This is a genomic window from Paraburkholderia sp. MM5477-R1, from assembly GCF_050436385.1.
Lineage (GTDB): Bacteria > Pseudomonadota > Gammaproteobacteria > Burkholderiales > Burkholderiaceae > Paraburkholderia > Paraburkholderia tuberum.
Genome location: NZ_JBNDMC010000006.1, coordinates 1,727,069 through 1,782,543, shown reverse-complemented (window position 1 = coordinate 1,782,543; position 55,475 = coordinate 1,727,069). Strand labels below are relative to the sequence as shown.

The 55,475-nt window shown below is 64.1% G+C and carries 55 protein-coding genes and 6 pseudogenes (2 of these 61 running past the window's edge); 30 read left to right on the top strand and 31 right to left on the bottom strand.

Annotated features, from left to right (window positions below):
• From OKW35_RS26620 to OKW35_RS26610, 3 genes and pseudogenes are all read right to left on the bottom strand, one after another.
• Window positions 1-88: the 5' portion of an amidase gene (locus OKW35_RS26620; protein WP_429353530.1), read on the bottom strand. The gene continues 1,346 nt to the left of window position 1, outside the view; the window shows 88 of its 1,434 coding nt (coding positions 1-88); its start codon is at window positions 86-88; its stop codon lies off the left edge, out of view.
• Window positions 89-990: 902 nt separating this feature from the next.
• On the bottom strand, window positions 991-2,076 hold the full coding sequence (locus tag OKW35_RS26615; RefSeq protein ID WP_429550962.1) for an IS630 family transposase: 1,086 nt from the start codon (window positions 2,074-2,076) through the stop codon (window positions 991-993).
• Between the two features lie 289 nt (window positions 2,077-2,365).
• A pseudogene (locus tag OKW35_RS26610) lies at window positions 2,366-2,566 on the bottom strand (IS6 family transposase); the annotation flags it as partial.
• Between the two features lie 256 nt (window positions 2,567-2,822).
• Here OKW35_RS26610 and OKW35_RS26605 point away from each other — a divergent pair.
• The gene (locus OKW35_RS26605) at window positions 2,823-3,020 is read left to right on the top strand and encodes a tautomerase family protein (RefSeq protein WP_184068834.1); all 198 of its coding nucleotides are present in this window, start codon (window positions 2,823-2,825) and stop codon (window positions 3,018-3,020) included.
• Between the two features lie 78 nt (window positions 3,021-3,098).
• On the opposite strand, the gene OKW35_RS26600 is transcribed toward OKW35_RS26605, so the two are convergent.
• The 3 genes from OKW35_RS26600 to OKW35_RS26590 all read right to left on the bottom strand — a co-directional run bounded on the left by OKW35_RS26600 (window position 3,099) and on the right by OKW35_RS26590 (window position 5,992).
• Complete coding sequence (locus OKW35_RS26600) at window positions 3,099-4,034, bottom strand: SMP-30/gluconolactonase/LRE family protein (RefSeq protein ID WP_429553601.1); 936 nt, start codon at window positions 4,032-4,034, stop codon at window positions 3,099-3,101.
• A gap of 16 nt (window positions 4,035-4,050) precedes the next feature.
• Window positions 4,051-4,905: an SDR family NAD(P)-dependent oxidoreductase gene (locus OKW35_RS26595; RefSeq protein WP_184068840.1), complete on the bottom strand. Its 855-nt coding sequence runs from the start codon at window positions 4,903-4,905 to the stop codon at window positions 4,051-4,053.
• 172 nt (window positions 4,906-5,077) lie between these two features.
• The gene (locus OKW35_RS26590; RefSeq protein ID WP_429553600.1) at window positions 5,078-5,992 is read right to left on the bottom strand and encodes a LysR family transcriptional regulator; all 915 of its coding nucleotides are present in this window, start codon (window positions 5,990-5,992) and stop codon (window positions 5,078-5,080) included.
• Between the two features lie 206 nt (window positions 5,993-6,198).
• On the opposite strand from OKW35_RS26590, the gene OKW35_RS26585 reads away from it, so the two are divergent.
• The 3 genes and pseudogenes from OKW35_RS26585 (at window position 6,199) to OKW35_RS26575 (ending at window position 9,014) form a co-directional block, all read left to right on the top strand.
• Window positions 6,199-7,260, top strand: coding sequence for an aldo/keto reductase (locus OKW35_RS26585; protein WP_184068846.1), 1,062 nt, complete (start codon window positions 6,199-6,201; stop codon window positions 7,258-7,260).
• A gap of 166 nt (window positions 7,261-7,426) precedes the next feature.
• Window positions 7,427-7,970: pseudogene (locus OKW35_RS26580) on the top strand (IS6 family transposase).
• Between the two features lie 93 nt (window positions 7,971-8,063).
• Window positions 8,064-9,014 carry an aldo/keto reductase gene (locus OKW35_RS26575; protein WP_429402986.1) on the top strand — a complete coding sequence of 317 codons (951 nt, stop codon included), beginning with the start codon at window positions 8,064-8,066 and terminating at the stop codon, window positions 9,012-9,014.
• Window positions 9,015-9,240: 226 nt separating this feature from the next.
• On the opposite strand, the pseudogene OKW35_RS26570 reads toward OKW35_RS26575, so the two are convergent.
• Window positions 9,241-9,556 (bottom strand): annotated as a pseudogene (locus tag OKW35_RS26570) (DDE-type integrase/transposase/recombinase); the annotation flags it as partial.
• Between the two features lie 24 nt (window positions 9,557-9,580).
• On the opposite strand from OKW35_RS26570, the gene tnpA reads away from it, so the two are divergent.
• The 11 genes and pseudogenes from tnpA to OKW35_RS26515 all read left to right on the top strand — a co-directional run bounded on the left by tnpA (window position 9,581) and on the right by OKW35_RS26515 (window position 18,827).
• Window positions 9,581-10,033 (top strand): IS66-like element accessory protein TnpA, encoded by a 453-nt coding sequence (gene tnpA, locus OKW35_RS26565; RefSeq protein ID WP_429553599.1) that lies wholly within the window; start codon window positions 9,581-9,583, stop codon window positions 10,031-10,033.
• Between the two features lie 32 nt (window positions 10,034-10,065).
• Complete coding sequence (gene tnpB, locus OKW35_RS26560) at window positions 10,066-10,362, top strand: IS66 family insertion sequence element accessory protein TnpB (RefSeq protein WP_429553598.1); 297 nt, start codon at window positions 10,066-10,068, stop codon at window positions 10,360-10,362.
• A gap of 30 nt (window positions 10,363-10,392) precedes the next feature.
• A pseudogene (gene tnpC / locus OKW35_RS26555) lies at window positions 10,393-11,880 on the top strand (IS66 family transposase).
• A gap of 340 nt (window positions 11,881-12,220) precedes the next feature.
• Window positions 12,221-13,244: pseudogene (locus OKW35_RS26550) on the top strand (IS30 family transposase).
• Between the two features lie 16 nt (window positions 13,245-13,260).
• Window positions 13,261-13,671: pseudogene (locus OKW35_RS26545) on the top strand (GNAT family N-acetyltransferase); the annotation flags it as partial.
• Between the two features lie 241 nt (window positions 13,672-13,912).
• Window positions 13,913-14,422 (top strand): GNAT family N-acetyltransferase, encoded by a 510-nt coding sequence (locus tag OKW35_RS26540; RefSeq protein WP_187619027.1) that lies wholly within the window; start codon window positions 13,913-13,915, stop codon window positions 14,420-14,422.
• Between the two features lie 118 nt (window positions 14,423-14,540).
• Window positions 14,541-14,891: a VOC family protein gene (locus tag OKW35_RS26535; protein WP_429553597.1), complete on the top strand. Its 351-nt coding sequence runs from the start codon at window positions 14,541-14,543 to the stop codon at window positions 14,889-14,891.
• A 400-nt stretch (window positions 14,892-15,291) separates the two neighbouring features.
• Window positions 15,292-15,609 (top strand): hypothetical protein, encoded by a 318-nt coding sequence (locus OKW35_RS26530; RefSeq protein WP_429553596.1) that lies wholly within the window; start codon window positions 15,292-15,294, stop codon window positions 15,607-15,609.
• A gap of 124 nt (window positions 15,610-15,733) precedes the next feature.
• The gene (locus OKW35_RS26525; RefSeq protein ID WP_184069014.1) at window positions 15,734-16,576 is read left to right on the top strand and encodes a PadR family transcriptional regulator; all 843 of its coding nucleotides are present in this window, start codon (window positions 15,734-15,736) and stop codon (window positions 16,574-16,576) included.
• Between the two features lie 64 nt (window positions 16,577-16,640).
• The gene (locus tag OKW35_RS26520) at window positions 16,641-17,477 is read left to right on the top strand and encodes a siderophore-interacting protein (protein ID WP_429353402.1); all 837 of its coding nucleotides are present in this window, start codon (window positions 16,641-16,643) and stop codon (window positions 17,475-17,477) included.
• Window positions 17,478-17,543: 66 nt separating this feature from the next.
• The gene (locus OKW35_RS26515) at window positions 17,544-18,827 is read left to right on the top strand and encodes an MFS transporter (RefSeq protein ID WP_429353401.1); all 1,284 of its coding nucleotides are present in this window, start codon (window positions 17,544-17,546) and stop codon (window positions 18,825-18,827) included.
• Window positions 18,828-18,875: 48 nt separating this feature from the next.
• Here OKW35_RS26515 and OKW35_RS26510 read toward each other — a convergent pair whose 3' ends face one another.
• From OKW35_RS26510 to OKW35_RS26465, 10 genes are all read right to left on the bottom strand, one after another.
• Window positions 18,876-19,970, bottom strand: a complete 1,095-nt coding sequence (locus OKW35_RS26510) for an AI-2E family transporter (protein WP_184066111.1) — start codon at window positions 19,968-19,970, stop codon at window positions 18,876-18,878.
• Between the two features lie 248 nt (window positions 19,971-20,218).
• Entirely contained in the window at window positions 20,219-20,401 is a 183-nt protein-coding gene (locus OKW35_RS26505) for a CsbD family protein (RefSeq protein WP_184066114.1), read from the bottom strand.
• A 179-nt stretch (window positions 20,402-20,580) separates the two neighbouring features.
• The gene (locus tag OKW35_RS26500) at window positions 20,581-21,858 is read right to left on the bottom strand and encodes a hypothetical protein (RefSeq protein WP_429553595.1); all 1,278 of its coding nucleotides are present in this window, start codon (window positions 21,856-21,858) and stop codon (window positions 20,581-20,583) included.
• A complete protein-coding gene (locus OKW35_RS26495; RefSeq protein ID WP_184066120.1) occupies window positions 21,858-23,501 on the bottom strand; it encodes a hypothetical protein in 1,644 nt (547 codons plus the stop codon). Before OKW35_RS26495 ends, OKW35_RS26500 begins: the two co-directional genes overlap by 1 nt.
• A 300-nt stretch (window positions 23,502-23,801) precedes the next feature.
• A complete protein-coding gene (locus OKW35_RS26490; protein WP_429553594.1) occupies window positions 23,802-24,965 on the bottom strand; it encodes an enoyl-CoA hydratase/isomerase family protein in 1,164 nt (387 codons plus the stop codon).
• Window positions 24,962-25,762, bottom strand: coding sequence for an enoyl-CoA hydratase (locus OKW35_RS26485; protein ID WP_429553593.1), 801 nt, complete (start codon window positions 25,760-25,762; stop codon window positions 24,962-24,964). The genes OKW35_RS26490 and OKW35_RS26485 overlap by 4 nt, the downstream gene beginning before the upstream one ends.
• Entirely contained in the window at window positions 25,759-26,676 is a 918-nt protein-coding gene (mmsB, locus tag OKW35_RS26480) for a 3-hydroxyisobutyrate dehydrogenase (RefSeq protein ID WP_429553592.1), read from the bottom strand. The genes OKW35_RS26485 and mmsB overlap by 4 nt, the downstream gene beginning before the upstream one ends.
• Window positions 26,677-26,707: 31 nt before the next feature.
• Window positions 26,708-28,249 (bottom strand): CoA-acylating methylmalonate-semialdehyde dehydrogenase, encoded by a 1,542-nt coding sequence (locus OKW35_RS26475; protein ID WP_429553591.1) that lies wholly within the window; start codon window positions 28,247-28,249, stop codon window positions 26,708-26,710.
• Between the two features lie 117 nt (window positions 28,250-28,366).
• On the bottom strand, window positions 28,367-30,058 hold the full coding sequence (locus OKW35_RS26470) for an AMP-binding protein (RefSeq protein WP_429553590.1): 1,692 nt from the start codon (window positions 30,056-30,058) through the stop codon (window positions 28,367-28,369).
• A 154-nt stretch (window positions 30,059-30,212) separates the two neighbouring features.
• Window positions 30,213-31,346, bottom strand: a complete 1,134-nt coding sequence (locus tag OKW35_RS26465; RefSeq protein ID WP_429553860.1) for an acyl-CoA dehydrogenase family protein — start codon at window positions 31,344-31,346, stop codon at window positions 30,213-30,215.
• Between the two features lie 221 nt (window positions 31,347-31,567).
• Between OKW35_RS26465 and OKW35_RS26460 the strand changes: the two genes are divergently transcribed.
• From OKW35_RS26460 to OKW35_RS26430, 7 genes are all read left to right on the top strand, one after another.
• Window positions 31,568-32,614 carry an AraC family transcriptional regulator ligand-binding domain-containing protein gene (locus OKW35_RS26460; RefSeq protein ID WP_429353393.1) on the top strand — a complete coding sequence of 349 codons (1,047 nt, stop codon included), beginning with the start codon at window positions 31,568-31,570 and terminating at the stop codon, window positions 32,612-32,614.
• 85 nt (window positions 32,615-32,699) lie between these two features.
• A complete protein-coding gene (locus tag OKW35_RS26455; protein ID WP_429553589.1) occupies window positions 32,700-34,328 on the top strand; it encodes an NfeD family protein in 1,629 nt (542 codons plus the stop codon).
• On the top strand, window positions 34,325-35,095 hold the full coding sequence (locus OKW35_RS26450; RefSeq protein ID WP_184031463.1) for a slipin family protein: 771 nt from the start codon (window positions 34,325-34,327) through the stop codon (window positions 35,093-35,095). The genes OKW35_RS26455 and OKW35_RS26450 overlap by 4 nt, the downstream gene beginning before the upstream one ends.
• Window positions 35,096-35,309: 214 nt before the next feature.
• The gene (locus OKW35_RS26445) at window positions 35,310-35,576 is read left to right on the top strand and encodes a DUF4148 domain-containing protein (RefSeq protein ID WP_429553588.1); all 267 of its coding nucleotides are present in this window, start codon (window positions 35,310-35,312) and stop codon (window positions 35,574-35,576) included.
• 139 nt (window positions 35,577-35,715) lie between these two features.
• Window positions 35,716-36,210 (top strand): YaiI/YqxD family protein, encoded by a 495-nt coding sequence (locus OKW35_RS26440; RefSeq protein WP_090806534.1) that lies wholly within the window; start codon window positions 35,716-35,718, stop codon window positions 36,208-36,210.
• Window positions 36,211-36,375: 165 nt separating this feature from the next.
• On the top strand, window positions 36,376-37,677 hold the full coding sequence (locus tag OKW35_RS26435) for an NCS2 family permease (protein ID WP_184062724.1): 1,302 nt from the start codon (window positions 36,376-36,378) through the stop codon (window positions 37,675-37,677).
• Window positions 37,678-37,842: 165 nt separating this feature from the next.
• The gene (locus OKW35_RS26430; RefSeq protein ID WP_429553859.1) at window positions 37,843-38,376 is read left to right on the top strand and encodes a cytochrome b; all 534 of its coding nucleotides are present in this window, start codon (window positions 37,843-37,845) and stop codon (window positions 38,374-38,376) included.
• A gap of 165 nt (window positions 38,377-38,541) precedes the next feature.
• On the opposite strand, the gene OKW35_RS26425 is transcribed toward OKW35_RS26430, so the two are convergent.
• Window positions 38,542-38,832 carry a DUF1488 domain-containing protein gene (locus OKW35_RS26425; protein WP_026226687.1) on the bottom strand — a complete coding sequence of 97 codons (291 nt, stop codon included), beginning with the start codon at window positions 38,830-38,832 and terminating at the stop codon, window positions 38,542-38,544.
• A gap of 305 nt (window positions 38,833-39,137) precedes the next feature.
• Here OKW35_RS26425 and OKW35_RS26420 point away from each other — a divergent pair, with 305 nt between their 5' ends.
• Window positions 39,138-39,446, top strand: a complete 309-nt coding sequence (locus OKW35_RS26420) for a 2Fe-2S iron-sulfur cluster-binding protein (protein WP_184062727.1) — start codon at window positions 39,138-39,140, stop codon at window positions 39,444-39,446.
• A 54-nt stretch (window positions 39,447-39,500) separates the two neighbouring features.
• Here OKW35_RS26420 and OKW35_RS26415 read toward each other — a convergent pair whose 3' ends face one another.
• The 3 genes from OKW35_RS26415 to OKW35_RS26405 are packed head-to-tail and all read right to left on the bottom strand — an operon-like array spanning window position 39,501 to window position 40,662.
• Window positions 39,501-39,695, bottom strand: coding sequence for a YqaE/Pmp3 family membrane protein (locus OKW35_RS26415; protein ID WP_090806541.1), 195 nt, complete (start codon window positions 39,693-39,695; stop codon window positions 39,501-39,503).
• A 21-nt stretch (window positions 39,696-39,716) separates the two neighbouring features.
• The gene (locus OKW35_RS26410; RefSeq protein ID WP_184066150.1) at window positions 39,717-39,959 is read right to left on the bottom strand and encodes a DUF1653 domain-containing protein; all 243 of its coding nucleotides are present in this window, start codon (window positions 39,957-39,959) and stop codon (window positions 39,717-39,719) included.
• 58 nt (window positions 39,960-40,017) lie between these two features.
• On the bottom strand, window positions 40,018-40,662 hold the full coding sequence (locus OKW35_RS26405) for a helix-turn-helix transcriptional regulator (protein ID WP_187610762.1): 645 nt from the start codon (window positions 40,660-40,662) through the stop codon (window positions 40,018-40,020).
• A gap of 237 nt (window positions 40,663-40,899) precedes the next feature.
• On the opposite strand from OKW35_RS26405, the gene OKW35_RS26400 reads away from it, so the two are divergent.
• The 6 genes from OKW35_RS26400 to OKW35_RS26375 all read left to right on the top strand — a co-directional run bounded on the left by OKW35_RS26400 (window position 40,900) and on the right by OKW35_RS26375 (window position 45,061).
• The gene (locus OKW35_RS26400) at window positions 40,900-41,118 is read left to right on the top strand and encodes a hypothetical protein (protein ID WP_184054544.1); all 219 of its coding nucleotides are present in this window, start codon (window positions 40,900-40,902) and stop codon (window positions 41,116-41,118) included.
• 592 nt (window positions 41,119-41,710) lie between these two features.
• A complete protein-coding gene (locus tag OKW35_RS26395) occupies window positions 41,711-41,992 on the top strand; it encodes a hypothetical protein (RefSeq protein ID WP_090810142.1) in 282 nt (93 codons plus the stop codon).
• 135 nt (window positions 41,993-42,127) lie between these two features.
• The gene (gene infA, locus OKW35_RS26390) at window positions 42,128-42,397 is read left to right on the top strand and encodes a translation initiation factor IF-1 (protein ID WP_090806547.1); all 270 of its coding nucleotides are present in this window, start codon (window positions 42,128-42,130) and stop codon (window positions 42,395-42,397) included.
• Between the two features lie 445 nt (window positions 42,398-42,842).
• Window positions 42,843-43,058 (top strand): hypothetical protein, encoded by a 216-nt coding sequence (locus OKW35_RS26385; protein WP_429553587.1) that lies wholly within the window; start codon window positions 42,843-42,845, stop codon window positions 43,056-43,058.
• Window positions 43,059-43,326: 268 nt separating this feature from the next.
• Window positions 43,327-43,902, top strand: a complete 576-nt coding sequence (locus tag OKW35_RS26380) for an ANTAR domain-containing response regulator (RefSeq protein WP_090806551.1) — start codon at window positions 43,327-43,329, stop codon at window positions 43,900-43,902.
• 7 nt (window positions 43,903-43,909) lie between these two features.
• Entirely contained in the window at window positions 43,910-45,061 is a 1,152-nt protein-coding gene (locus OKW35_RS26375; protein ID WP_429553586.1) for a CmpA/NrtA family ABC transporter substrate-binding protein, read from the top strand.
• 91 nt (window positions 45,062-45,152) lie between these two features.
• Here OKW35_RS26375 and rhaS read toward each other — a convergent pair whose 3' ends face one another.
• The 6 genes from rhaS to rhaM form a co-directional block, all read right to left on the bottom strand.
• Window positions 45,153-46,163, bottom strand: a complete 1,011-nt coding sequence (gene rhaS / locus OKW35_RS26370; protein WP_184066155.1) for a rhamnose ABC transporter substrate-binding protein — start codon at window positions 46,161-46,163, stop codon at window positions 45,153-45,155.
• 39 nt (window positions 46,164-46,202) lie between these two features.
• Entirely contained in the window at window positions 46,203-47,234 is a 1,032-nt protein-coding gene (locus tag OKW35_RS26365) for an ABC transporter permease (RefSeq protein WP_429553585.1), read from the bottom strand.
• Window positions 47,227-48,282 carry an ABC transporter permease gene (locus OKW35_RS26360; protein ID WP_184031485.1) on the bottom strand — a complete coding sequence of 352 codons (1,056 nt, stop codon included), beginning with the start codon at window positions 48,280-48,282 and terminating at the stop codon, window positions 47,227-47,229. The genes OKW35_RS26365 and OKW35_RS26360 overlap by 8 nt, the downstream gene beginning before the upstream one ends.
• Window positions 48,279-49,817: a sugar ABC transporter ATP-binding protein gene (locus OKW35_RS26355; RefSeq protein WP_429553584.1), complete on the bottom strand. Its 1,539-nt coding sequence runs from the start codon at window positions 49,815-49,817 to the stop codon at window positions 48,279-48,281. The genes OKW35_RS26360 and OKW35_RS26355 overlap by 4 nt, the downstream gene beginning before the upstream one ends.
• Window positions 49,818-49,864: 47 nt before the next feature.
• Window positions 49,865-50,758: an amidohydrolase family protein gene (locus OKW35_RS26350; protein ID WP_429353384.1), complete on the bottom strand. Its 894-nt coding sequence runs from the start codon at window positions 50,756-50,758 to the stop codon at window positions 49,865-49,867.
• Window positions 50,759-50,832: 74 nt separating this feature from the next.
• Window positions 50,833-51,150, bottom strand: coding sequence for an L-rhamnose mutarotase (gene rhaM / locus OKW35_RS26345; protein ID WP_429353383.1), 318 nt, complete (start codon window positions 51,148-51,150; stop codon window positions 50,833-50,835).
• 121 nt (window positions 51,151-51,271) lie between these two features.
• Between rhaM and OKW35_RS26340 the strand changes: the two genes are divergently transcribed.
• Window positions 51,272-52,267 carry a LysR family transcriptional regulator gene (locus OKW35_RS26340; RefSeq protein WP_429553583.1) on the top strand — a complete coding sequence of 332 codons (996 nt, stop codon included), beginning with the start codon at window positions 51,272-51,274 and terminating at the stop codon, window positions 52,265-52,267.
• A 19-nt stretch (window positions 52,268-52,286) separates the two neighbouring features.
• Here OKW35_RS26340 and OKW35_RS26335 read toward each other — a convergent pair whose 3' ends face one another.
• The 4 genes from OKW35_RS26335 to OKW35_RS26320 form a co-directional block, all read right to left on the bottom strand.
• The gene (locus OKW35_RS26335) at window positions 52,287-53,069 is read right to left on the bottom strand and encodes an SDR family NAD(P)-dependent oxidoreductase (protein ID WP_429553582.1); all 783 of its coding nucleotides are present in this window, start codon (window positions 53,067-53,069) and stop codon (window positions 52,287-52,289) included.
• 57 nt (window positions 53,070-53,126) lie between these two features.
• On the bottom strand, window positions 53,127-54,305 hold the full coding sequence (gene rhmD, locus OKW35_RS26330) for an L-rhamnonate dehydratase (RefSeq protein WP_429553581.1): 1,179 nt from the start codon (window positions 54,303-54,305) through the stop codon (window positions 53,127-53,129).
• 110 nt (window positions 54,306-54,415) lie between these two features.
• Window positions 54,416-55,168: an SDR family NAD(P)-dependent oxidoreductase gene (locus OKW35_RS26325; protein ID WP_090810144.1), complete on the bottom strand. Its 753-nt coding sequence runs from the start codon at window positions 55,166-55,168 to the stop codon at window positions 54,416-54,418.
• Window positions 55,169-55,329: 161 nt separating this feature from the next.
• Window positions 55,330-55,475, bottom strand: the 3' portion of a protein-coding gene (locus OKW35_RS26320) for a hypothetical protein (RefSeq protein ID WP_184066177.1). The gene runs 88 nt beyond the window's last position; the window shows 146 of its 234 coding nt (coding positions 89-234); its start codon lies off the right edge, out of view; the stop codon is at window positions 55,330-55,332.

Below are 55,475 nucleotides of genomic sequence, written 5' to 3'. Positions count from 1 at the left end.
ACTCACCCGGCGTCAGGCTGCCGTTCCTGATCCGATCAGCGGCATCAAGAACCGTCGGCGCAGAGACGCATTTTGACTCGTATTTCATCCTAAATCCTGAATGGGACAGCGCATTGGCTGGTTGGATGCATTACAGGTTGGACAAAAACTGGTGTCAAGCGCGTTTTATTGGTTTTGTTGGTTTTGTTGGATATGTTGGGTCCGACCATCCACTCAAGGGCTCTCGCTGGCAAATCAGGCGCTCGAGAATTTGCGTCGATCAGGCAGGAACAGTCTCACGAGTTCGCAACCGGAATCCTCCCGGCCCAACTATGCCCGCCCAAGGCCGCGTCGTCAGCCACAGAATTGGCGGGCAGCGCATTGGTTCTGACTGAACCTGAAAAAGTAGGTCGGATGTGACGCAACAGTCGAAAAAAGCCTACAGCGACCGGGCCGGGGCGGCGCAATTACGTGACTCTGGGCTGTCCATTTAACCGGAGTTAGGGATTTGCCTCCACGGGCGACTCGGCGAAGGTCGCTCCAAGCTGGGCGGATGCCGGTGTCCTGGCCTTCGCCCCTGGCTCACGTGGAGCACCAGAAAACCGTCGGTACCAGGCCAATGTCCAGCGGTTGAGACATCAATGTGATTAGCTGTGTGGGTATCCGTTAGAGGCATTCGATACCCCGTTCGCAGCCCGCACCTGTGTTGCAGAACTGGTGCACTGGTACAACCACGAACACCGCCACAGTGCGATCCGCTTCGTGACACCGGCCCAGCGCCATGCCAATCTTGCTCAGGACATCCTCGAGCGCCGCACAGCGCTCTACGAGGTTCGCGCGAACGTCATCCGCTACGATGGAAAGGTGCCACGCGGGACTGGCAGCGCGCGTTCATGTCGTGCACCTCAATCCCGATCGGGCTGAGCCGACCGTCGACATTCGACAATCTCATAACCAGGAGTTAAAAGCAGCCTGAATTCCAAACGTCGAGGCGACAACTAGTGGTCTGCGTCAAACGGATTGCATCTTATTCAGCTTGGTGCGGGCACGCGTTACTTTCGCCAGAATGTCGGAAGCTTTAGCGGTCCAGATGAAGGGTTTTGGATCACCATTGTGCTTTTCAATGTACTGCTCGATCGTGCTGACCAACTCGGGTACCGAGCGAAAGGCTGACCGCCGTAGCTGGTTCTCGGACAGATCACGAAAGAAGCGTTCGACCATATTGAGCCAGGAAGCGCTGGTGGGCGTGAAATGCATGTGAAATCGTGGGTGCTTGGCCAGCCACGCCTTCACCTCGGGATGCTTATGAGTGGCGTAGTTGTCGGCAATCAAATGTAGTTCCCTACCCTTGGGGGTGCTGCGATCGATCTTGCGCAGGAAGCCCAGCCATTCTTGATGACGATGCTTCGTCTGGCACTGACCAATGATGCTGCCATCGAGCGTGTTCATCGCGGCGAACAACGTCGTCACACCATTGCGCTTGTAATCGTGCGTCATCGTCTGACCTCGACCTCGCTTCATCGGCAAGCCAGGCTGGGTCCGGTCCAGAGCCTGGATCTGGGACTTCTCGTCACAACTGAACACCAGTGCGTGCTCAGGTGGATCGAGATAAAGGCCGACGATGTCCTCCAGCTTCTCGGCAAAGTGCTTGTCGTTCGAGACTTTGAAGGTTTCTATCCGATGCGGCTTGAGTCCATGCGCCTGCCAGATGCGCCTCACGCTCGCCTCGCTGACGCCGGCCACTGCCGCCATGCTGCGCGTACTCCAATGCGTCGCGTTATCGGGACGCTGCTGCGTGGTCATCGCCACGATGGCCTTGACCTTGCGCGCAGAGATCTTCGGCTTGCGCCCGGGTCGCGTCTCGTCCCGCTCGATCCCCGCCACACCGTCCGCGATGAAGCGCGCTCGCCAGCGCGCCACCGTGCCTCGCCAGATACCCAACTGCACACCGATCTCTTTGTCTGTGTGGCCCAGTGCCGCGAGCAATATCATCTTGGCACGCTCGGCCAGTCGTACCGGAACCCTCCGCCCAGCCGCCCACGTTTCCAATTGTTTGCGCTGGCCTTCGCTCAGCTCAACTTTTGCCGCGATTCTCATGGGTTCTCCCTCATCACCTAGAAGGAGACTCGCAAATCGCGATTAAGTTGCATTATTTACGACGCACTACACTAGCTGGAAAACTTCCCGTTGAAGGCGGAAATGCCAACGCACTGCGCAATTGATGACTGCAGCCGGAAAGCGGTGGCCGAATACGGTGCGGTCATTGCACAAACAGCGTTGAAAGTACGGCAGCAGCTTCCGGCGATTATTGACGACGAACACAACGAGCTAACAGCGTTGAGTCGGTCAATGATCCGCGATATGTACGAGCGGTATTGTCAACTTGACGCTTCGCGACCGCCAGACCGAACTTCGTCGCCCAGCACCGCACCGTTTCGTACATAAGCTCGATTCCCCGTGCCGCCAGCATCTCCTCAACCATGCGCCGGCTGAGCGGGAACCGGTAGTACAGCCACACCGCGTAGCTGATGATGTCCGGCGGAAATCGATAGCCCTTGAACGAGATCGGCGCCTCGGCCGACAGCAAAACGGAAACGGAAGCTTTCTTGATGCCCCATATATTCGTCGACCCCGGCGCCAACTTGACAATACCTCGACGCGTCCTGACCACGGCTGCAAGATCAGCTGGAACTTGCCACCGACCACGGCCGCTTGAGCCGCTGAAAAATCGCCGGGAATCAGTTTCAGGCGTATGTTGGCTTCGGCGGCCAGGCTTGAGCACACGCCGTCCAGTGACGCTATGATTGCGCCTGCAGTTCCTTGCCAATCCACTGGAGTACGTCATGCCGGAAGTCGTTGTTTACGCAGTAGCAGGGCGCTCACCCGAGCAAAAGAAAGCGCTGATGACGGGGATTACCAAAGCTGTGGTTGACAGCCTCGGTGTCCTCGCTGAACAGGTTGTCGTGCAGATCGTGGAATCTCCAGCAGACTCCAAGTCAAGAGGCGGCATTCCGTTCAGCGAGCGCCAGCGCACGTCCTAATTCGCACGAATCCACATCATCACCGCCCCGTGCGCGGTGGCACCGCCGACCGGGCGCGGACGTAATCCGCCGGCGCGCTCAGGTTGCGACCGCCGCAGCCGTATCGACGTATAGCGCATACAGTGACTGCCCGGCCGCCATGAACAGCCGGTTGTGCGCTGCGCCGCCGAAGCAGACGTTCGCGCAGCGTTCGGGCAGGGCGATGCGGCCAATCGCGCTGCCGTCCGGCGCGAATACCATCACACCGTTCAGTCCCGGGCCGGTGCCCCAACCGGCCCACAGGTTACCGTCCGTGTCGCAACGGAAACCGTCTGGCGCGCCGTTCTCGCCCGCATCGACGAATACGCGTCCGTGCACGAGGCGCCGACCGTCCTCGACATCGTACACACGGATGCGCCTTGGCTTCGAGCCCGATTCGACGATGTAGAGGCGGCGTTCGTCGGGCGAGAAGCAGATGCCGTTCGGATTGACGATGTCGCCGGCGACCACCTCCGCCCGGCCGGTGGCCGGGTCGAGGCGGTAGACGTTGGTCGGCAGCTCGGGCTCAGCCTTGACACCCTCATAGTTGTTAGAGATGCCGAACGGCGGATCGGTAAACCAGATGCTGCCGTCGCTCTTCACGACCACGTCGTTTGGCGAGTTCAGCCGCTTGCCGTCGAAGCGGTCGAGCAACACGGTCAGCGTGCCGTTGTACTCGGTGCGCGTCACGCGCCGGTTGCCGTGCTCGCAGGTGATGAGCCGCCCCTGGCGGTCCCGTGTATTGCCGTTCGCGTACCCCGAGGGCTTGCGAAATACCGACGTCGCGCCGGATTCCTCGTCCCACCGCATGATGCGGTTGTTCGGAATGTCGCTCCACAGCAGGAAGCGGCCGTCGCCGAACCACACCGGTCCTTCGCCGAAGCGCATGCCGGTCGCAAGCCGCTCGACTGCCGCGCTCGTGATCCGGTATTTGAGGAAGCGCGGATCGAGCACTTCCACTGCGGGATCGGGATAGGTTTCGCTTTGCTGCCACATGGTGCTGGGCCTTGAGTCAGCGGGGCTGCTTGACGAACGCTTCGAATGCCGTGGCGTAGTCCGGATGCCAGCGCGACAACGCGGGCCGGTTCTCGACGATATCGCCCGCCGCCCATAGAATGCGCCGTTCGTCGAGCGAACGCGGCACGTCGTTATCGGGACACAGTATGTAGAAGTCGCCGGCGTCGAGACGCTCGAACATGAAATCGACGGTCTGCTCGGGCGTCCATGCGGCGGCGGGCTTTTCCACACGGCCGTTCCGTGTGAGTTCCGTGAACACGAAGCCGGGAATCAGCAGATGAGCGCTGATCCGGCCGTCGGCGGTATTGCGCAGTTCGTGCTGCAGCGCTTCGGTGAACGCTTTCAGACCGGCCTTCGCAACGTTGTATGCGGGGTCGCCCGGCGGCGTCGTGATGCCTTGCTTTGAACCGGTATTGATCACGAGCCCCGGACGGCCGCGCTTGATCATGCCCGGCACGAAGACCTGCGTGCCGTGGATCACGCCCCACAGGTTGACACCCAGCACGCGCTCCCAGTTCGCGGTTGGACCGAACATGCCGCTGCCGGGCTGAATGCCGGCATTGTTCATCAATACATCTGTTCCGCCGAAGCGTTCGACGACGGTTGCGTGCAGGCGGCGAACATCGTCGGCGACAATGACGTCGGTCTCAACCGCAAAGACGTCTTGCGTACCGTTTGCGCTCAGCGCGGCGATTTCCTCCACCGCCCGCGCGAGGCGGTCGGCGCCGAGGTCGGCAATGCAGATGCGCAGCCCAAGCTGCGCAAAGCGTTTGGCAGCAGCCAGGCCGATGCCGGCGGCGGCGCCGGTGATCACGGCGACGGCGCCGGGGGTCAGGGCAGAATGAGTCATCAGAATCCTCGTTGATGCGTGCCGGAATCGCGACGCCAACCAGCGACTGCGATCCCGATCCGTTGGAACAGTGAGTCGGCGATCCTAGCATGAACTTTTTTGCGTGACCGACGGCGCTCCCGCTGATGAGTGGTCCGAAGCATGCGCGGTACCGCGCGGTGCCAGTCAAGCGTCAGTTCGCCACCTCGGGCAATTTGAGCAAGTCCAGGAAAGCACGGGCGACGGGTATGAGCGGTTCTCCGGCGCTTCCCCTAAAAACCGCCGCGAGTTCCCAGCAGGGCTCATCGGCTTCGCGCAGGCTCGCCGTTGCGACCGGCGCCCCGCGCGTGTTGCTCCCCCTTGCGGCGGCCACCGATTCGGGCACCATACTGATCGCAAGCCCGTGCGCGGCCAGTTCAAGCAACATCGGCATGTCGTTGACCTCGAAGCTGGTCTGGCGCTGCAGTCCTGCCGCCGCAAAACTCCGATCGACGAGCCGCCGCACGCTCCACTCCGGGCGCAGGTCGGCGAATGCTTCGTCGACGAGATCGGCCAGCGCCAGCCCGCTGGCGCCCGCAAGCCGATGATGTGTCGCGCAGACGACGACCATTCCTTCGCATGCGAACATGTGCGATCCGAGGTCGTCGAGCGGCGTATCCGGTGGCTGTGTGAACGCGAGGTCTAGGCGCCCTTCCCGCACCCCGTCGATCAATGCGCGCGATCCGTCCAGTGTCAATTCGATATCGATCCCACCGAACGCGGCCCGAAACTGTCCTAGAGAAGCGGGCAGGTCGACGAAAGGCGCGAGACCGTGAATCGCACCGATACTCAGCCTGCCGCGTGCAAGCCCGTGGACCTGCGTTACGGCGTGCCGCGCGTCGCGCGCGGCAGCCAGTACCCGCTGCGCCTCGGCGAACAGCACTTCGCCGGCAGGCGTCAAAGCGACTCGCCTCGTGCTGCGATTGAACAACGGTCCGCCCAAGTCTTCTTCCAGCGAGCGGATCGACGCAGACAAGCCGGACTGCACGAGGTTCAGACGCCGCGCCGCGCGCGTGAAATGTCGCTCTTCCGCGACCGCCACGAAATGTTCCAGCTGCTTCAAATCCACGTTTGCACTCTTTCTTGCAGAGACGATTAATCACAAAAATTGCACGATTGAATCACATCTTTCTATTGGCATGATAATTCAGTCTCCGTTATCGTGGGATCCTTGGGCACGTCAAAGAACACTGGGCACCCAATGCGGGCGCCATCGGACTGAACTACCGCCCGCCGGCTGTGAATCCTTGCAACATACATGGAGATTGCTTCATCATGGACTACCGTCAACTCGGCCGTTCGGGCCTCAAGGTGTCGACCATCACGCTAGGCACGATGACGATGGGCGGCAAAGGCAAATTCGCGAGCGTCGGGGAGGTCAGCCTCGACGAGGCGCGCCGCCAGATCGACATGTGCATCGACGCGGGCGTCAACCTGATCGATACGGCGGACGTCTATTCGAACGGTGCGTCGGAGGAAATCGTCGGCCAGGCGCTCGGCGGCAAGCGCAAAGGCGGCGTGCTGATCGCGACGAAAGCCCGCTTTCCCATGGGTGACGGCCCGAATGACCGGGGCCTGTCGCGGCATCATTTGATAGAAGCCTGCGAGGCGAGCTTGCGCCGTCTCAAGACCGATGTGATCGACCTCTACCAGGTGCACGAATGGGACGGACTCACACCGCTCGAAGAAACGCTTGAAGCGCTCGAGCTGCTGGTCCGGCATGGCAAGGTCCGATATGTCGGCTGCTCGAACTACTCAGGCTGGCACCTGATGAAAGCGTTGCATGTAAGCGAACGCGATCGCCTGTCGCGCTTCGTGAGCCAGCAGATCCATTACACGCTCGAAGCACGTGAAGCGGAGTACGAACTCGCGCCTATCGCGCTCGATCAAGGCTTGGGCATTCTCGTCTGGAGCCCGCTCGCAGGCGGCTTGCTGTCGGGTAAGCACCGCCGCGACTCGACACCCGAGGGCACGCGTCAGCTCGCGGGCTGGACGGAGCCGCCGATTCGCGACGCCGAACGACTGTGGTCGATTGTCGATACACTTGTCGAGATCGCCAGCGAGCAGAACGTCTCCGCCGCTCAGGTCGCGCTCGCATGGACGCTCGGGCGCCCCGCCGTCACGTCGGTCATCATCGGCGGGCGCAACGAGAAGCAACTGCTCGACAACCTCGGCGCGGCGAATCTCAGGCTGAGCGCCGAAACGCGCGAACGGCTCGACAAGGTGAGCGCGCCGCCCCTGCTCTACCCGTACTGGCATCAGGTGCAGACCGCACACGATCGTCTTTCAGTTGCGGACCTGTCACTGCTGGGGCCCTATCTCAAGGCGTCGCGGTGATGCGGCGACATCGACCTGCGGCCGTCCTGAAGGATCGCAGGTCTACACGGCTATCGTCGGCTGTAGAAAAGTCGGTCATATTTCCATGCCCGGGCGCTCTCGAAGGTTCTGTTGCAATAGCGGAGGCGGGCATGCTGCGGGACCTTACGGAATGATGTGAACGACAATGAAAGCGCTGAGTCCGACGGTAGCCAAAGTGCTGAAGCGGTTGCACTATCAGCTCGAGATAATGTTGGTGTGCGTGCGTTGGTGCGTGGCCTACCCGCTCAGCTTGCGCAATCTCTAGAAGATGATGGCCGAACGGGGTGCGCGGTCGATCATTCGACCGTGCACCGGTGGGCCATCAAGCTTCTGCCGGTGCTTGAAAGGGCGTTCCGCCGCTGCAAGCGCCCGGTCGGCAAGCGCTGGCGGATGGACGAAACCTATGTGAAGAGAGCGGTGCCAATCTGGCCGGCCTACATGCCGTGAATGCCGAGCGTGAGACGCCCATCAAGATCCGCCAGGCCAAGTATCTGAAAAATATCGTGGAACAAGGCCATCGGGCGATCAAGCGCCGTACCCGGCCCATGTTGGGATTCCATGATTTCCCTTGTGCCCGCATCTTGTTGAGCGGCATCGAACTCATGCATATGATCGCCAAAGGGCAGATGAAAGACGCACGCAAACTCAAGCCATCGGCCGCCCGGCAATTCTACTCGCTGGCGATGTAAGTAAGCCTCATCATATCGCTATCGTTCACCCAAATCGCCTTACCGCGACAGAACCCTTAGTGTTTCCAACCCACGTCTCAGAGTAGAGAAAAAATGCAACAACACACCATTGGAACGTCGGATCTTCGAATCGCACCCCTCGTCTTTGGCGGCAACGTGTTCGGCTGGACAGCCGATGAGCGCACGTCGTTTTCCATCCTCGACGCCTTTGTCGACCTTGGCTTGAACTTCATTGATACCGCCGACAGCTATTCGCACTGGGCCAAGGGCAATCAGGGCGGCGAGTCCGAGACCATCATCGGCAAGTGGTTCAGGCAAAGCGGCAAGCGGGAAAAGATCGTGCTCGCGACCAAGGTAGGCATGTGGAAGAAGCGGCCAGGGCTGTCGGCGGCGAACATCGAGGCAGCCGTCAACGAGTCGCTGCGCCGGCTACAAACCGATTACATCGACGTCTATTTCTCCCACATCGACGACGACAAGACGCCGCTCGAAGAGACGCTCGGCGCATATCAGAGGTTGATCGAGGCGGGGAAAGTGCGCGTGATCGGAGCGTCGAACTTCAGCGGCGAGCGGCTCGAGGCAGCACTGAAGGTATCAAAGGAATCGGGGTTGCCGGCGTATCAGGTTCTTGAGCCGGAGTACAACCTTTACGATCGGGAGGGCTACGAAACCGATCTCGAGCCAGTCGTGCAGGCGCACAAATTGGCGGTGGTTACTTACTTCAGCTTGGCAAGCGGTTTCCTGAGCGGAAAGTACAGTTCGAAGGCCGACGCCGCGAAGGGTGCGCGCAGCGCGCTTGTGGACAAGTATTTCAACGACCGCGGGTTACGGATCATCGATGCTCTTGTTGAAGTCGCGAAGCGCAACAACACGACACCTGCAACGGTGGCAATCGCTTGGATCATCGCGCGGCCGAGCGTGACGGCGCCGATTGCCAGTGCGACGTCCGTCGAGCAACTGAAAGGGTTGGCTGCAGCAACTCACTTGCAGCTTTCTTCCGAAGACATGAAGCTGCTCGACGAAGCCAGCGCAGCGGCGCAATAACCGAGCAGGTACTGTCACCCATTGAAAGGCGCTTGCCAACTGGTTGCGCGTTTCGAGCAGGCTCGGCGCAGCGCGGTGGGACAAGCCCATGGGATGGGAAGGAATCGCGACAGCCAGGCGTGCGATTCGACGATGTGTGTTGTTGTGTCGTTGTGCGAAGTTATCGGCATGGTGCGGGCGAGCGTCGTGCGCTGCTACGTCGACGAAATCCCGATCCACCGGCTCCCCGATTTGCGGTTGCGGCATCTGGCTTCGGCATGAAGGCGACATCGTCACGCTTCATCGTTTCCACGAAGCTTTCTGCCATGCCGTTACTTTGCGGACTGCACACCGGTGTGGTCAACGGTTTCAAACCAATGTCAGACGCAAAGGTCCTGGTTTTCTCCGGCTGTGTAGCCTGAGCCGTTGTCCGTCAGCCATTCAATTTCAGCCGGTGCCTTCGAGACGTTGCCAAAGCGCTTCTCGACGGCTGCCAGCATGACGTCACGCACCACGTCGCCACTGTGGCCACCAGTTGTCGCCACCCAGCTCATCGCTTCACGGTAAGCACCTCACGACGACCGTCGTTGACGGCGGCGAGAAGCGACATCAAAGTGGTGCCCATCATTTTCGATTTGATGGACATCACTGTGACAGAGTCGGAAGCCAAGCCGGGTAGCCGCAAGGGAAGCCTGAATTATGATCGCGAGTTTCGACGCCGGCTTGCGGCCGCTGCATGCGAGCCTGGTGCATCGGTCGCGAAGCTGGCGCGGGACAATGGCATCAATGCAAATATGCTGTTCACCTGGCGGCGTCGCTATCGCGAGCAATTGCAGGCGGAAACGACGTCGCTGATTCCCGTGGCGGTGGTCCATGAAACGCCGCCGCAGTGGCGATGCCCCCAGATGCAAGGGACGTCGGCAACCGGACTGCACGAGCCGGGACGATCGAGATCCAAGTTCGGTGACGTGGTAGTCAAGGTGGACGGCATCGTCGACGCCGATACGCTACGGGTCGTACTGGGGAGCATGCGATCGTGATCTCTGTTCCCACGGGTACACGCGTCTGGCTGGTGGCAGGCGTCACCGACATGCGCTGCGGGTTCCAGGGGCTGGCGGCGAAGGTGCAGACGGCGCTCGAGGACAATCCGCTGGGCGGCAACGTGTTCATCTTCCGGGGCCGGCGCGGCGATCTGGTGAAGGTCATGTGGGCGACCGAGGACGGGCTCTGGCTTCTTGCGAAGCGGCTTGAGCGGGGCCGCTTCGTCTGGCCGCAGGCCGATCATCTGACGGCGGCGCAATTGTCGATGTTGCTCGAAGGCATCGATTGGCGGCAGCCGCGTCGCACCGCTGCACTGTCGATGTTGTAAACCGAGCAGAAGACTCGTAAACTGCGCCGCATGTCGAACGGCGCCGAACTTCCTGACGATGTTGAAACTCTGCGAGCCTTGCTGGTCGAGGCTCGTGCCCAGCTTGCCGAGCGCGATCTGGAGATCGAGCAGCTCAAGGCGCAGCTCGACAAGCTTAGGCGCATGCAATTCGGGCGCAAGTCCGAGCAGTTGGACCGGGAGGTTGCACGGCTCGAAACCGCGCTCGAGGACTTGACGGGCGAGCGCGGCGTCTCTGATGTGCGGCGCGCCCGCCAATCAAGCGCGAGCACGCCTGTGGGCAACGCATCGCCGAAAGAAGCGCTGCCGCCGCATCTGCCACGCGAAGAACGCGTACTCGACGCCGACGCAACGTGTCCGAAATGCGGCAGCGCGAGATCCGGCGCAAGACGGTCTGTCCGTGCGGCCACCACTTCTCGCAGCCGCCGATGCCCGGCCTGCCGATTACGCGCAGCATCGCCCATCCGAGCCTGCTGGCCGACATCGTCGTCTCGAAGTACGCTGACCACGCCCCGTTGTACCGGCAGTCGCAGATTGCCGCGCGCGACGGCGTGAAGCTCGATCCGGCCAGCATGGGCCGCTGGGTCGGCCAGTGCGAGGCCCTTTGCGATGCACTGACCGAGGCACTGCGCCGCCACACGATGGCACCGTCGAAGCTGCACGCGGATGACACGCCGATCCCGGTGCTCGAGCCGGGCAAGAAGAAGACAAGGACCGGGCGACTGTGGGTGTATGTGCGCGATGACACCCGTTCGGGCTCGACCGAACCGGCCGCGGTGTGGTTTGCTTACTCGCCCGACCGCAAAGGCATCCACCCCCAGACCCATCTCGCTGGATTCGAGGGCATCCTGCAGGCCGACGCCTACAGTGGCTTCAACGAACTGTACGAGAGCGGCAAGATCCGTGAAGCTGCATGCTGGGACCACACGAGACGGTACATATACGACGTGCATGCCCGAACGCCTACCGAGGCGACCCGAGAGGTGCTCGAACTGATCGGTGGACTTTACGGCATCGAGGCGGATATCCGTGGCAAACCCGCTGCTGAACGGCTGCGCGTGCGGCAGGAGAAAAGCGTGCCGCTGCTCGCGACCATCAAGACGTGGATGACGGACAAGCTCGCGACGCTGTCGAAGAAATCCGACCTTGCCAAAGCGATCCGTTACTCGCTCAAACCAGTGGGACGCGCTCGCGCTGTACTGCGAAGAGGGCCGTGCTGAGATCAGCAACGCCCTGGCCGAAAACGCGCTGCGCTGTGTGAGTCTGGGCCGCAAGAACTTCCTGTTCGCCGGCTCCGACAGCGGAGGCGAGCGGGCAGCCGCGATGTACGGTCTGATCGGCACATGCAAGCTCAACGGGATCAACCCGCGCGCCTACCTCGAATACGTACTGACCCATATCGCTGACCATCCCATCAACCGTATCGACGAACTGTTGCCATGGAACGTGGCCACGAAGCTGCCTCGGCAGTCTGGCCCATCGGCGTCTGCAGACACGTAACCCGATTCCCGATCATGCCTCACGCGGGCGCCGCGTTGCGGACGGCCGTCGCGAGGTGCTTACGCTTCACGGTCACAGCAATCCAGAGCGAACGTGAGTGTCACCAGGCTCACTCGCGCATTGAGTTGCGGGAGTTGCAGCGCAAGAGACCCGATGAACCCTGTAGCCACGGCGTTGCGCGCGGTGTACACGGAAAGCAGAGGAAGCGGCTTGAATGTCACTTTCGAGCGTCCAACAGGTGACGCTTTAGTTTGAGGTTGCAACGAGCATGTAGCCGAGGCCCCACACTGCTTAGTCTCTAGTTCCAAGTGCAACACCTTGAATGAGGTAGGGTGTTGCGATGAAGAAGAACTACAAACATTTGAGTGCGGAAGAACGCGCGGCGATCATGATCGAACATCAAAAGGGCGGCAGCATAAGAACTATTGCGGGGCTGCTGGGGCGCAGCGCTTCGACGGTGTCGCGCGAACTGGCGCGTAATTGCAGCGTGGACGCGCCGCGCTACTGTGCGACGCAGGCGGCCTCGGCCTATCGGCTGCGTCGTCGGCGCTGCGTACGGCCGCGCAAGTTGATCGAAGGCAGCGCGCTTTATCGGCATGTGCATGATCACCTGGTCTACTGGCGCTGGTCGCCGCAGCAAATCGCTGCCAAACTGCGGGCCATGTATCCAGACGACCCAAGTCAGCACGTCAGCCACGAGACGGTCTATGCTGCCATTTACACCTATGCACGTGGCTCGCTGAAACCAGCCATGATCGCAGCCTTGCGCCAGGAAAAACCGGCGCGCGGAAATCGGCGCACGACGCTTGCTGGCGGCAGCTATGTTCCCGAGGATTTGCGCATCCAATATCGCCCCGAGCAGATCGAGCAACGGCTGTTGCCGGGGCACTGGGAGGGCGACTTCATCAAGGGTGCGTTCAATCGTTCCGCCGTGGGCACGCTGGTCGAACGCAAGACGCGCTTCGTGATTCTGTGCCGCATGGATGGCTGTACGGCCAGGAATGCGCTGGAAGGCTTCTCGCGGCAAATGAAGAAGTTGCCGGCCTTTCTTCGCGAGAGCCTGACCTACGGATCGGGGAACGGAAATGGCCTGCCATGTCGAGCTCTCCAGGCGGCTCAATATCGATATCTGGTTTGCTGATCCGCATGCGCCCTGGCAGCGCGGCAGCAATGAGAACACCAACGGCTTGCTGCGTCAGTTTCTGCCAAAGGGCACAGACCTTTCGACGCTCTCGCAGACCCAACTCAATGACATCGCCAAATTGCTTAACGGGCGGCCTCGCCAGACGCTCGGCTGGGACTCCCCCGAGGAAGCAATGGCTAAAGAGTTAGAGAAGGCTGGATTAGCTAAACGTTGCACTTGACTCTTGAGACTGCCCATCCTTTACCGATCAAACGGGCTTCGATAACTGGTTTTCAGGTGGTCTCACCGGGTCGAACGTCGGCCTCATTGCGCGTGAAGTGGCATCGATTCAAATTGTCGGTGTGGTGAACATTAACGAAATAGTAATGGGCGCTTTTCGCAGCGCCTATCTCGGGTATTACGGAATGTCGAACTTCGCCCGGGCAGGGTTGATGACGGACGCGGTACGGGCAGCTGTGATCTATGCTTTCAGCGAACTTGGATTGCATCGGGTGGAGGCAAATATTCAACCAGGGAATATCGCGTCGATCGCACTTGTGCGGCGGTTGGGTTTTAAACAGGAAGGTTTTTCTCCTCGCTATCTCCGCGTAAATGGCGAATGGCGCGACCACGAGCGATGGGCGTTGCTGGCCGATATGCCCGGTTAGACACAGCCGCCACTCAAAAAAATAATGTGCTCACGCAGAAATTGTTTTTGTGCCAATATTAACAGCATGGAACTTCGTAACGTCCCGAGCAAGGCTCACCACCATCATCACGGTCGCTATCCGCTGCGCCGTGGGTCGTTACGTCCATAGCAAGGAATTCGACCTCACGGTCCATTCCATGTGCAAACGACCAAGGCGCTTAAGGCGCCTTTTTTATTTCCCCCACCATCAAGAGCTGAAGATGACCGACTCGATAAGCTATCGCCGCGCAACCGTGGACGACATTTTGAAAATTTGCGAGTTGGGTCAAATCTTGAACGCGATCCACCATCAGGCACGTCCTGACGTCTATGCAAACGCCACTGAAGAGTTCGCTCGAGACAAGCCGCACTGGCTATCAAGCCTTCAGGGAGAAGATCGAGCCATGTTTCTCGCCGAGCATGGCAGCACGGCGGTCGGCTTTATCACCGTTCAAGTGATGCAGCCGACAAGTCCACTGTTGCAACCGTTGACCGTTGGCCGCATTGGCTCAGTCGCTGTTTTGGAACGACTGCGGGGACGCGGCGTCGGGAGCACGCTGATGAAACTTGCTGAAGAGTGGGCACGAAAAAACGGTGCCAACGACATGAGGCTGACCGTTTGGGCGTTTAATGAACAGGCGGTCGATTTGTATCAGGAACTTGGCTACGAGCTTCGTGCGTTCGAGATGGGAAAGCAACTGCCTATTGCTGGGGATATGCCAGTCGCATGAGGCGATGCTCGGCCAGTCTATATTCGTGCATAGATCGTGGACAATTAATTGTTCACGTGAAACTTTTGAAACCTCTATTATCTGTTGCGTCTTTCCGAAAACGTTCTTGGAGCATTCAATGCGGATTAGAACCACCTATTTGAAAGCGTCGGACATGGAACGCAGTTCTGCTTTCTGGGAAAACCTGTTGGAACGCGCGCCGATCCGCAGGTCGGATAAGTGGACCGAATTCTCGCTCGGTGAAGTCCGCTTCGGGTTGCTGCTAAATGATTTTGGCGATGAGTTCGTCGGGAGCGGATGCGTTCCTGTGTTCGAATTTGACGTATCCGCCTTGCATATATTTCTGGATCGCGCCAAGGCTTTTGGGGCAACAGTCGCTCTCGACGGGCTAAACAATGAAGCCATGAAGAGCATTGTGTTCGTTAGCCCTGATGGCCATGAGTTCGAACTTTGCGCATGTCACGACTAATCGGTTGTTCTACCCCGAAAATCTAGGCCCGCGTTGCCCGTCGCGAGTGTCCGTTCCCAAGGGCGTCAACGGGCTGTTGTGGGTCGTAAGTACGCGTTGGGGATGGCGAGACGCGTCGCTCACGACCGCTGAGGGTGTGAACGGCCGGAGAGTGTCGTGAAGCCGACCGACCACAGCCAATAGCTGACCGTCGGCAATGGCCGACATTGCGCCACTCGAAACTGCCCGCGAATGTCGCCCGATTCCGGCGATGGGCTAGTCACGAGCCTGGCCCGCACCTCCTTCCCGCCTTAAGAAGGCCACCGGCATGAAAGCGCATCGAAACATTCGTGGAGCGCCGCCTCCGGCGGGACGAATGCGCACCCTCATGTAGTCAGCCATACCATCTCCGAGCGCCAGCATGCATTCCGTGGCGGAGCTGGTGGGGAATGAGAATCTGGCGCTGCCGCGGATCAATGTCGACGAGGCCGACCAGTGGACGTTGCGCGTCTTCGGCAAGGGCGACAATCTCCGCATGAGCAAGAGTCCGAAAGTCATGAGTCGAAGACGTCTGCTTGATCCGAGGCACGGGATCACTTCAATCCATCCCTATTTAAGCGACCGAAAAAACGCCATTGCTTCCGCCCTACTTTCAGGCGTTCAAACCCTGCTAACCCCGGCAGAAAATGCTGCATTGCAATGCGCTTTTTGGACTTGCTGCAGACTTTGTTGTCTCTGAAAGCGGGGTTTTCGTATGCCGCAGACTTTGTTGTGCGCCGATAAGATCGCAAAAAGAGTTTGACAGACAATCTTAAGATATATATCTTAAGATGCATCTTACGACACTCATAGGAGAGTCCCAGATGCGTCATCCTCATCATTTTTCCGGTCCGCGCGGCGCGCGCGACCGTTTTCATGCCGGTTTCCGCCTTCCGTCGCCGCAGGCGAGCGAAGTCGCCGACCTGGGCGCCTCCGAAGCATGCGCTTCCTCCGGCGCCCGCCACCACTACCTGCTGCACGTTTTGCGTCACGCCTTTGGCCGCCATCACGAATGGCGCTTCGGCGGCCGTGGCTCGCGCTTCGGCGGTGGTTTCGGCGGTCCGGGCAGATACGGTGGCGGCGGCCCCGGCGGCTTCGGCGGCGACGGCGATGGTTTCCCGCGTGGCCGCAAATTCAGCTCCGACGATCTGCAACTGCTGCTGCTATCGCTGATCGAAGCGCAGCCGAGTCACGGCTACGAGTTGATCAAGGCGCTCGAAACGCGCTCGAACGGCTTCTACAGCCCGAGTCCCGGCATGGTCTATCCAGCGCTGACCTATCTCGAAGAACTCGGCTACGTCACCGTGCAGCTCGAAGGCAACCGCAAGCGCTATGAGCTGGCGGATGCGGGCCGCGAATATCTGGCCGCGAACCGCGAGCGCGTCGAGCTGATGCTCGCGCGACTCTCGCATATCGCACGCAAGATGGATTCGGTGCGCCGCGCGTTTGCCGGCGAGGAGCCGGCCGACGTCAGCGAAGGCGGCTGGGTGCCCGAGCTGAATGAAGCGCGCCGCACGCTGAAGAACGCGCTGCTGCGCCGCGACAACGCGCCGGCCGACGAACAGCGCCGCATCGCAGCGATCCTGATGCGCGCGGCCAAAGAAATCGAAGGCGGCAACCGTGGCGACATCGCAAAGCCCGGCAACGACAGCGAGCCGACCGCCTGACAACACGCGCCCGTCCACGAGGCGACCCGCGCGTCCTCCCGAACCGAACTGGAGCATCGCCCACATGCAAGAGCAACCCACTCGCCCTGATCTCGCCGTGCATCGCGTACGGCATCCGTTGAAGTTTCGTCTGCTGCAGGTCAAGCAGGTGCGCGCGCTGACGCCGCACCTGATTCGCGTGACCGTCACCGGCGCCGATCTGGACGACTTCGTCTCAGCCTCGTTCGACGATCACATCAAGGTCTTCTTCCCCGACCCCGGCGCCGACAAACCTACGCTGCCGCAAGCCGGCCCCGACGGCCCGGTGTTCCCGGAAGGCAAGCGGCCGACCGCGCGCGATTTCACGCCGCGCCGTTTCGATCGCGACGCCCGCGAGCTCGACATCGAGTTCGCGATGCACGACGCGGGCCCCGCGGCGACGTGGGCCGCGCAGGCGCAGGCGGGCCAGTATCTGGGCGTCGGCGGCCCGCGCGGTTCGCTGGTGATTCCGACCGGCTTCGACTGGCATCTGCTGATCGGCGACGACACCGCGCTGCCCGCGATCGCGCGCCGTCTCGAAGAGTTGCCGGCCGGCACGCGCGTCGCCGCGGTGATCGAGGTCGCCGATCCGTCGGCGCGCATCGAGTTCACGACGCAGGCCGAGGTGCATCTGGTCTGGTGCTATCGCAACGAAGCCAACACGCAAAACGGCGCGCGCAGCGAAGCGCTGTTGCACGCGGTGCGCGATACCTGGCTGCCGGTGAACGGTGAAGGCTATGTGTGGGCCGCCGGCGAAGCGGCGACGATCCGCGCGGTGCGTCAGCATCTATGCGGCGAGCGCGGCGTCGACAAAACGCGGATTCGCGCGGCCAGCTACTGGAAACAGGGCGCGGTCGCGGTCCACGAAACGATCGACGACTGAGCTTCTGCTCGCGTGGCGCGCGGCATTAGCGGCGTACTTCGAACAACGACAAAAGGAAATCAACCGATGTACTCAATCACTGCACGGCACGAGCGTCGTTTGTTGTGGCTGCTCGCGCTCACGCAGTTCACGATCATCATGGACTTCATGGTGATGATGCCGCTCGGCCCGCAGATCATGAGCGCGTTCCAGATCGCGCCGGCCGCGTTCGCGACGGCCGTATCCGCGTATTCGTGGTGCTCCGGGCTGTCGGGCCTGTTCGCGGCGACCTATATCGACCGCTTCGACCGGCGCCGTCTGCTGCTCACCATTTACGCGCTGTTCGCGCTGTCGAACCTCGCGTGCGCGCTCGCGTCGACGTTCGCGCTGCTGCTCGCCGCGCGCGCGTTCGCGGGCATCACCGGCGGCGTGCTCGGCTCCGTGATCATGGCGATCGTCGGCGACGTGATCCCGCTGCAACGGCGCGGCGCCGCGACCGGCACGATCATGACCGCGTTCTCGCTCGCGGCGATCGCCGGCGTGCCGGCCGGCGTGATGCTCGGCGCGCAGTTCGGCTGGGCGGCGCCGTTCTTCCTGCTGGTCGCGTTGTCGCTGCTGGTGTGGTTCGCGGCCTCGCAACAGGTGCCGTCGCTGGCCGCGCATCTGAGCCGCCGGCAGCCGCCGCTCGCGGAAGTACTGCCCGAGCTGTGGCGCCTGCTGAGCAACCGAAGCCATCTGAACGCGTTCGCGCTGACGTTCATGATGATGATCGCGCACATGCTGGTGATCCCGTTCATTGCGCCGATGCTGGTCGCCAATCACGGCGTCGCGCCGCGACAGCTGTCGTGGCTGTACATGGCCGGCGGCGCGGCGACCTTCTTCACGTCGCGCCTCGTCGGCAGATTCGCCGACCGCTTCGGCACGCAGCGCGTGTTCCGCTGCGCGGCGCTGCTGTCGTTCGTGCCGGTGCTGTTCATCACGCATCTGCCGAACCTGCCGTTCTACGCGCTCGTGCTGTTCTTCCCGTGCTTCCTCGTGTTGATGAACGGCCGCATGGTGCCGATGCAGGCACTGCTGACCACGGTCCCCGAGCCCGCGCGACGCGGTGCGTTCCTGAGCGCGAACAGCGCGCTGCAGGCGCTCGGCACCGGCACTGGCGCGTGGCTCGGCGGCTTGATGCTGAGCACGTCGGCTGATGGCCGCATCGCCGGGTATGGAACCGTCGGCTGGGCGGCGGTGGCGGTCGCATGCGCGGCGGTGCTGTGGGTCTCGCGCGTGAAGGGCGTGCCGCGCGAAGTGGCGGCGGCCAGCGCCGCTGGCGCGACGATGCCTCGCGCCGGCATCGAAGCTCACATCGCTGGAGAAGGTTAGCGATGCCAGGCAGCGCGCGGTGTCGCTGCGCCAACTGCGAGCCGCGCGCTACGCCTCGTCGTCGGTGCTGCCCGTCAGCGCGCGCCGCGCGGCCTCGCCCTGCCCGTGCGACGCCGAGTAAAACACGCGCGCCCGGCCGATCACGATTTTCAGCGTCGCGATGACGGGCACCGCGAGAAAAATCCCAGCGACGCCGCCAAGCTGATCGCCCGCGAGCAGTCCGACGATCACCAGAAACGGACTGACCTCGACGCCTTCGCTCATCAGATACGGATTGAGCACGTAGTCCTGGAACAGCCGGTACAGCCCGATAAAAATCACCAGCCACAACAGGTGCGGATAGCCGCTGAACACGGCGACCACGAGCGTGATCGCGACCGCGGCAAGCGGCCCCGCGAACGGCACGAATTCGAGCAGCCCGGCGCTGACCGCGAGCAGAAACGCGTACGGCACGCCGAGCAGCGAGAACACGACGCCGTAGCTAAACAGCGTGGCGAGCGACAGAAACAGCAGCGCGCGCACGTACTTCGACAGCAGCACGTTCAGATCGTCGACGATCTCGTTCCACAGCACGCGATGCCGGCTGTTCAGCAACGCCAGAAACGCGTCGCGCATCCGTTCGCCGTCCTTGATCAGCAGGAAGCTCAGGATCGGAATCAGCACCAGGTAGATCAGGTTGCTCGCCGCGTGGACGACGCCGAGCCCGAGGCTGCGCGCCAACGGCACGGCGTTGTCCGAGCCGGTCTCGATCTGGCTGCGCACGAAATCGACGATCCGCTCGCGCAGCGGTTCGAGAAAATGCGGAAGCGGAAAACGGTTCGGCACATCGGTGCGCAGCAGCGCGGGCAGTTGCGTGAAGAGGCGCGTCGCCTGATCCTGCAATTCCACGCCGAACAGTGAGCCAACCACCGCGAGCAGCGCGACCACGACGATGAACACGACCGCGATCGACACGACGCGCGGCATGCGGCGCGGCCTCACGCGTTCGACCAGCACCACCATCGGGTAGATCAGATAGCTGAAAAACACCGCGAACACGACGACGAGCACCGTCGTCGACGCGATATAGATGAGGAAAAATAGCAGCGCGAGCAGAGACGCGGTCCAGACTTTCCTGGCCGCGCCGACGTCGAATCCCAGCATGAAGCGTCCTCGAATGGGCGATGCGGCGCCGGCGCGACGAGTGCGCCGACTGACTCTGGACCGTAACAGAAATTTACACGTTCCGTGTGTCGAACGCCGCGCCGCGAGGGCGCGACGCGGCGAGCACCGGCAGCGTGCGAGGCGCTACGCACGCGGTGCGTCATTGCACGGCTTGCGTGCCTGACCTGATGCGCCCGAAACCGGGGGGCGGGATAAATGAAGCTGCGGGTACGTGAAGTTTCGGCTCGCTAACTCTTCACACGCTCTGGTACCTGTTCGGTTTCTTCGCCGATTCTCGCCTGTATCCTGCCGGCTATTTTTTCGGCCGCTCCTTCGGCCTGTTTCGCGCGATTGCCGGTGACCTTGCCAATCGCTTCCTTGACCGAGCCCTTGAGCTCCTTCGCTGTACCTTCTACACGATTCCTGTCCATGGTGCCTTCCTGCTAGGTTTGACTGTGGAGTTGCCTGCTGGTGTTGCAACGAAACAGCCAACGTACGGCGCGACGCGCCTCGTTATGGCGCGGATCGCTTCGCCAGAGGCGATCCGCGTCGGAGCAACCATAAAATTCCTAGCATCCGGCGTTCCCGATACCCAGTGCGCCGCGCATCGTCACCTCACCGTGACGGTGTCCTTCGCGGCGTCGTTGGCGGCATCCTTGCCGTGAGCCGGATCAGGATGATCATCTTTCGCGCCATGAAAGATATGCTTGAAAAGTTCCTTGTTCTTTGCGCCATTCAAGAGGTTTCGCAGCGCGGCTGCGTCATCGGCCGGCTTGAACGAAAGCACTCTCTTGCGGTAGCGCTCCCTGCGTTCATCGAGCATGTAACTCGCCGGTAGCGGCAGTTCGCGGCTGCCCACGTCGAGATCGATGCCTTCGAAGGTCAGCAGCCCCGCATCGTGATTGATGAAGCACGCGGGAGGCTTGGTCCGGTCGATCACGTAGACGCACTGCTTCTGCAGATTGCCGGCGTCGGGCAGCTTGCCGCGGAAGATCTTGTCACGCAGGAACGTGCACATCTCTTCCCAGCACTCCTCGGTGGATTTTCCCGCCGCGCAGGACCGCAAAATTTCGGTCTTCAGAATGGCCTCTGGCACGGCATAGTAAATCGGATAACCGGCCCTCAGGTAAAGTTGCAGTTGCAACACTTCGTAACAGCGGCCCAACGCATGGATCGACGGCACGAGCAAAGACCGTTCATCCGACTCGTCGCCTTCGGTGGGTCCGGTCGCCGTCTGACTGCGGATCGACGGATGTTCCGGCAGCCCGGAATTCTCCGGTTCCGGCTGTCCGCCGCCCCACAGGATCAGATCGCGAAACAGGATCATCGGCAGGAACGAATGGACGATCAGATCCGTCGACGCCCTGCGTTTGGCGCGCTCGTTCGCGTCGGCTTCCACCGGCAGCGTGGGATGCCACTTGCGCGACGAGCGCACGATATCGCCGATCGCCTTCGCCACGCAGATGCCGTTCGGTAGCCCGCCGCCCTCCTCGTCGGCCCAGGTCTGCACCAGGTCCCACGGCTCGCCAATCGGCACGCCGAGAAAGTAAAGACCGAGCGACACCGCCGTCAGCAACTCGACGTAGAACTGATTCGCCTGATATGGCGCCGCAGGAATGCCCCGCATCAACTGCGAATCGGCGAGCAGCTTCTTGCCCGATCCGACCTTGCACAGCGCGCCGGCGCAGTGCTTGAGCCGGTCGACGAGACCGCGCACGTCGCGACCGGCAAGCGGCGACTGCCCGCCGACCAGATGGTGTCTGACGATCAGCGAGATCGGCGTCGTGAAGTTCGAGCGGTCCGTGGTTTTCGTCGGCACCACGAGGGACATCACCAGGTCGCTGATGATCTCCAGGTCGGCCAGCATCGCATCGATGGAAGTAGTCATCACTCGACCTCCGCTGCTATCTCTTCGATCGACGGATCGTATTGGCCGTCGATGGTCGCCGTCTGCCTCGGCTCGGACGTGGCGATGATCGCCACGGCGTCCCGGATCAATCCCTTGCAGCGCGCGGCCAACACTCGCTTGCGAATTCCCGATGGCGCGTCTCCTTCGTTCGCCCATTCCTTGAATCCGAGTCTTTCGAGTACGTGATCCTCGTTCTGTCCGAAGGTGGCCGCGCCGTCCGCGGGTATGGCCTGATGGGCATCGGTCAGGCAGGTGCAGATGTACTCCTCGACGGTCGGGCCACGCGCCGCCAGCGTTTGAATTTCACGCTTGGCCCAGCGGGCGAGCGATACCGAGATCTCATCCATGTCGTGCGTCAGGTTGCGCACCTTGACGTCCTTGCCGCGATCGTCGCCGAGAATCTGATAGACGGTCCGGTCGACCACATGCAGCCACAGCGAAGTCTGCGCAATGCGGATCTTGTGTTCGCACACGACGTCTTTCGAGTCGGCCTCGAGCGCGCGCCGTACGTGCCACAGCACGACGTAATGCCATACGAGTCCAATGAACTTGCCGAAGAAGAGTGCCTTGTCCTGCATCGAGCCGTCGTCGAACTCGGGATATTCGAGAGGCGTCACCAGCGTCATCTTCGTGCGCGCGCCTTCCTTCAAGGTCCGATAGAGCGTCGCCGCGGGGCTGCTGCGATAGCCGTCCCAGGACTCGCGCGCCCACCATTGCTTGTCGATATCGAAGAAACGATAGATCGAAAAAATGCCTTTTTCAGACTCCTGAACGTTCGCCGCGCCGCCGTGAGCCTGGTGCGCCGCGCCGGGCTGCAAGCGCTTCCTCTCCTCTGCGCGGGACTGGTCGTGGTTCGGGTCGCGATAGGCGTCGTAGATCACGCGAAGACCATAGCGGGTTCCCATCGCGTTATCGATGCTGGCCACCTTGTCGCTGAGCTCCTTGCGGATGGTCTCGAGCACCGCTTCCTGCTCGTCGACGAGCTTGCGTTGCTGCTCGAGCGCGCAATAGTGTTCCGCGGCCACGTAAATGGCGGCGAGCGCCAATGCGAGTACGACCGCATCGGTATAGCCTTCCCATATCTCTCCGCCGAACAGCAATACCGCCGGGACGTAGCAGAACACCGGAATGCACCAGCGCGACGCGAACCAGCTTCGCAGGATGCCGACTCCCCCCTTCGAGCGGGAGTCGACGTCGGGAGCGGCCTCGCCTTCCTCTTCCGCGATACGCTTCTTCTGCTCGAACTCGCGTTCCGCGATGGTCCGCGCCCGTTCTTCTTCTCCACGGCAAATGTGGACATAGAACACGAGGAACGTGAAGGCCGTGACCAGCAACGCAAGCAGCCAGCTCTCGCCCATGCTGGTTGCGCGATCCGCGTCGCTGACTTCCTTCATCACCGCGGCGATCTTTTTAACGCACTCGATGCCGGGAGGAAAGCAATCCGCATCCGGCACGCGATGCGAAAAGGTCACCACCCAGTAGATACCGCTGCCCACCAGAACCGCAATGCCGCCTAGCGCGGTGAGGGCGAGCTTTTTTGCATGAGGGCCCTGCTCGAGGTGGGAAGCGGGTTTGTCGCCGAAGGGTTTGGAGCGGCGATTCTCATCTGACGGCTTTTCCATACGCATTGCCTCCTGATCGATCAAGAGCACGGGAATGCGGGAAGCGGTGACGTATAAACGCACCGTAGGTCGGACGAGCGCCGTGATGAGGGCTGCGAGCAGGCTTTGCCGGTCGGGACGGGGCTGAACTATCTATCTAAGATCGGGCCCGGAAAGATGTCAATTGGCGCGCGTAGTCTGTGTCCGCCAGACCACAATTGGCACCGGCGGCTGATGGGCGGGACATGCCAAGCAGACCTAAGGGCGGGCGCGGGTGCGCCGGGCCGCGCGCCCCGCGCGGCATGCGATACGCCGCGCAAGTCAGTCGCCATGCTCCGCGCCCAGCGCCGCCAGTGGATGCGCGTCGCCATGCCACGGCGAACTCAGGAAATGCCGCACGCGCTCGGGTTGCACATCGGCGAGCGTCGCCGGTGACCAGCGCGGCCGACGGTCCTTGTCGATCAGTTGCGCACGCACGCCCTCGCGGAAATCGCCTTCCTCGATCGAGCGCTTCACGATGCCGAGCTCCATCCGGAAGCAATCGGCAAGCGTCATCTGCCGGCCGCGCAGCAGCGCTTCGCGCGTCACCTGCAGCATCGTCGGCGAATGGGCGGTCAGTGCGTCGTAGGTCGCTTGCAGCCATTGCCGCACCTCGCGCGGCGGTTCGCGTTCGAGATCCTGACGCAGTGTCGCGACGATGCGCTCGACGCCCGAACGCCGGTCGAAGTGGCGCAGGATCAGTTGCGTCAGCGCGCCGAGCGGTGCGTGCGGCACGATATTGCACGGCGGCTCGAACACGGCGCGCAGCGCGTCGATGCGCTCGCCGTCGTGCGACATGCGCTGCAAACGTTCCTCGAAGCTCGCGAGCCAGTCGGCCGGCACGCACAGGTCGGCCAGTTGCAGGCGCACCGCGTCGGCGCCCGCTAGCGTCGCGCCGGTCAGCCCGACATACAGCGCAAGCTCGGCCGGCATCACGCTCAGAAAGCGGCTCGCGCCGACGTCGGGCACGAAGCCGATGCGCGTCTCCGGCATCGCGATGCGGCTGCGTTCGGTCACGATGCACAGCCGCGCCGCCTGGCCGAGGCCCATGCCGCCGCCCATCGCGATGCCGTCGAGCAGCGCGACCACCGGCTTCGGAAACGTGTGCAACGCGTAATCGAGCCGGTATTCGTCGACGAAGAACGCGAGCCAGCGTGGGTCGCCCTGCGTCGCGAGCCGATGTACCTCCCGCACGTCGCCGCCCGCGCAAAAGCCCTTGTCGCCAGCGCCCTTCAGCACCAGCGCGACGATCCCGGCATCGGTGCGGCAACGCTCGACCAGCACCGCGAGTTCGCGCACCATCGCGTGCGACAGCGCGTTGAGCGCGGCAGGCCGGTTCAGCGTGATGATCGCCACGTGGTTGACGACGCGAAACAGCACGTCGGGTTCGGCTTGCGGGTTCGTCGCGGCGCGCATTTCGACCGCAAAGCCGTGCAAAGTGCTCATCGCTGCGTCTCCCGCGATGCACGGCTCGTCTGCCAGCGCGGCGCGCGTTTTTCGAGGAACGCGTTGACGCCCTCGCGCTGATCGGCGCCATCGAACAGATCGACGAAGCGCTCGCGTTCTAGCGCGAGCGCGGCGGCGCGCGGCACGCCATGCCGCGCCTGATGGATCAACTCCTTGCTGAAGCTGACCGCCTGCGGGCTCAAACCGGTGACGCGCTGCGCCATGTTCAACGCAGCTTCACGCGCGGCGCCGCGCTCCACCACTTCTTCGACGAGACCGATGCTGAGCGCGGTCGCCGCATCGACGCGCTCGCCGGTCAGAATCATCCGCTTGGCCCAGCCTTCGCCGACGAGCCACGGCAGCGTCTGCGTGCCGCAGCCGCATGGCAGCAGACCGACCGCCGTCTCGGGGAGCGCCAGCACCGCATGCTGCTCGGCGATGCGGATATCGCAGGCGAGCGCGCATTCGAGACCGCCGCCCATCGCAAAGCCGTTGAGCGCCGCGATGACGACGGGCCGCGCGTTCTGCAGCGATTCGAAGGCCGCGCCGAAACGCGCGGCCGCGGTGCGCGCGACTTCGCGATTGCCGTCGGCGAACGTGTTCAGATCGGCGCCCGCGCTGAAAAACTTCGGACCGTCGCCGGTGATCACGAGCGCGCGCACGCGCGCATCGGCGTTCAACTGCTCGACGGTGCGTTGCAATTGCAGCAGACCGTCGGGCGTGAAAGCGTTCGCGGACGGCCGTTTCAACGTGATCAAAGCAACGGCGCCGTCATGTGCGTAATCGAGCTCGATCATTGCGTGCCTCCCTGGCCGTTACCGCCGCGCTCACGCGAGCGATACAGCTTGATCACTGCCGAAAAGTCCAGGCGCCCCGCGCCGTTCGCACTCATCGTTTGATAAAGCTGCTGCGCGAGCGCGCCGAGATAGACCGGTTGACGCACGCCGCGCGCGGCATCGGTGGCGAGGCCGAGATCTTTCAGCATCAGGTCGGTGCCGAAGCCGCCGGTATAGCCGCGCGAGGACGGCGCGGTCTCGATCACGCCCGGCATCGGGTTATACGTGTCCGAACTCCAGCAGCGCCCGGTCGACGTATTGATGATGCCACCGAGCACCTTCGTGTCGATACCGAGCGCCTCGCCGAGCGACATCGCCTCGGCGACGCCCGCCATCGAGATGCCGAGCACGAGGTTGTTGCAGATCTTCGCGACCTGGCCCGTGCCGGTGTCGCCGCAATGCACGATGTTTTTTCCCATCGCCGACAGCACTGGCTTGACCTGCTCGTACGCGCTCGCACTGCCGCCGACCATGAAGGTCAGCGTGCCCGCCGCCGCGCCGCCCGTGCCACCCGAGACCGGTGCGTCGACGAAGCTGTTGCCGTGAGCCGCGGCGAGTTCGGCAAACGCTTTCACGCTGGCGGGATCGATCGTGCTCGAATCGATGATCGGCACGCCCGGCGCGATGCCGGCGAGGATGCCATCGTCCGCGACGAGCACGCTGCGCACGTGAGCCGCGGCGGGCAGCATCGTGATCACGCATTCGACGTCGCTCGCGGCGGCTTGCGGTGAGCGGGCCGGCTGCGCGCCCGCGTCGACGAGCGTGCGCACAGCTTGCGCGCTGAGGTCGAACACGTTGAGCGCGTGGCCCGCCTTCAGCAGGTTCAGCGCCATCGGCGCGCCCATATTGCCGAGTCCGATAAAGCCTATTTTCATGGTGTCGTCTCCGGGTGTGCCCTCAGTGCCTTCAACGCAGGCGGATCGTCGTGTTGACGCCATCGTTGACGGTGTCGTCGTCGAACCAGCGCGCGGTGACCGTCTTGGTCTGCGTGTAAAACTGCACGACCTGCTTGCCGTAGGGACCGAGATCGCCAAGCTTCGAGCCGCGCGAACCGGTGAAGCTGAAAAACGGCACCGGCACCGGGATCGGAATGTTGATGCCGACCTGGCCGATATCGATCTCGCTCTGGAACTTGCGCGCCGCCGCGCCGCTTTGCGTGAAGAGGCCGACGCCGTTGCCGAACGGGTTGGCGTTGACGAGCGCGATCGCATCGTCGAGCGTCGCGACGTTCAGCACCGCGAGCACCGGCCCGAAGATTTCGGTGCGGTAGATTTCCATGTCGGCCGTCACGTCGGTGAACACCGTCGGGCCGATGAAGTTGCCCTGCTCGTAGCCGTGCACGTTCACATCGCGGCCGTCGAGCACGAGCGTCGCGCCCTCTTTCACGCCAGCGTCGATCAGACCGAGAATGCGCTGCTTCGCGGCGCGCGACACGACCGGCCCGACATCGGTGCCCGGCTCGTGACCCGCGTTGACCTTCAGCGTCTTCGCCTTCGCGACGAGCTCGGGCAACCACTCGCGCGCGGCACCGACCAGCACCGCCACCGAACTCGCCATGCAGCGCTGACCGGCGGCGCCGAACGCGGCGCCGGCGAGCGCGTTGAGGGTCTGTTCGCGATTCGCGTCGGGCAGCACGACCGCGTGGTTCTTCGCGCCCATCATCGACTGCACTCGCTTGCCGTGTTCGCTGCCGAGGCGATACACGTGCGTGCCGACCGCCGTCGAGCCGACGAACGAAATCGCCTTCACCAGTTCATGCGTGCACAGCGCATCGACGACTTCCTTGCCGCCGTGCACGACGTTCAGCACGCCCTTCGGCACGCCGGCTTGGAGCGCGAGTTCGACGAGCTGCATCGTCGACAGCGGGTCCTGCTCGGATGGCTTCAGCACGAAGGTATTGCCGCACACGAGCGCCATCGGGAACATCCACAGCGGGATCATCGCGGGGAAATTGAACGGCGTGATGCCGACGCATACGCCGAGCGGCTGGCGCAGCGTGTAAGTGTCCACACCACCGGCGACGTTCTCGGCGAACTCCCCCTGCTGCAACGTGCCGATCGAACACGCGTGCTCGACGACTTCCAGACCGCGGAAGATGTCGCCCTCGGCATCGGGAATCGTCTTGCCCTGCTCGGCCGACAGCGTCTTCGCGATGCGCGGCATATGCTCGCGAATCAGCGCCTGGTACTTCAGCATGATGCGCATGCGCGCGCCGATCGGCGTGTCCTTCCACGTTTTGAACGCGGCGTGCGCGCTGCGCACCGCCGCGTCGACTTCCGCGACGGTCGCGAACGGCACGCGCGCGAGGACCGCCTGCGTGGCCGGGTTCACGATGTCGCGCCACTCGGTCGTCTTCGATTCGACGAACTCGCCGTTGATCAGCAGTTTGACGGCGGCCACGGCGCCGGCAACGTCGCGGCCGGTCTCGTTCGAAGCAAGGGTGCTCATGCTGAAACTCCTGTGATTTAGAAAACAGTGCCCCGACGCGTCGAATCCGAAGCTCGAATTCAACACGTGCGATTCAAAACGGGGCGGCAAACCAGCAATGGCGAGGAATAAAGACAGTCACCGCAAGTCGGGAAAATCCTCTTCCCAATACTCGTCCGGCAGACGCGCGGGCTCGGCCGCGCGCTCCATTTCGCGGCGCCGCAATTCGACGCGGCGGATCTTGCCGGAGATCGTCTTCGGCAGTTCGCTGAATTGCAGACGGCGAATCCGTTTGTACGGCGCGAGTTTTTCACGCGAGAACGCGAACACCGCGCGCGCGAGTTCGGGACCGGCTTCGTAGCCGTGACGCACGGTGACGAACGCCTTCGGCACCGACAGACGCAACGCGTCCGCGCTCGGCACGACGGCCGCCTCGCCGATCGCCTCGTGTTCGATCAGCACGCTTTCGAGTTCGAACGGACTCAGGCGATAGTCGGACGACTTGAACACGTCGTCCGAGCGGCCGACGTACACGTAGTAGCCGTCGTCGCGACGCAGCGCGACATCCGACGTGCGATAGAGGCCGTTGCGCATCGACTGCGCGGTCGCGTTGGGGTTGTTCGCGTAACCCGTCATCAGGCCGAGCGGCCGTTCTGCGAGCGGCAGCGCGATTTCGCCTTCGCCGACCGGTTGGTCGTCGGCGTCGAGCAGCTCGACCCGGTAGCCCGGCAGCGGACGCCCCATCGAGCCGGCCACGACCGGCTGGCCCGGCGAATTGCCGATCTGGCAGGTCGTTTCGGTCTGGCCGTAGCCATCGCGAATCGTAATGCCCCACGCGTGCTTGACGCGCTCGATGACCTCCGGATTCAGCGGCTCGCCGGCGCCGACGATTTCGCGCAGCTTCACCGGATAGTCGCCGAGCGGCTCCTGCACGAGCATGCGCCAGACGGTCGGCGGCGCGCACAGCGTGGTGACGTTGAAGCGCACGAGCGCGGCGAGTGTGTCTTTCGGCACGAAGCGCGGGACGTTGAACACGAACACGCAGGCCTGCGCGTTCCACGGCGCGAAGAAGCAGCTCCACGCGTGCTTGGCCCAGCCCGGCGAGCTGATGTTCCAATGGATGTCGCCGGGTTGCAGGCCGATCCAGTACATCGTCGACAGATGCCCGACCGGATAGCTCTGGTGCGTATGCTCGACCAGCTTCGGCTTCGAGGTGGTGCCGGACGTGAAGTACAGCAACAGCGGATCGCTGGCGTGGGTGACGCCGTCCGGCGTGAAATGCGGCGAAGCCTCGTACGCGGCGGCAACATCGATCCAGCCGTCGCGCGGCGCACCGACCGACAGGCGGGTGAGCGGCACGTCGAGCGCATCGAATTTGCCCAGCTCCGCGCTGTCGACCACGACGAACTTCGCGCCGCCGATCTGCACGCGCTCGCGCACGTCCTCGACGGATAGCTGCGTGGTGGCGGGCAGCACGATCGCGCCGAGCTTCATCGCGGCGAGCATGACGTCCCATAGCTCGACGCGGTTCGGCAGCATCAGCAGCACACGGTCGCCGCGGCCGACGCCCGCGCCGCGCAGAAAGTTCGCCATCCGCGACGAGCGCTCCGACATCTGCGCGTACGACAGACGCAGGCCGTCGCTGGAAGGATCGTCGACGATCCACAGCGCGGGGTTGTCGTTGTCATGCGCGATCGCGTCGAAGTAGTCGAGCGCCCAGTTGAACTCGCCGAGCGCGGGCCACGCGAATTCGCGGTACGCGCGCTCGTAGTCGGTGCGATGGCGCACTAGCAGATCGCGCGCTTCGAGAAAGGCTTTCGCTGCTGTCATCGTCGTCTCCTGTCGACCAGAGTTAGCGCTTTGGCGCTTACTCCGGTCCCATGCAACGTAGTTGCGAGTGGCGCGGGGCGCGCTCGGTTTTTTTTCGCCGCGGTGATCCAGGCGGGCATCCACGGCCAGGCTATTGTGCGCTCAAACGCCGCCCTCAAACATGGCGCGCGATCACCATCCGCTGCACTTCGCTCGTCCCTTCGTAAATCTGCGTGATCCGTGCATCCCGGTAGTGGCGCTCGACCGCATAGTCCTCCAGATAGCCGTAGCCGCCATGAATCTGGATCGCGTTCGAACAGATCTCCTCCGCAAGCTCCGACGCAAAAAGCTTCGCCTGCGACGCCTCCGACAGACACGGCCGCCCCGCCGAGCGCAGCCGTGCCGCGTGATGCACGAGCAGGCGCGCGGCATTCAGGCGCGTCGCCATGTCGGCGAGCATGTTCGCGATCGTCTGGTGGTCTTTCAACGGCTTGCCGAACTGTTCGCGCTCGTTCGCGTAGCGGCGCGCGGCGTCGAACGCGGCGCGCGCAATGCCGACTGCCTGCGCGGCGATGCCGATGCGCCCGCCTTCGAGATTCGACAGCGCGATGCGCAGACCCTCGCCCGGCTCGCCGAGCAGATTGGCCTCGGGCACCGCGCACTGATCGAGCGAGATCGGACAGGTGTCGGACGCGCGAATGCCGAGCTTGCGCTCCGGCCGACCGACGTCGAAACCCGGCGTCGAGGTCGGCACGATGAAGGCGGACAGGCCGCGCTTACCGCGCTCGGGATCGGTGACCGCGAACACGATCGCGAGGCCGGCGCGCGCGCCGTTGGTCACGAACTGCTTGCTGCCGTTCAGAATCCACTGCCCGTCGCGCCGCTGCGCGCGGGTGCGCAGATTGTTCGCCTCGGAGCCCGCCTGCGGCTCGGTCAGGCAAAACGCGCCGATCGTCCGGCCGATGGCGAGCTCGCGCAGATAGCGGTCTTTCTGCGCGGCGCTGCCGAAGTTCAGGATCGGCGCGCAGCCGACCGAGTTGTGCACGCTCATCAGCGTCGCGCAGGCGGCGCAACCGGCCGCGATCTCTTCGAGCGCGAGCGCATAGGCGACGTAATCGGTGTAGGTGCCGCCCCACTCGGCCGGCACCATCATGCCCAGAAAGCCGAGTTCGCCCAGCTGCGCGACGACCCCGGCCGGCAGTTGCGCGTCGCGATCCCATTGCGCCGCGTGCGGCGCGAGGCATTCGGTCGCGAAGTCGCGCGCGGCGTCGCGGATCATCCGTTGTTCGTCGGTGTAGAAGCTGTCCATGACTGCGTCCTCGTTGGTGCTGACGGCCGTGCTGGCGATCGCGGTGATGCGGCAAGTGTAGGCAAGCGGCCCGCGCCGTTCGATGCTCGCTCCGCTCATTCTTGCTGAGCGCTTTTGCCATACTGCTACCATGCACTTGCATGGAGCCTCGCCATTTCAGGGGCTTCATGAACCACGACCCAGCCTATGCTGAGCGCTTTTGCCAGAAAAGCCGAATCCCGATGAAAAGCGACAAAGGCACGATCTCCGTCAGTCTCGTCGAGGAAACCCTCGCGCTCGCGACGGCGCGCGGCCTCGACGCGCGAGCGCTCGCCGAAGCGGCCGGCATTGCCGCGGCGATGCTCGCGTCGCCGAAAAGCCGCGTCTCGTCGGCGCAATACGGCGCGCTGTGGGCCGGCATCGCACGCGCGCTCGACGACGAATTCTTCGGCCAGGACTCGCATCCGATGAAAAGCGGCAGCTTCATCGCGATGACGCAGACGGCGCTGGGCGCGCGCAACGGCGCGCAGGCGCTTGCGCGCGCGGTCGGCTTCATGCGGCTCGTGCTCGACGATCTCGGCGCGACGATCGACACCGACGCGCAGCGCGTGCGCCTGAAGTTCGTCGAGCGCGCGGGCACGCGCAAGCCGGCGATGTTCGCTTACGCGACGTATTTCATCCTCGTGTACGGGCTCGTGTGCTGGCTCGTCGGCCGGCGCATTCCGTTGCTCGAAGCGCGCTTTCGCTGCGCCGCGCCGCCGGCCGCGCACGAATACCGGCTGATGTTCTGCGAAGAGATGTATTTCGACGAGCCGGAGTCGTCCGTCGATCTCGACCCTGCGTTTCTGGAACTGCCGGTGATCCAGACTTCGCGCTCGGCGCGGCCGTTTCTGCGCGATGCGCCGGGCAGCTTCATCGTCAAGTACCGCAATCCGGGTTCGCTCGCCGCGCGCGTGCGCAAGACGCTGCGCGCGCTGCCGATGTCGGGCTGGCCCGCGGCCGATCAGATGGCCGCGCGCCTGCACGTCGCCGAGGCGACGATGCGGCGGCATCTGAAGCAGGAGGGCCACACGTATCAGTCGATCAAGGACGCGCTGCGGCGCGACATCGCGATCGCCGAACTGCAGCGCACGCAGCGCACCATCGCCGATATCGCCAACGCCGTCGGCTTCGCGGAGCCGAGCGCGTTTCATCGCGCGTTCCGCAAATGGACCGGCATGCGCCCGACCGACTACCGGCCGGCCCGGGCCGCGGGGCTCGATCTCACGCGACGCGCCGAATCGGACTAAGCTTTAAGCGGCAACAGGCCAGCCTTGATCGAGGGTAGGGGCCCGCGCCGCCGGTTCGCACCGGCTGGCGCGACGGCCGTCAGCGATGAACACGACTCCGCGTCTCCCGCTCCGGCAGTTCGGTCCGCGCAGGCCGCTTATCCGCGGCGGCATCGTGGGCCGTTTGATGCGCGGCATCGCCGTGCTCGGCGTGCTATGCGCGTTTGGCTTCGCGACGCGCGAAGCGCTGGCGCCGCTGCAAGCGGCCAATGCGGCGAGCGCGGCGAACGTCGCCACCGCGACCGCCAACAGCGTCGTCGTGATTCCGGTGAATGGCGCGATCGGACCTGCCACCGCCGATTTCATCGTGCGTGGTTTGCAGCGCGCGGCCAGCCAGCGCGCACAGCTCGCGGTCCTGCAACTCGATACGCCCGGCGGCCTCGATACGTCGATGCGGCAGATCATCAAGGCGATCCTCGCCTCGCCGGTGCCGGTCGCGACCTTCATCGCGCCGAGCGGCGCGCGCGCGGCCAGCGCCGGCACCTACATCGTCTATGCGAGCCACATCGCGGCGATGGCGCCGGGCACCAACCTCGGCGCCGCGACGCCGATCCAGATGGGCATCGGCGGCAACGAGCCGCCCGCCGGCGGCCCGCCGGTAACGCCAGCCACCCCAGGCACGCCGGGGCTGCCGGACATGCGCACGCTGCCTGGCGGCGCGTCCGCGCCTGCGCCTGCGTCACCCGGCGCATCATCCGAAGCCGCCAGCGCACTGCCGCTCGACACCCAATCGACCGAACTGCGCAAGCAGGTTCACGATGCCGCCGCCTACATCCGCGGCCTCGCGCAGATGCGCGGCCGCAACGCCGAGTGGGCCGAGCGCGCCGTCCGCGAAGCGGTGAGCCTGTCCGATGAGGAAGCGCTCGCGCAGCACGTCGTCGATATCGTCGCGCGCGACGTGCCGGACCTGCTGCGCCAGCTGGACGGCCGCACGTACGTCACGAGCGCGGGCAGCGTCACGCTGCATACCGCGCATGCGCCGCTGATCACGCTCGAACCCGACTGGCGCAGCCGCTTTCTCGCCGTGATCACCGATCCGAGCGTCGCGCTGATTCTGCTGATGCTCGGCATGTATGGCCTGTTCTTCGAATTCGCCAATCCGGGCTTCGTGCTGCCCGGCGTGGTCGGCGCAATCAGCCTGCTGCTCGGCCTGTTCGCGATGCAGATGCTGCCCATCAGCTACGTCGGCCTCGGGCTGATCTTTCTCGGCATCGCCTTCCTGATCGGCGAAGCGTTCCTGCCGACCTTCGGCTCGCTCGGCTTCGGCGGCGTGGTCGCGTTCGTGGTCGGCGCAACGATGCTGATGGATACCGACGTGCCCGGCTACGGCATCCCGCTGCCACTGATCGCCGCGGTCGTCGTGTTCAGCGTCGCATTCGTGCTCGGCGTGTCGCGGCTCGCGCTGCGCGCGCGGCGGCGGCCGGTCGTGACGGGCTCGGAGGCGCTGATCGGCTGCGTCGGCGTGGTGCTGGACGGCGGCTTGCTGCCCGAACCCGAACACGCGGCGGGCGGCCCGCTGGCCGGCTGGGCGCGCGTGCACGGCGAGCGCTGGCGCGTCTCGAGCACCACGCCGGCCGCGCCGGGTCAGAGCGTGCGCGTGACGGCGCGCAACGGCCTCACACTGACCGTGGTGCCCGTTACGTCGGTCGACGCCTTACAAGGAGAACGCTCATGATCGGCTTCACATTCGGCTTCGGCAGCATCCTGATCCTGCTCGTGGTCGCGCTGATTGCGTCGTCGGTGCGGATTTTTCGCGAGTACGAACGCGGCGTCGTGTTCATGCTCGGCCGCTTCTGGAAGGTCAAGGGGCCAGGGCTCGTATTGATCATTCCGATCGTGCAGCAGGCGGTGCGCATGGATTTGCGCACCATCGTGTTCGACGTGCCGACGCAAGACGTGATCACGCGCGACAACGTGTCGGTCAAGGTCAACGCGGTCGTGTATTTCCGCGTCGTCGATCCGGAGAAGGCGGTGATCCAGGTCGCGCGTTACTTCGAGGCGACCAGCCAGCTGGCGCAGACGACGCTGCGCGCGGTGCTCGGCAAGCACGACCTCGACCAACTGCTGTCCGAGCGCGAGCAGCTGAACACCGACATCCAGAAAGTGCTCGACTCGCAAACCGACGCGTGGGGCATCAAGGTATCGATCGTCGAGATCAAGCACGTCGATATCAATGAAACGATGATCCGCGCGATTGCGCGTCAGGCCGAAGCCGAGCGCGAACGGCGCGCGAAGGTGATTCACGCGGAAGGCGAGTTGCAGGCATCGAAGCAGTTGCTGGAGGCGGCCCAGACGCTCGCGCGGCAACCGCAGGCGATGCAGTTGCGCTATCTGCAGACGCTGGTGACGATCGCCGCCGACAAGAACTCGACGATCGTGTTTCCGCTGCCGATCGACCTCGTGAGTGCGGGGCTTGAACGCTTCAACAAGCCATCGGCGTGATAGGACGATGTTTGTCAGGACATCCATTCGGCGCGGATTAGCGTCGACGTTTCGGCATACCCGCCCGCTTGCGCGTTGCTTGCGCTGATGTGGCGAACGAGGCTCGCGGCGGGTTCGATTTGCCGGCAGAAATGGTGCGTTGCTTGTACCGCCTTACCCGGCGCACCGAAAAACCACCAGGTCCCGCTGTTTTTCCGCTCCGCAGGAGCCCGCCATGAAACTGTCTTCCCGCATTGGACTCGGCGCGCTGTTGGCCGCCGTGGGTATCAGCACCGTCTACGCGCAAGCGGTGACGCAGCCCGCCGACCCGTCGGCGCCGAAAACGCGCGCCCAGGTCCGCGCTGACCTCGCGGAATGGCTCGCCGCCGGCTACGACCCGTTGGACTGGATCGACTATCCGGAGAACGCGCAGCGCGCGAGCCGCATCGTCGCGCAACACCGCGAGCAGCAGCAAGGCAACGCCCCGACGGCCGTGCAGTAAGCGGTCGCGGCTTGCGTAGTCGCAGCCTGAATGCCGCTCGCCGCGAGCGGCATGGCACGGCTTGCGTCGCGCCAAGGTATCATCCGGTCCCGCCATCCCTCACGCAGCAAACCAGCCGCACACAGCCGGAACCCGCATCATGCCAATCTGGGTCGATGCCGACGCCTGCCCGGCCGTCGTCAAGGACATGCTTTATCGCGCGGCGCGCCGGACCGGCATGCCGCTGACGCTGGTCGCCAATTCGTTCCTGCGCGTGCCGCCGTCGCCGCTGATCCGCGCGATTCAGGTGCCGGCCGGCTTCGACGCCGCCGATCAGTTGATCGTCGAGCGCGTCGTCGCGGGCGACCTCGTGATCACCGCCGACATCCCGCTCGCCGCCGCCGTGCTGGCAAAAAATGCCCACGCACTCGATCCGCGCGGCAACTGGTACACGCCCGGCACGATCGAAGAACGGCTGCGCATGCGCTCGATGCTCGACCAGTTGCGCTCGAGCGGCGTCGACACGGGCGGGCCGGCCGCCTTCAGCGCGCGCGATGGCAAGGCGTTTGCTGGCGAACTCGATCGCTGGCTCGCGCGTCAGGCGCCTCGCGGTGATGCGCAGGCGCCACAGTCGCACGGCAAACCGCCCGCCTGACGGGCCCGGGCGGCCTGCTGGCGCCGCCGCAGGCGCCGGGGCGCTGCCATTCGTGATTACAATTCCGCCGTAACGCCGCCGCGCGGCCTGCCTTGCCGCGCCGCGCTGTCACCGCCTCGATGACAAAAACACTGTCTGAACGACGAAAGAGAGGAAACCCGCCACATGGACTCGATCAAACGCTACTTCGGCTTCGACGCCGTCGACACCAACCTGCGCACCGAAGTGCTAGCCGGCGTGACCACTTTCCTGACGATGGCCTACATCATCTTCGTGAACCCGGCGATTCTCGGCGACGCCGGCATGCCGAAGAGCGCGGTGTTCGTCGCGACCTGCCTCGTGGCCGCGCTCGCGTCGCTGATCATGGGTCTGTACGCGAACTACCCGATCGCGCTCGCGCCCGGCATGGGCCTGAACGCGTACTTCGCATACACGGTCGTCAAGGGCATGGGCTACACGTGGCAGGCCGCGCTCGGCGCGGTGTTCATCTCCGGGTGCCTGTTCCTGATCGTCACGCTGTTCCGCGTGCGCGAGGTGATCGTCAAGGGCATTCCGCATTCGATCCGCATCGCGATCACCGGCGGCATCGGTCTCTTTCTCGCGATCATTTCGCTGAAGTCGGCCGGCGTAGTGGTCGGCAATCCGGCCACGCTCGTCACGCTCGGCAATCTGCATGACCCGCACGTCGTGCTCGCGGCGGTCGGCTTCTTCGGCATCGTCACGCTGGATCATATGCGTGTGCGCGGTTCGATCCTGATCGGTATCGTCGGCGTGACAATCCTGAGCTTCTTCTTTGGCGGCAACCAGTTTCACGGCATCGTGTCCGCGCCGCCGTCGATCGCGCCGACGCTGTTGCAGCTCGATATCCGCAGCGCGCTGTCGAGCGGCGTGCTGAACGTGGTGCTGGTGTTCTTCCTCGTCGAGCTGTTCGATGCGACCGGCACGCTGATGGGCGTCGCGAACCGCGCGGGGCTGCTGGTGGAAGGCAAGATGCATCGGCTGAACCGCGCGCTGCTCGCGGACAGCACCGCGATTCTCGCCGGCTCGATGCTCGGTACTTCGTCGACGACGGCGTATATCGAAAGCGCATCGGGCGTGCAGGCCGGCGGCCGTACCGGCATGACCGCGATCACGGTCGCCGTGCTGTTCGTCGCGGCGCTGTTTTTCGCGCCGCTCGCCGAAGTGGTGCCGCCGTATGCGACCGCGCCCGCGCTGCTGTACGTGTCGTGCCTGATGCTGCGCGAACTGGTCGACCTGCCGTGGGACGACGCGACCGAAGTCGTGCCGGCCGCGCTGACCGCGCTGCTGATGCCGTTCACCTACTCGATCGCGAACGGCGTCGCGTTCGGCTTCATCTCGTACGCGGGACTCAAGCTGCTGACGGGCCAGGCGCGCCAGGTGAAGCTGGTCGTGTGGATCATCGCGGCGATTTTCCTGTTCCGGTATTTCTATCTCGGCAGCGAATGAGGAGGTCGCGCGGCCGGGGGGTCGAATGTGTCGTCGGGTTCGGGGACCGTTTATCATCTGATGTTTCGAATGATGAACGACCGGGTCGCGATCGACCGGGTCGCGATCGACCGGGTCGCGATCGACTCGGTCGCAGCGGCACGGGTCGCCACCCCAGGAGCCTCGATGTCCTCATATAACCGCACGACGGACCGCTACACGAAACCCGCGATTTTCTTCCACTGGATGATTTTTCTGCTGGTCGCGCTGGCCTATCTGGCCATCGAAATCCGCGGCCCGCGCGGCTCCGACAGCCGCGCGTTCTGGACCGGCGTGCATTTTTGGGCCGGCACGCTGGTGCTCGGGCTGGCCGTGTTGCGGCTGCTGTGGAGATTGTGGGCCGGCGCGCCGGAGGAGCTCGAAAGCAATCGGGTGCTCGCTTTTCTCGGGCGCTCCGCGCACCTCGCGCTCTATGTGTTCATCTTCGCGCAGCCGCTGCTCGGCATGCTGATGGTCAATGCGGGCGGGCGGCCGGTGTCGCTCGCATGGACGGACATCAGCTTCACGCTGGTGCGTGCGGATGCGATCGCGCGGCCGCTGTTGAAGGACGCGCACGAGTGGCTCGGCAACGTGTTCTATTGGGTGATCGGACTGCACGCGCTCGCGGCGATCGCGCACCATGTGGTGTTCAAGGATCGGGCGCTGCGGCGGATCATTTGAAAGTAATGGAGTTGGCTGCGTGCCGCCGATGCATTGCACGCGGTCGCGGCTTGCGCGCAGGCCAGCCAGCGGCAGCGGCACGGGTGAATCCGAACTTCGCGCTTCGGCAGCAGTCGCGCTTGCCGAAGCTTCGGTACCGGTAGCCAGCCGATAGTTTCAGATCGGTCAGTTACGCCAGTTCGCCTCGTAAAACCGCACGTAACCGCTTCTGAGCACGAGACACTGCGCGCGCGTTTCCGACAACAGCCGGCGCGTGGCGGCCTCGATGCGCGGCCGGTGCGCGTCGAACGCGACGATCATGTCCTCCAGCCGGGGGGACGCGGCGCCGAAGTGATCTTCGAGCGCTTCCGCGGTGATCATGCACTCCACCCTCTGCCCATCGACCATTGCCGGAAACGCCAAAGTAAGTTCGCGACCTGAATATTCAGGGGCTTCGTTCGGGAATTGGATCTGCATGGGAGTCACCTGGAAGAGTGCGCGCACGATGCGCTCGGGTAATGCACGCGCTGATTGCTTGCTATCGCGTCCGCCGCTCGTTCCTCCTTGTCCCATGCAGCCGGCGCGGGCCGTCGCCTCGACGCGGCATCGTCAGTTCGCGCCACGCGGAGGTGAATTGATTCACTTTAGACGAGTTCGGGCCAGGTGCAAGATTTCCCCGATTTTTTCTTGAAGGCGCGGCTGACGCGCCGATGTTGCGGCGCGGCATAAAGCGCTGTCCGATCCCGTGTAAAGTGTCGCGCACCTAGTCTTTGACCTGCACGATGTCCGCCCCCACCCGCCCGCCTGTGGTTCGCGTCGAACCGCTCGGCCAGAGCTTCGAAGCGCCCGATTCGCTGACGATTCTCGAAGCCGCCGCTTTCGCCAATCTGCGTTTGCCGCGTTCGTGCCGCAACGGCACGTGCCGAACATGCTTGTGCCGGATGACGTCTGGGCGTGTGCGCTACTCGATTGAATGGCCCGGCGTGAGCCGCGAGGAAAAGGCGGACGGTTATATCCTGCCGTGCGTGGCGGTCGCGGAAACCGACGTGGTGATCGAAGTGCCGGATGCGGTCGCGATACCGGCACGATGAGCGGGAGCCTGGGGGCCTGGCGCCCCGCTCGCCGACGCTTTCACGCGCTGTGTCTTAGCGCCCGTTGCCCATTGCGCGGGCGATTTTCTTGTCCGTGTTGTACTGGCTCAGCGAATACACCGACCAGATGGCCGCCGGCACCCAGCCGATCAGCGTGATTTGCAGAATCAGGCAGATGATGCCCGCAAACGGACGGCCGATCGTGAAAAACTGCAGCCACGGCAGAATGATGGCAAGCAACAGACGCATTCGGTTTTCCTGTTCCAGTGATTACGGCAGCATGGGTGAGTCCGCGGGGGACGCATCTGCCTCGTTGTTGAACTCATCGAGCGGCGCAAAACGCGGCACCTCGACGCCCTCCTGCTCTACCAGCTCGAAAAACACCGTCGCTGGACGGGTCCAGATCGTACCATTGGCCGCCTTGTAGACGATCATCGTGACCGTCGGATCCGATTCGAGCGTGGCCTCGCAGACCAGTTCGTAAATGCCGCCTTTGTAGTGTCGGTAGCGCATGGTGTGTGACCTTATTTTGGGCGTCGTCGAAGCATTTTCAAGCACGGCGCGCCTGAGCTCAGCCGCCCTCTTTCATCTGCTTCAGGATCTTGTAGACGGTCGCGCGGCCCATCGTCAGCACCGCGGCCACGTAATTCGCCGAGCTGCGGCCGCGAAACGCGCCCTGCGCGTGCAGCGCCTCGACGATTTCACGCTTGTGCTCGCGCGTCAGCGCATTGATGCCGATCTGCCGGTCACGCAGCCACGTGTGCAGATACGTGTTGATGCGGTCCTGCCAGTCGTCGCGGAACAGATCGTCGGCAGGCGCGTCCGTCATCGCGCCGCCCTTGATGAACAGATCGAGCGTCGAGCGCACATCCTCGAACACCGCGATGTTGAAGTTCACGCACAGGATGCCGGCGGGCTTGCCGTCGTCGTCGAACAGGATGTTGCTCACGCAGCGCATGCGGCGGCCGTCCCAGTTCAGTTTCTCGTAGGGGCCGATGGTCTGGCCGCGCGCCGCGAAGTGCGCGTCGTCGAGCACCGACGGCGCGCCCACATCGAGCCGCGACAGATTGTTCACCAGATACGCGATGGTCTGATCGCGCAGATCGTGAATCACCACCTCGGCGCACGGATAGAGCAGCGCGGCGATGCCGTCGGCGATCGGCGCGTAGCGCTTCAGCAGCAGGTCTTTGACAGGAGACACGTTCGGGTTGCGCATGGAAAAAACGCGAGGTTCGAAGGAGGCGGCGCGCAATAGCGGATGAAGACGAAGCCAGACGCCCGCAGTGGACGCCGGCGCGCCCGCTCGGTCCGCAATTCAGGAAGTCGCCATTGTAGCGGCCTCGCGCTGGCGCCGCGACTCGACGCCGGACGGCAATTTTGTCCACCTCGCGAGCGCATTTTTTTCGTGCGATAAACACTGATCCGCCGACACCCAACCGAACGGAGCCAACCGATGGCCACACTCGAAGCGCTTCGCGCCGTGCTCGACGACAAGCGCACGCCGGAGATCATTCGCAACCACATCATCGATTCGCTGCAGTACGCGCTGCGCAACCATGGTCAGGTCTTCACAGCCAAGGAAGTCGAATGGTTGACCGGCTGGGACGATGCGCGCCTGCCGCTGGCGGCCGCGCGCGAATTGCAGAAGCGCGTCGCCGAGACGTCGCGCTGACGCACGCGTTCGGATAGGAGCCTCGCGCGCGCCACTCGCGCAATTCGCGCGTCCGTCGCCCGTCCCGCCTCCGACACGACTTCGCCAACCGCCCGCGAAGCCCTGCCAGTCGGGCGTTCCGGTCGTGCGCTGAAGTTTGCACTATCCAATCAGCCCTATTTCAGGCATCATGTTGCAATTGTTGTACCTCGCACCCATATAGCACTGGCAGCACCAGGCAGTCTCAACCCGGCATCTCCGCACCACCCCCGACTGTTCGACCGCCCTTATCTGCGATCCCGTCACTCCGGCAATGCGCCGCCCGCATTCGCCGTCGCGAGAAGTACACCGAGCGGTTCAGCATCATGCGTCCGGCGCCCGAATTGACGCGCCGCTTCAGCGTTTTTTCGGTCGAATCCGCGTTTTTGCGCGACCGCTCGGGCCATTGTCATTGAGCCCGCCGGGTCTAGCAGGTCTGTGCCAACCATTTTTATCGCCGGCGCGCCCATCGGTGCTGCGCCGGCGGTCCGCGCCGTGACGCGTCAAAGGAGCGTTGCCGGAAGCAGCGCCCCGCACGCGGCGCGTGGACCACGCAATACAGGACATGTTTCTCATGAATTCAGCTGTCAGGACCTACAAGGGTTACGAAATTCACCCGCTCGTTTATCCGCGCCGCCCCGCGGGCGCGCAAGCGACCCGCAATCCGGGCGCCGGTTACGACGCTTCGGTGCGCATCTGCCGCGTCGGCGCCAATGCGGCGGCCGACGGCCGGGTATTTCGCCTGCAGTATCTGTTTCCGTTCGACGGCATGGGCAAGGCGCGCATCGCGTGCATGGCGCATGCGGAACGGCTGATCGACGGCCAGGTGAGCGGTCAGTCGGTCACCGATCTTTGAGCGGCGTCATCGGCGCGTCACTCATGTCGCGCAGCGTGCTTTCGGGCGCCGCTGCTTTTCAAACGAATCCACAGTCGCGCCGCTCGCAATGCCTGCGGCCGGTTTCCCCTTTATCCCATCGACCAGGAGTTATGCATGGCGAAAGAAGAACTGCTTGAACTTGACGGTATCGTCGACGAAGTGCTTCCGGATAGCCGCTACCGCGTGACGCTCGACAACGGCGTCGTGGTCGGCGCCTACGCGTCCGGGCGCATGCGCAAGAACCATATCCGTATTCTCGCGGGCGATCGCGTAACGCTCGAACTGTCGGTCTACGACCTGACCAAGGGGCGGATCAATTTCCGCCACAAGGACGAGCGTGCGAGTGGCGGCGGTGCGCCACGGCACGCGGCGCGGCGGAGGTAAGCAGGGGTCACGGCGCCGCCCTGCGTACCTGTGATGTTGTGCAGGCGATGCGGGCAGCCCGCCCGAACCCATGCGAAAGCGCGAGGCCCGACAGACTCGCGCCATACCTTCCGACTCCGCGTTCTGCTTGAACGCGCTACGTCAGCCTTGCCGCCCAAGCGCGTGAAATAGACGTCTCTTCCCTGACATTCGGGATGCTCTCCAGCGCATGCGCGAACGTCGTACGCCGCAACACGCGCGGCGTCTTGATTGGAATCTGGCGGCACGCCGCTTCGGCGACCACGCACGTCGCAGCACGTCTCGCTAAACTCCAGACACCGCCCCCAAATCCTTCCCACCCGTGCTTTTGCGCACCTGCTCGACCACCCGCTCCTCCAGTTCCATCTGCGCCCGCTGCTGACCTCGATCAGCCCGTTGATGACGACGATTCGCGGACGCGACCGGCTTGAGCTTCTACGGCGCGTCATCGCTGACCAGTCTGCCGGTGGTCGCGATGGGCGCCGGCGCGTTCGGCGCGGCGGTTGCGCCGCTCGTGGCCGGCGTCGTGCGCGGCTGGAGCGGCGGATTCGTCGCCGCGTGGATCATGCTCGCCGGCTGCATCGCCGCGATGATGGCGGTGACCTTGCTGTTTTCACCGCGCAGTTATTCGCGCTGGCTTTGAGGCTCCAAGGCTGCGGCCGCGACGAACGCGATGCGCCGCTTCGGTGCATCGGGCGTCCGCTGTCCTGCATGCCCTTCGCCGGTGCAACGCGACCGGCGTGGCCGCGTCACCTTTTTCGCGGACGATTCGCAGCGATCGCCCGCAAAAAACCCCAATCGATCCCCCGCCATTCGCGCGAATGCGCTCACACACCTCGCCAAGCCCCGTCGCGCGAAGGCTGGCATGTCCATTGCTTTACTGATAGTCAGATGTCCCTTCCCCCGACTCCATGCTGCGTGTTCTCCTTGTCACCGACACCGACAAACCCATCGGCGATCTGCGCGATGCGCTCGCCTGTCTCGGCTGCGAAATGCTCTCCGGCACCGCGACGCCGCAGGCGCTGCATCGCGCGGTTCAGGACGAGCGGCCCGACGTCATCATCATCGATACGGAGTCGCCGTCGCGCGATACGCTCGAACAGCTCGCCGTGATGCACGCGACCGCGCCGCGCCCCGTGCTGATGTTCAGCCACGACGCGAACCAGCAACTGATCCGCCAAGCGGTCAACGCGGGCGTCACCGCGTATCTGGTCGAAGGCCTCGCGACCGAGCGGCTCGCACCGATTCTCGAAGTCGCGCTCGCGCGTTTCGCACAGGAGTCGCAATTGCGCGAGCGGCTCGCGCAGGCCGAAAACGAACTGGCCGAGCGCAAGCTGATCGATCGCGCGAAACGCCTGCTCATGGATCAGCAGAAACTCACCGAACCGGCCGCCTACGCGAGTCTGCGCAAACGCGCGATGAACCAGGGCGTCAAACTCGCCGAGGTGGCGCGCGAGGTCGTCGCGTCGGCCGGCTCGCTCAAATGATGCGCTCATGAATCCAGCCACTTCCGTCACCGCCGCGGCCTTTGCGGAGCCGCCTGAAAAGACCCATCTGCGGCTCGGTTTCGTCGCGTTGTCCGACGCGGCGCCGCTGATCGCGGCGAAGCTGCTCGAGTTCGGCCATGCGCACGGGCTCACGCTCGAACTGTGCCGCCAGCCGTCGTGGGCCGCCGTGCGCGACAAGCTGCTAGCCGGCGATCTCGACGCCGCGCACGCGCTTTACGGGCTCGTGTATGGCGTGCAGCTCGGCCTCCGCGGCCCGCGCACCGACATGGCCGTGCTGATGGTGCTGAACCGCAACGGCCAGGCGATCACGCTGTCGAATCGGCTCGCCGATGCGCTCGCGAAGCATGGGACCTTGCGCGAGGCGCTCGCGACGCTCGGCCGCAAGCCGGTGTTCGCGCACACCTTCCCGACCGGCACGCATGCGATGTGGCTGTACTACTGGCTCGCGGCGCAAGGCGTCGATCCGTTGCGCGACATCGACAGTGTCGCGATTCCGCCGCCGCAAATGGTCGCCGCGCTTGCCGAAGACCGGCTCGACGGTCTGTGCGTCGGCGAGCCGTGGAATGAAATGGCCGAGGCGCATGGTGTCGGCAAAACGATCGCTTATTCGAGCGAGGTGTGGCCCGAGCATCCCGAGAAAGTGCTCGCCTGCCGACGCGATTTCGTCGATGCGCATCCGCGCACGACCCGCGCACTCGTGCAGACCGTGCTCGAAGCGTGCCGCTGGCTCGACGGCGCCGGGCATCGCGACGAGATCGCCCGCTGGCTCGCGCGGCCCGATTACATCGGTATCGACGAGACGCTGATCGCGGCGCGGCTCGGCGACCACCTCGACACGGCGAACCCGCGCCGCCTGCCGATGCGTTTCTTCGACGACGGCGCGGTCAACTATCCGCATCCATTCGAAGGCGCGTGGTTCCTCACGCAGTTCGAGCGCTGGGGGATCATCGATGCGCACAACGACTACGACGCGGTCGCCGCGCGCATCAACCAGACGCAGTTGTATCGCGAGGCCGCCGCACGCGTGAACGTGCCGGTGCCCGGCGAGGACGTCACAAGGGAACTGATCGATGGCGCGGTGTGGGGAAGCGGCACACCATCCGCCGCTTATGCGCGGCGTTTTGCGATCCGCCGCTGAGCGGACCGCACGCGAAAGCCCCGAGATCCGCTGCGCCGACTGCCCACGAACCGCCAACGGCGATCAGGTGGACAGTCGGCGTTGCCGAAGCTCAGAAGTTGTACTTGTCGATGTTGCTCGCATCGAACGTGGTCGGCGGCCCGAGAATGATTTCGCCGTGCGCGCCAATCGTGCGCTTGCCGAGCTTGCCGGCGTCGAACGTTTCGCCCTCCTTACCCGTGATCGTGCCCGACGCGAGCGACGCCGCCGCGTACGCGGCCAGATAGCCGAGCTCGCTCGGATCCCACAACTGGAACGCGGTCACGGTGCCGTTCTTCACGAACGCGCGCATCTGGTTCGGCGTGCCGAGGCCCGTCACCGCCACCTTGCCCTTGCTCGACGACGACGAGATATAGCGCGCCGCGGCCGCGATGCCGACCGTCGTCGGCGCGACGATCGCCTTCAGGTTCGGATACGCCTGCAGCAAGCCCTGCGTTTCGACGAAGGACTTCTGATCGTCGTCGTTGCCGTACGCGATCTTGACGAGCTTGATCTTCGAGTACTCCGGTTTCTTCAGTTCCTCCTGCATCCACTTGATCCAGGTGTTCTGGTTCGTCGCGTTCGGCGTCGCCGACAGAATCGCGAACTCGCCCTCGCCGCCCATCAGCTTCGCGACCAGTTGCACCTGGCCGCGGCCGATGCCTTCGGCGTTCGCCTGATTGACGAACAGCTGGCGGCCCTCGGGCGCGGTATCGGAGTCGAACGTGACGACCTTGATGCCCTGACCCATCGCCTTCTTCAGATACGGCACGACCGCGTTCGCATCGTTGGCGGCAATCACGATCGCATCCTGGTGCTGCGTGATCAGCGTGTTGATGTACGACACCTGCGACGACGCGCCCGCATCCGACGGCCCGACCGCCTTGCCCACGCCGCCGAATTCCTTGATCGCGGCGAGGCCGCCGTCGTCGGCGATCACTTCGTACGGGTTGTTGATCTGCTTCGGCACGAACGCGATCTTCAGCCCGCTTTTCAGTTCCGCGGCGAACGCGCCGCCGCAGCTGATCGCGAGCAACGCGGCGCAGAGCGCGGCCATGCCGGTGTGACGTAGAGGTTTGAACATGAAGTGTCTCCTGCGTTGTTGTTGGACAGAGAGGGGAAGCTAGGTTGCGGATGAAGAAGACGTGGCGGCGGACTTCGCGATGAAACGCCGGTCGCGTGCCGCCCGCCAGCGCGCGACGAGGTTCGGAATCAGCACCGACGCGAGCAGCAGCACGCCGGTCACGATGGTCAGCGTTTCGCTCGATACGTCGTCGAGTGTCAGCGCGTTCTTGAGCACGCCGATGATCAGCAGCGACAGCAGCACGCCGACCATCGAGCCGCGTCCGCCGAAAATGCTGACGCCACCGAACAGCACCGCGGCGATCACCGACAGCTCGAAGCCCTCGCCGTTATCGCCGCGCGCGCTCGTGAAGCGCAGCGTATAGACGATGCCCGCGAGCGCGCTGACGAGACCCGACAGCACGAACAGGCGCAAGCGGATCTTCGCGACCTCGATGCCGGAGAACGCGGCGGCGGTCGGATTCGCGCCGATCGCATAGAGACTGCGGCCGAACGCGGTGGCTTGCAGCAGAACCGTGAACAGCACGGCGGCGACGATCACGATCACGAACGGCAACGGAATGAACGTGGAGCCAAGCGTGTTCATGCCGAACGCCGTATACGCGGCCGGAAAATCCGCGACCGCCTGATCGCCGAGCAGCACATACGCGAGACCGCGAAACAGCGCGAGCGTACCGATCGTGACCGCGAGCGACGGCAGGTTCAGCTTGACGATCACGAGGCCGTTCAGCAGGCCCGCCAGCGCGCCGGCGATCAGCACCACGACGATCACGACCGGCATCGGCAGCCCCATGTGCCACAGCACGCCCATCAGCGCGCTCGACGCGCCCAGCACCGACGCGACCGACAGATCGATTTCGGCGGCGACGATGATCAGCGTCATCGGCAGCGCCATCAGCGCGATCTCGGTCAGATCGGCGAGCACGTTGCTCAGGTTCGCGCCGGTCAGAAACACCGGCGACAGCCAGCGGCCCAACACCAGCGACACGATCAGCACGATCACCAGCAACACTTCCCATTGCAGCGGCGTTTCGCGCTTGCGCGTGAGCAGCGCGGAATCGGGTTTAGCCATGATCGCGTTTCCTCATCATGCGTTTGGCGACGGAGCGGGCCAGCAGCGTATCGGCGGCGATCGCGGCGACGATCAGCGCGCCCTGGATCGCCTGCTCCCAGAATGGCGACACGTGCAGCACGACGAGCGCGATGCTGATCACGCCGAGCACGAGCGCACCTAGCGTCGCGCCGAGGATCGTGCCGACGCCGCCCGTAATCGCGACACTGCCGACCACCGCCGCCGCGACGACCTGCAATTCGATGCCCTTCGCGGTGCTGGCATCGACGGTGCCGAAGCGCGCGAGCCACAACGCGCCCGCAAAGCCCGCAATCGCGCCGGACAACAAAAAGCCCGACATCACGCGACGCTCGACGTTCACGCCCGCGAGCCGCGCGGCTTCCGGATTCGAGCCGATCGCATAGTGCTCGCGACCGCCGCGAAACTGCTTCAGATACACCGACAGGCCGGCGAGTACGACGATCGCGATCAGCGCGAGCGTCGGGATGCCGAGCAGCGTGCCGGTCGCGAGCCGCGAGTACGCGTCGGGCAGACTGGTCGCGTTGATCTGGCCGCCGTGCACCCATGCGTAATCGGCGCCGCGAAAGATGTACAGCGTCGACAGCGTCGCCACCAGCGAAGGCACGCGCCCCACCGCGACGAGCAGCGCATTGATGCCACCCGCGACGAGCCCGATCGCGAGCCCCGCGGCCAGCGCGACGAGCACCGGCATATGCGGGAACCCAACGTACAGGCTGCCCACCGCGTACGCGCTGATACCCACCGTCGAGCCGACCGACAGATCGATATGCCGCATCAGGATCACGACGGTCATGCCGGCCGTCAGCAGACCGATGATCGACACGTTCAGCAGCACGTCGCGCAAATTCTGCAGATTCAGGAACTGCGGCTTCGCGAGCCCGGTCCCCGCGATCAGCAGGATCAGCACGACGAACAACGTGGTTTCGCGGCTCTTCGCGACGCTCGCGACGAGGCCGCCCGATGAAGCGGCGGAACGCTTCGGCAGCGACTGCCGCACCGGCGCGGGATGGGTCGAATGGCGCATCATGCTGCACGTCCCAATGGTGAAAGTCCCTGACCGAGCGCGGCGCCCATGATGCGCTCCTCGTTCGCGTCGGCGCACGCGAGCTCCGCGCTGATGCGGCCTTCGTGCATCACGAGCACGCGATCGGCCATACCGAGCACCTCGGGCAACTCGCTCGAAATCATCAGCACGGCCATGCCATCGCGCACGAGTTCGGCGAGCGCGCCATACACCTCGGCTTTCGCGCCAACGTCGATGCCGCGCGTCGGTTCGTCGATGATCAGCACTTTCGGGCCGGTCGCGAGCCACTTGCCGAGCACGACCTTCTGCTGGTTGCCGCCGGACAGCGTACCGACCGGCGCCCCCGGGTCGCTCGCCTTCAGGCGCAGACGCGTGCCCCACTTGTTGGCGAGCTGCGTTTCGCTGCGCGTCGACATGAGCCCATGCCGAACGAGCCGTCCGAGCACCGTCATCGACGCATTGCGCGCGATGCTCAGTTCGAGCGCGAGCCCTTGCTGGCGGCGATCCTCCGGCACGAGCGCGAGCCCGGCGCGCACCGCGGCCGCGGGCTTGCCGGTGTCGAGCCGCTTGCCGGTCAGCCACACTTCGCCCGAATCGAGCGGATCGATACCGAAGATCGCCCGCGCGACCTCGCTGCGTCCCGCGCCGACGAGGCCCGCGAGCGCGACGATCTCGCCGGCGCGCACGTCGAACGAGACATCCTTGAACACGCCGATGCGCGTCAAGCCGCGCACCGACAGACGCACGTCGCCCGGTGTGCAATCGGCCTTCGGATAGAACGTTTGCAGATCGCGGCCGACCATCCTGGCGACGATCGCGTCGGTGCTCAGATCGGCGGTCAGCGCGTCGAAGACTTTCGCGCCGTCGCGCATGATCGTCACGCGCTGCGTCAGCGCGAATACTTCGTCGAGCCGGTGCGTGATGAACAGAATCGCGACGTCGCGTTCGCGCAGCTTACGCACGATCGCGAAGAGCCGCTCGACTTCGGGCAGCGACAATGCGGCCGTCGGTTCATCCATGATCAGCACGCTCGCGTTCAGCGACAACGCCTTCGCGATTTCGATCACCTGCTGATCCGCGATCGACAGACCACGCACCAGTTGATCCGCGCGCAACTCGACGCCGAGCGACGCGAGCAGTCCGTCCACTTCGCGATGCATCGCGTCGTACTGAATGCGGCCGAAGCGGCCGAAGCGGTCGACCGGCTGCCGGCCCATGAAGATGTTCTCCGCGATCGACAGATCGAAGAACAGCGTCGGCTCCTGATAGATGACCGCGAGCCCGGCGTCGCGCGCTTCGGCCGGCGTCGCGAAGCGACGTGGCTCGCCGTTCACCAGAAGCTCGCCGGCGTCGGGCTGATGCACCCCGGCGAGAATTTTCACGAGCGTCGATTTGCCCGCGCCGTTCTCGCCGAGCAGCGCATGCACCTCGCCGGGCCACAGCACGAGGTCGCCGTCGGACAGCGCGCGCACCCGGCCGAAGGATTTGCTCGCGTGCCGCAATTCGAGTCGCGGCACCGTGGAAGGGGATGGCTGCACTGCGTGTCTCCTTTTTTGCGGCTGTCTTCTCTTCGACGCGCCGCGCGTCAAATCCGGTAGTACCGTTGCGCGTTGCGCCGAAACAGCGCGTCCTTCTCAGCCTCGCTCGCATCGCCAATGATCGCCGCATACGCGCGCCACAAATCCGTATACGAACCAAACAGCCGGTCGACGGGAAAATTCGACGCGAACATCGCACGTTCGACGCCGAACGTATCGATCGTTTCGAGCACATAAGGCCGCAGGCTTTCGACGGTCCAGTGATGATCGAACATCGCGAGCCCGCTGATCTTCACCGCGACGTTCGGACACGCCGCGAGCAGGCGCATGCCTTCGCGCCACGCGCGGTAACCGGCCACGCTATTACGATCGACGAACATGCCCGCATGATTGACGACCAGAAGCGTGTCCGCATGCGCACGCGCCAAGGCGGCAGCCTCCTCCATTTGCGACGGATACAGTTGCAGATCGAACGACAGGTCGTAACGGCGCAGCAACGCGAAATGCTCGCGCCACCGCGGCTCGCGCATGTAATGACGGCCGACGTAATCGAACAGTTTGTTGTCGTGCACGTTGAGAATCTGCCGGATGCCGCGCGTATTCGCGAACGACGCATGCGCTTCGAGCAACGCGGGCGCATTTTGCGCGGACAGGTCCACGGCGGCGACGATCGCATTCGGCATGCCGCGCGAGGCGTCGCGATCCGCAATCGACTGCAACCAGCGCGTTTCCTCGACGGGATCGGCCGGATCGTGATTCGCTTCGACGTGCACGAGCTTCAGCACGTCGACGTCGCCCGCTTCACCGAGCAGATCGTCGAGCAGATAGTCGTGCTTCAGATCGCGCGCATCGCCGACGAACGACACGCCCGGGTTCTCCAGCCACGGATAGCGATGCGTCTTCAGATCCCACAGATGGATATGCGAATCGACAACCTGCATGCGGCACCTTCGTCCGGTGAAAAGCGTTTCGAGGTTCGTGCGTCGTTGCGGGGTTCAGTTGGGTTCAGCTCGACTCAATGACTGAGACGAAAGACCGGTTCGAGCGTCTGCGACAGCGGCGTGTGATCGGGCGCGGTCTGCATGATGTCGGCCATGTAATCCCACCATTTGCGCATCACGTCGAGTTGCGTCAACTGGTCCATCGTGTGATCGCTGGTGCGCGAGAGCACCGCGAAAAGATGATGCGTATCGGGATCGAAGAAAATCCGGTAGTCGCGCACGCCGGCGTTGTGCAGCGCGTCAACGAGCTCGGGCCAGATCTGCGTATGACGCCGTTCGTATTCTTCGCGCATGCCGGGGTTCAGCACCATCCGAAAAGCGATTGTCTCCATGGCGGCCTGTCTCCTGTCGACCTCTTCGAACGACTATAATTCCTGCATCGATAGCCTCTCAATCCGTTGTTGGGATTGGTCGATCCACAAACCGAATCGCACGGGCACTCCTACTGGCACCATGAGCCAACATTCAGCCGCCGTCGCACTCGTCAATCGTCTCAAGTTCAAGCATCTCGCCCTGCTCGTCGCACTCGACGACACCCACAACCTGCATCAGGCCGCCGAGGCCGTCAACGTCGCGCAACCGAGCGCGAGCCGCATGCTCGGCGACATCGAGGAAGCGTTCGGCTTCCTGCTGTTCGAGCGCAACGCGCGCGGCATGACGCCGACGCCGCTCGGCGTCGTCACGCTCGCGTATGCGCGCCGTGCGCTCGCCGAGCTCACACGCTTCGCCGAAGACCTCGATGTCAAACGCCGCGGCGGTCACGGCCAGTTGACCGTCGGCGCGATCATGGGCGCCGCGCCCGATCTGCTGGCGATGTCGGTCGCCGCGCTGAAGACCGAAAGCCCGCTGCTCAGCGTGCGCATCCTCGGTGAAACAAGCGATCAGGTCGTGCAATTGCTGCATCGGCGCGAGGTCGATCTCGCGCTGGGGCGCCTCACCAACCCTCTGCAGCACAACGACTTCAGCTTCGAGCCGCTCGCGCGCGAAACGCTGCTGCTCGTCGTGCGCGCCGTGCATCCGCTCGCGCGGCGCACGCGCATCACGTTGCGCGAACTGGTCGCGTGGCCGTGGGTTGCGCAACCCGTCACGAGTCCGGCGCGCGTGCTGTTCGAGGAAGAACTCGCGCGTGCCGGGCTCGCCACGCCAGTCAATCTGACCGAATGCGCGTCGATCTTCGCGACGCTGCAATTGCTCGAGAATTACGATGCGGTCGCGATGCTGCCTGAGTCGGTCGTGCGCGATCATGTGCGCGGCGGGCTGCTGGTCGCGCTGCCACTCGAAATCGGCAAGAGTCTCGCCGGTTTCGGCATTCTCACGCGCAAGGAAGAGCAGCTCGCCGAGCCGGCGCTGCGCTTCATCGAACTGCTGCGCGGCTTCTCGCGCGACCTCGCGCGCGACGATCCGGCCGCCGCACCCGGCACGCCGACTACGCCCGTCACGGTCAATTGACGCCCGCATCGCGCGTCGCTTATTGCAGGTTCACGAACAGGCCGCCGTCGACGAGCAGCGCGGCGCCCGTCACATAGCGCGCGCGGTCCGACGCGAGAAACACGACGCAATCGGCGACGTCGTCGGGACGCCCGAGGCGGCCGAGCGGAATGCGCTTTTCGAAGTAGGCCTTCTTCGCTTCGTCGGCGAGATCTTCGGCGTTCAGATCGGTCGCGATCGTGCCCGGCATGACAGAGTTGCAGCGGATGCCGAACGGCCCCAACGCGATCGCGCACGACTGCATCAGCGAATGCACGCCGGCCTTGGTCGGCGTGTAATGCGTTTGCATGCCGCCGCCCACCAACGCGCTGATCGAACTCGTCGCGACGATCGCGCCGCCGGTGCCCTGCTTTTTCATCTGCTGCGCGGCAGCCTGCGTGACGAAGAACGCGCCGTTCAGATTGACCGCGACCGTCGATTCGAGCACGTCCGCCGGCATGTCGAGAAAAGCGTGAAACGGGCAGATGCCGGCATTGCTCGCGAGCACGTCGAGCTTGCCGAACGCGTCGACCGTCCGTCGCACCAACTCCTGGCCGGTGTCGCGCGCCGCGACGTTGCCTTCCACCGCGATCACGCGCCGCCCCAACGCCTCGATTTCGCCGACGACTTCCTCGACCGCCGAGCGCCGGCCATACGATGCGTCGTTGTCGCCCCAGTAGTTGATCGCCACGTCCGCGCCTTCGCGCGCGCTGGCCACCGCGATCGCGCGTCCGATGCCGCGCGAGCCGCCGGTGACGATCACGACTTTGTCCTTGAGCAGCACCCTAATCTCCTTTGCGGCGGTTCGCCGTTCGGCACAGGTTCAAAATGTTCGACACGTTCAATGCGGATAAGGCCGCACCAGCGCGCATTCCGGATTGAGCCGCACGCCAAAGCCCGGCGTGTCCGGCACCTTCATGCGCCCGTTTACCGGCACCGGCTCGTCGAGCAGCAGCGGATTGAACATCGGCACGACTTCGTCGGCTTTCGGCGCCATCATCAGAAACTCGGAGAACGGCGAGTTATGGCGCGTGACGACGAAGTGATAGCTGTACACCGACGACCCATGCGGCACCACCATCACGTTGTGCGCATCGGCGAGCGCGGAAATCTTGATCAGCTCGGTGATGCCGCCGCACCAGCCGACGTCGGGCTGGATCAGATCGCAGCACTGCATCTCCAGCAGCATCCGGAAGCCCCAGCGCGTCGCCTCGTGCTCGCCGGTCGACACCATCATGCCGCGTGGCACGTTGCGGCGCAGTTCGGCGTAACCCCAGTAATCGTCGGGAGGAAGACATTCCTCGACCCATTTGAGGCCGTATTCGTGCGCGCCTTGCGCGAGCCGCGTCGCGTAGCGCAGGTCGAGGCTCATCCAGCAGTCGTACATCAGCCAGAAGTCGTCGCCGACGCGCGAGCGCATGTCGGCGAGCTTGTCGAGGTTTTGCCGGAGTCCGTCTTCGCCTTCCGCGGGACCATGCTGCAACGGCAGCTTGCCGCCGATGAAGCCCATCTCCTTCGCGAGATCGGGCCGCGCGCCGGTCGCATAGAACACCAGCTCGTCGCGCACCGGACCGCCCAATAGCTGATACACGGGCTCCTTGCGAACCTTCGCGAGCAGATCCCACAGCGCGAGATCGACACCGGAAATCGTGTTCAGCACGACGCCCTTGCGCCCGTAGTACAGCGTCGCGAAGTACATCTGATCCCACATCTTCTCGATGTCGGTCACCAGCTGCCCTTCGAGAAAACGCGCGAGATGCTTTTCGACGATGAACGCGCCGATCTCACCGCCGGTCGTCACCGCGAAGCCCACGGTGCCGTCGCTCGCTTCGATCTCGACGACCAGCGTGCCGAGCACATTGATGCCGAACGACTGGCGGCTCTGGCGGTACTCGGGATAACGCGCCATCGGCGTCGCGATGTGATCGTCGATCCAGTGTCCGCCGGCCTGATCGTGATAGTCCGCGCCGCCGCCGCGAACGATGAAGGCACGCACGTGCCGGATGGTAGGCATGGCCATGAAAGGGCTCCGTGAGAGAGGCGTCGAAGCGGCCCGACAACGCGCGTTCGACGCGTGTGCAATACGCTGCGGGACATGAGCACTGCGTGAGCAATGCGCGAGCAGCGCGCTCAATAGGTGGCGCGGCCGCCCGACAGGTCGAATACCGAGCCGGTGCTGAACGCGCAGTCTTCGGAAGACAGCCACAGGATCAGCGACGCCGCTTCTTCCGGCAGCAGGAAACGGTTCATCGGAATCTTCGACAGCATGTAGTCGATGTGCTGCTGCGACATCGAATCGAAGATTTCGGTCTTGGCCGCGGCCGGCGTGACCGCATTGACGAGGATGTTTCTGGTCGCGAGTTCCTTGCCGAGCGACTTGGTGAGCCCGATCAACCCCGCTTTCGATGCGCTGTAGTGCGAAGCATTCGGATTGCCCTCCTTGCCCGCCACCGACGCGATATTGACGATGCGGCCGTAGCCCTGCTTCAGCATCTGCGGCACGACCGCGCGGCAGGTCAGGTACGGACCGATCAGATTCACGTCGATCACGCGGCGCCACATGTCGGGCGCAAGCTCCCAGGTCGTGCCGTTGCCGCCGGTGATGCCCGCGCAGTTGATCAGCACGTCGATCGAGCCGTGCCCGGCGACCGTTTGCGCGGTGGCCTGCTGAACCGCGGCGTCGTCGGTCAGCTCGACTGTGATGGCGCTGACCTTGCCGAGTTCGCTCAGCTCGCGCTGGCTGCGCGCGAGCCGTTCGCTATCGACGTCCCACAACGCGACCGACGCGCCCGAGCGCAACGCCCGCTGCGCGACCGCGTAGCCGATGCCGCGCGCGCCGCCGGTGATGACGACCGTGCGCCCCTCCAGATCGATCCGATTCATTGCTGTGCTCCTGTAGGCCGCCGTGCGGCGTGCCATCGAGTTGTTGTATATCGCTGCGGTCAATATACGGGCGGTGCGATGCGCCAACAATTCGACTATTGGAGGGGGCGATAGCAAAAGTGGATCGGCAGCGGGAGCGGGCGCTAAAGGGAAGCGAAGGGCTAATCATCGGCAGCGACGAAAAGCATCGAGACATACAGAATGGTCGACACGACGATGATGCCGACGCCGAGCAGCACCTTGGTCTGGTCGAAGTTGATCCCGCCGATGATCGCAATGCCGATTCCGAACACCGACGACAACGTGC

Excerpts from the sequence above, each read along its gene's own strand:
- OKW35_RS26615 (WP_429550962.1), bottom strand. The coding sequence starts at position 2,076 with ATGAGAATCGCGGCAAAAGTTGAGCTGAGCGAAGGCCAGCGCAAACAA.
- OKW35_RS26605 (WP_184068834.1), top strand. The coding sequence starts at position 2,823 with ATGCCGGAAGTCGTTGTTTACGCAGTAGCAGGGCGCTCACCCGAGCAA.
- OKW35_RS26600 (WP_429553601.1), bottom strand. The coding sequence starts at position 4,034 with ATGTGGCAGCAAAGCGAAACCTATCCCGATCCCGCAGTGGAAGTGCTC.
- OKW35_RS26595 (WP_184068840.1), bottom strand. The coding sequence starts at position 4,905 with ATGACTCATTCTGCCCTGACCCCCGGCGCCGTCGCCGTGATCACCGGC.
- OKW35_RS26585 (WP_184068846.1), top strand. The coding sequence starts at position 6,199 with ATGGACTACCGTCAACTCGGCCGTTCGGGCCTCAAGGTGTCGACCATC.
- OKW35_RS26575 (WP_429402986.1), top strand. The coding sequence starts at position 8,064 with ATGCAACAACACACCATTGGAACGTCGGATCTTCGAATCGCACCCCTC.
- OKW35_RS26540 (WP_187619027.1), top strand. The coding sequence starts at position 13,913 with ATGACCGACTCGATAAGCTATCGCCGCGCAACCGTGGACGACATTTTG.
- OKW35_RS26535 (WP_429553597.1), top strand. The coding sequence starts at position 14,541 with ATGCGGATTAGAACCACCTATTTGAAAGCGTCGGACATGGAACGCAGT.
- OKW35_RS26530 (WP_429553596.1), top strand. The coding sequence starts at position 15,292 with ATGCATTCCGTGGCGGAGCTGGTGGGGAATGAGAATCTGGCGCTGCCG.
- OKW35_RS26525 (WP_184069014.1), top strand. The coding sequence starts at position 15,734 with ATGCGTCATCCTCATCATTTTTCCGGTCCGCGCGGCGCGCGCGACCGT.
- OKW35_RS26520 (WP_429353402.1), top strand. The coding sequence starts at position 16,641 with ATGCAAGAGCAACCCACTCGCCCTGATCTCGCCGTGCATCGCGTACGG.
- OKW35_RS26515 (WP_429353401.1), top strand. The coding sequence starts at position 17,544 with ATGTACTCAATCACTGCACGGCACGAGCGTCGTTTGTTGTGGCTGCTC.
- OKW35_RS26510 (WP_184066111.1), bottom strand. The coding sequence starts at position 19,970 with ATGCTGGGATTCGACGTCGGCGCGGCCAGGAAAGTCTGGACCGCGTCT.
- OKW35_RS26505 (WP_184066114.1), bottom strand. The coding sequence starts at position 20,401 with ATGGACAGGAATCGTGTAGAAGGTACAGCGAAGGAGCTCAAGGGCTCG.
- OKW35_RS26500 (WP_429553595.1), bottom strand. The coding sequence starts at position 21,858 with ATGACTACTTCCATCGATGCGATGCTGGCCGACCTGGAGATCATCAGC.
- OKW35_RS26495 (WP_184066120.1), bottom strand. The coding sequence starts at position 23,501 with ATGGAAAAGCCGTCAGATGAGAATCGCCGCTCCAAACCCTTCGGCGAC.
- OKW35_RS26490 (WP_429553594.1), bottom strand. The coding sequence starts at position 24,965 with ATGAGCACTTTGCACGGCTTTGCGGTCGAAATGCGCGCCGCGACGAAC.
- OKW35_RS26485 (WP_429553593.1), bottom strand. The coding sequence starts at position 25,762 with ATGATCGAGCTCGATTACGCACATGACGGCGCCGTTGCTTTGATCACG.
- mmsB (WP_429553592.1), bottom strand. The coding sequence starts at position 26,676 with ATGAAAATAGGCTTTATCGGACTCGGCAATATGGGCGCGCCGATGGCG.
- OKW35_RS26475 (WP_429553591.1), bottom strand. The coding sequence starts at position 28,249 with ATGAGCACCCTTGCTTCGAACGAGACCGGCCGCGACGTTGCCGGCGCC.
- OKW35_RS26470 (WP_429553590.1), bottom strand. The coding sequence starts at position 30,058 with ATGACAGCAGCGAAAGCCTTTCTCGAAGCGCGCGATCTGCTAGTGCGC.
- OKW35_RS26465 (WP_429553860.1), bottom strand. The coding sequence starts at position 31,346 with ATGGACAGCTTCTACACCGACGAACAACGGATGATCCGCGACGCCGCG.
- OKW35_RS26460 (WP_429353393.1), top strand. The coding sequence starts at position 31,568 with ATGAAAAGCGACAAAGGCACGATCTCCGTCAGTCTCGTCGAGGAAACC.
- OKW35_RS26455 (WP_429553589.1), top strand. The coding sequence starts at position 32,700 with ATGAACACGACTCCGCGTCTCCCGCTCCGGCAGTTCGGTCCGCGCAGG.
- OKW35_RS26450 (WP_184031463.1), top strand. The coding sequence starts at position 34,325 with ATGATCGGCTTCACATTCGGCTTCGGCAGCATCCTGATCCTGCTCGTG.
- OKW35_RS26445 (WP_429553588.1), top strand. The coding sequence starts at position 35,310 with ATGAAACTGTCTTCCCGCATTGGACTCGGCGCGCTGTTGGCCGCCGTG.
- OKW35_RS26440 (WP_090806534.1), top strand. The coding sequence starts at position 35,716 with ATGCCAATCTGGGTCGATGCCGACGCCTGCCCGGCCGTCGTCAAGGAC.
- OKW35_RS26435 (WP_184062724.1), top strand. The coding sequence starts at position 36,376 with ATGGACTCGATCAAACGCTACTTCGGCTTCGACGCCGTCGACACCAAC.
- OKW35_RS26430 (WP_429553859.1), top strand. The coding sequence starts at position 37,843 with ATGTCCTCATATAACCGCACGACGGACCGCTACACGAAACCCGCGATT.
- OKW35_RS26425 (WP_026226687.1), bottom strand. The coding sequence starts at position 38,832 with ATGCAGATCCAATTCCCGAACGAAGCCCCTGAATATTCAGGTCGCGAA.
- OKW35_RS26420 (WP_184062727.1), top strand. The coding sequence starts at position 39,138 with ATGTCCGCCCCCACCCGCCCGCCTGTGGTTCGCGTCGAACCGCTCGGC.
- OKW35_RS26415 (WP_090806541.1), bottom strand. The coding sequence starts at position 39,695 with ATGCGTCTGTTGCTTGCCATCATTCTGCCGTGGCTGCAGTTTTTCACG.
- OKW35_RS26410 (WP_184066150.1), bottom strand. The coding sequence starts at position 39,959 with ATGCGCTACCGACACTACAAAGGCGGCATTTACGAACTGGTCTGCGAG.
- OKW35_RS26405 (WP_187610762.1), bottom strand. The coding sequence starts at position 40,662 with ATGCGCAACCCGAACGTGTCTCCTGTCAAAGACCTGCTGCTGAAGCGC.
- OKW35_RS26400 (WP_184054544.1), top strand. The coding sequence starts at position 40,900 with ATGGCCACACTCGAAGCGCTTCGCGCCGTGCTCGACGACAAGCGCACG.
- OKW35_RS26395 (WP_090810142.1), top strand. The coding sequence starts at position 41,711 with ATGAATTCAGCTGTCAGGACCTACAAGGGTTACGAAATTCACCCGCTC.
- infA (WP_090806547.1), top strand. The coding sequence starts at position 42,128 with ATGGCGAAAGAAGAACTGCTTGAACTTGACGGTATCGTCGACGAAGTG.
- OKW35_RS26380 (WP_090806551.1), top strand. The coding sequence starts at position 43,327 with ATGCTGCGTGTTCTCCTTGTCACCGACACCGACAAACCCATCGGCGAT.
- OKW35_RS26375 (WP_429553586.1), top strand. The coding sequence starts at position 43,910 with ATGAATCCAGCCACTTCCGTCACCGCCGCGGCCTTTGCGGAGCCGCCT.
- rhaS (WP_184066155.1), bottom strand. The coding sequence starts at position 46,163 with ATGTTCAAACCTCTACGTCACACCGGCATGGCCGCGCTCTGCGCCGCG.
- OKW35_RS26365 (WP_429553585.1), bottom strand. The coding sequence starts at position 47,234 with ATGGCTAAACCCGATTCCGCGCTGCTCACGCGCAAGCGCGAAACGCCG.
- OKW35_RS26360 (WP_184031485.1), bottom strand. The coding sequence starts at position 48,282 with ATGATGCGCCATTCGACCCATCCCGCGCCGGTGCGGCAGTCGCTGCCG.
- OKW35_RS26350 (WP_429353384.1), bottom strand. The coding sequence starts at position 50,758 with ATGCAGGTTGTCGATTCGCATATCCATCTGTGGGATCTGAAGACGCAT.
- rhaM (WP_429353383.1), bottom strand. The coding sequence starts at position 51,150 with ATGGAGACAATCGCTTTTCGGATGGTGCTGAACCCCGGCATGCGCGAA.
- OKW35_RS26340 (WP_429553583.1), top strand. The coding sequence starts at position 51,272 with ATGAGCCAACATTCAGCCGCCGTCGCACTCGTCAATCGTCTCAAGTTC.
- rhmD (WP_429553581.1), bottom strand. The coding sequence starts at position 54,305 with ATGGCCATGCCTACCATCCGGCACGTGCGTGCCTTCATCGTTCGCGGC.
- OKW35_RS26325 (WP_090810144.1), bottom strand. The coding sequence starts at position 55,168 with ATGAATCGGATCGATCTGGAGGGGCGCACGGTCGTCATCACCGGCGGC.